At 73.8% G+C, this 57,093-nt stretch carries 49 protein-coding genes (2 of these 49 cut by a window edge); 20 read left to right on the forward strand and 29 right to left on the reverse strand.

The window, feature by feature from the left end; translation table 11 throughout:
* The 3 genes in view from IFT45_RS01080 to IFT45_RS01090 are tightly spaced (at most 11 nt apart) and all read left to right on the forward strand, a layout consistent with a single transcriptional unit that may run on beyond the window.
* Positions 1 to 167 carry the end of a DUF2092 domain-containing protein gene (locus IFT45_RS01080; protein WP_192126253.1) on the forward strand. 949 nt of this gene lie to the left of the window's left edge, so 167 of the gene's 1,116 nt are visible here — the last part of the coding sequence; its start codon lies beyond the left edge, outside the window; the stop codon is at positions 165 to 167.
* 11 nt (positions 168 to 178) lie between these two features.
* Complete coding sequence (locus tag IFT45_RS01085; RefSeq protein WP_192126255.1) at positions 179 to 1,168, forward strand: ATP-binding cassette domain-containing protein; 990 nt, start codon at positions 179 to 181, stop codon at positions 1,166 to 1,168.
* The gene (locus IFT45_RS01090) at positions 1,155 to 2,015 is read left to right on the forward strand and encodes an ABC transporter permease (RefSeq protein ID WP_192126257.1); all 861 of its coding nucleotides are present in this window, start codon (positions 1,155 to 1,157) and stop codon (positions 2,013 to 2,015) included. Before IFT45_RS01085 ends, IFT45_RS01090 begins: the two co-directional genes overlap by 14 nt.
* 21 nt (positions 2,016 to 2,036) lie before the next feature.
* Here the strand turns inward: IFT45_RS01090 and IFT45_RS01095 are convergent, their stop codons facing one another.
* The 11 genes from IFT45_RS01095 to IFT45_RS01145 form a co-directional block, all read right to left on the reverse strand.
* Entirely contained in the window at positions 2,037 to 2,963 is a 927-nt protein-coding gene (locus tag IFT45_RS01095) for an acetamidase/formamidase family protein (RefSeq protein ID WP_056056601.1), read from the reverse strand.
* Entirely contained in the window at positions 2,960 to 3,766 is an 807-nt protein-coding gene (locus IFT45_RS01100; protein ID WP_371810817.1) for a GntR family transcriptional regulator, read from the reverse strand. The genes IFT45_RS01095 and IFT45_RS01100 overlap by 4 nt, the downstream gene beginning before the upstream one ends.
* A 30-nt stretch (positions 3,767 to 3,796) precedes the next feature.
* A complete protein-coding gene (locus tag IFT45_RS01105) occupies positions 3,797 to 5,503 on the reverse strand; it encodes an ABC transporter ATP-binding protein (RefSeq protein WP_192126259.1) in 1,707 nt (568 codons plus the stop codon).
* Positions 5,487 to 7,379 (reverse strand): gamma-glutamyltransferase family protein, encoded by a 1,893-nt coding sequence (locus IFT45_RS01110; RefSeq protein ID WP_371810866.1) that lies wholly within the window; start codon positions 7,377 to 7,379, stop codon positions 5,487 to 5,489. Before IFT45_RS01110 ends, IFT45_RS01105 begins: the two co-directional genes overlap by 17 nt.
* 4 nt (positions 7,380 to 7,383) lie before the next feature.
* Positions 7,384 to 8,262 (reverse strand): ABC transporter permease, encoded by an 879-nt coding sequence (locus tag IFT45_RS01115; protein WP_185233343.1) that lies wholly within the window; start codon positions 8,260 to 8,262, stop codon positions 7,384 to 7,386.
* Positions 8,262 to 9,215: an ABC transporter permease gene (locus IFT45_RS01120; protein WP_056056607.1), complete on the reverse strand. Its 954-nt coding sequence runs from the start codon at positions 9,213 to 9,215 to the stop codon at positions 8,262 to 8,264. Before IFT45_RS01120 ends, IFT45_RS01115 begins: the two co-directional genes overlap by 1 nt.
* A 3-nt stretch (positions 9,216 to 9,218) precedes the next feature.
* Entirely contained in the window at positions 9,219 to 10,871 is a 1,653-nt protein-coding gene (locus IFT45_RS01125) for an ABC transporter substrate-binding protein (protein ID WP_056056611.1), read from the reverse strand.
* 197 nt (positions 10,872 to 11,068) lie between these two features.
* On the reverse strand, positions 11,069 to 12,079 hold the full coding sequence (locus IFT45_RS01130) for a LacI family DNA-binding transcriptional regulator (RefSeq protein ID WP_056056612.1): 1,011 nt from the start codon (positions 12,077 to 12,079) through the stop codon (positions 11,069 to 11,071).
* 46 nt (positions 12,080 to 12,125) lie between these two features.
* Positions 12,126 to 13,076: a carbohydrate ABC transporter permease gene (locus tag IFT45_RS01135; protein ID WP_167259793.1), complete on the reverse strand. Its 951-nt coding sequence runs from the start codon at positions 13,074 to 13,076 to the stop codon at positions 12,126 to 12,128.
* A gap of 2 nt (positions 13,077 to 13,078) precedes the next feature.
* A complete protein-coding gene (locus IFT45_RS01140; protein ID WP_056056614.1) occupies positions 13,079 to 14,032 on the reverse strand; it encodes a carbohydrate ABC transporter permease in 954 nt (317 codons plus the stop codon).
* A gap of 79 nt (positions 14,033 to 14,111) precedes the next feature.
* Positions 14,112 to 15,419, reverse strand: coding sequence for an ABC transporter substrate-binding protein (locus IFT45_RS01145; protein WP_056056617.1), 1,308 nt, complete (start codon positions 15,417 to 15,419; stop codon positions 14,112 to 14,114).
* A 204-nt stretch (positions 15,420 to 15,623) separates the two neighbouring features.
* Here IFT45_RS01145 and IFT45_RS01150 point away from each other — a divergent pair, with 204 nt between their 5' ends.
* The 3 genes from IFT45_RS01150 (at position 15,624) to IFT45_RS01160 (ending at position 20,136) form a co-directional block, all read left to right on the forward strand.
* The gene (locus tag IFT45_RS01150; RefSeq protein WP_192126261.1) at positions 15,624 to 17,675 is read left to right on the forward strand and encodes a beta-galactosidase; all 2,052 of its coding nucleotides are present in this window, start codon (positions 15,624 to 15,626) and stop codon (positions 17,673 to 17,675) included.
* Positions 17,676 to 17,822: 147 nt separating this feature from the next.
* Positions 17,823 to 19,469, forward strand: coding sequence for a glycosyl hydrolase 53 family protein (locus IFT45_RS01155; RefSeq protein WP_192126263.1), 1,647 nt, complete (start codon positions 17,823 to 17,825; stop codon positions 19,467 to 19,469).
* Positions 19,470 to 19,641: 172 nt separating this feature from the next.
* Complete coding sequence (locus IFT45_RS01160; RefSeq protein ID WP_056056623.1) at positions 19,642 to 20,136, forward strand: MarR family winged helix-turn-helix transcriptional regulator; 495 nt, start codon at positions 19,642 to 19,644, stop codon at positions 20,134 to 20,136.
* 31 nt (positions 20,137 to 20,167) lie between these two features.
* Here IFT45_RS01160 and IFT45_RS01165 read toward each other — a convergent pair whose 3' ends face one another.
* From IFT45_RS01165 to IFT45_RS01180, 4 genes are all read right to left on the reverse strand, one after another.
* Positions 20,168 to 20,848 (reverse strand): SDR family oxidoreductase, encoded by a 681-nt coding sequence (locus IFT45_RS01165; RefSeq protein ID WP_192046119.1) that lies wholly within the window; start codon positions 20,846 to 20,848, stop codon positions 20,168 to 20,170.
* A gap of 106 nt (positions 20,849 to 20,954) precedes the next feature.
* Complete coding sequence (locus IFT45_RS01170) at positions 20,955 to 21,785, reverse strand: ABC transporter ATP-binding protein (RefSeq protein WP_056056627.1); 831 nt, start codon at positions 21,783 to 21,785, stop codon at positions 20,955 to 20,957.
* Positions 21,782 to 22,891 (reverse strand): FecCD family ABC transporter permease, encoded by a 1,110-nt coding sequence (locus IFT45_RS01175; RefSeq protein ID WP_371810820.1) that lies wholly within the window; start codon positions 22,889 to 22,891, stop codon positions 21,782 to 21,784. The genes IFT45_RS01170 and IFT45_RS01175 overlap by 4 nt, the downstream gene beginning before the upstream one ends.
* On the reverse strand, positions 22,888 to 23,961 hold the full coding sequence (locus IFT45_RS01180; protein ID WP_192126266.1) for an iron ABC transporter permease: 1,074 nt from the start codon (positions 23,959 to 23,961) through the stop codon (positions 22,888 to 22,890). Before IFT45_RS01180 ends, IFT45_RS01175 begins: the two co-directional genes overlap by 4 nt.
* A gap of 139 nt (positions 23,962 to 24,100) precedes the next feature.
* On the opposite strand from IFT45_RS01180, the gene IFT45_RS01185 reads away from it, so the two are divergent.
* The 3 genes from IFT45_RS01185 to IFT45_RS01195 all read left to right on the forward strand — a co-directional run bounded on the left by IFT45_RS01185 (position 24,101) and on the right by IFT45_RS01195 (position 26,349).
* Entirely contained in the window at positions 24,101 to 25,105 is a 1,005-nt protein-coding gene (locus tag IFT45_RS01185; RefSeq protein ID WP_167259805.1) for an iron-siderophore ABC transporter substrate-binding protein, read from the forward strand.
* A 14-nt stretch (positions 25,106 to 25,119) separates the two neighbouring features.
* The gene (locus tag IFT45_RS01190; protein ID WP_192126268.1) at positions 25,120 to 25,983 is read left to right on the forward strand and encodes a siderophore-interacting protein; all 864 of its coding nucleotides are present in this window, start codon (positions 25,120 to 25,122) and stop codon (positions 25,981 to 25,983) included.
* A 93-nt stretch (positions 25,984 to 26,076) separates the two neighbouring features.
* Complete coding sequence (locus IFT45_RS01195; protein WP_192126270.1) at positions 26,077 to 26,349, forward strand: hypothetical protein; 273 nt, start codon at positions 26,077 to 26,079, stop codon at positions 26,347 to 26,349.
* 9 nt (positions 26,350 to 26,358) lie between these two features.
* Here the strand turns inward: IFT45_RS01195 and IFT45_RS01200 are convergent, their stop codons facing one another.
* Positions 26,359 to 27,984 (reverse strand): ABC-F family ATP-binding cassette domain-containing protein, encoded by a 1,626-nt coding sequence (locus IFT45_RS01200; protein WP_167259811.1) that lies wholly within the window; start codon positions 27,982 to 27,984, stop codon positions 26,359 to 26,361.
* 111 nt (positions 27,985 to 28,095) lie between these two features.
* Here IFT45_RS01200 and IFT45_RS01205 point away from each other — a divergent pair, with 111 nt between their 5' ends.
* A complete protein-coding gene (locus IFT45_RS01205; RefSeq protein ID WP_192126272.1) occupies positions 28,096 to 29,088 on the forward strand; it encodes a bifunctional methionine sulfoxide reductase B/A protein in 993 nt (330 codons plus the stop codon).
* Between the two features lie 118 nt (positions 29,089 to 29,206).
* Positions 29,207 to 30,415 carry a cysteine desulfurase-like protein gene (locus tag IFT45_RS01210; RefSeq protein ID WP_192126274.1) on the forward strand — a complete coding sequence of 403 codons (1,209 nt, stop codon included), beginning with the start codon at positions 29,207 to 29,209 and terminating at the stop codon, positions 30,413 to 30,415.
* Between the two features lie 156 nt (positions 30,416 to 30,571).
* On the opposite strand, the gene IFT45_RS01215 is transcribed toward IFT45_RS01210, so the two are convergent.
* The 8 genes from IFT45_RS01215 to ychF all read right to left on the reverse strand — a co-directional run bounded on the left by IFT45_RS01215 (position 30,572) and on the right by ychF (position 41,168).
* Positions 30,572 to 30,733 (reverse strand): hypothetical protein, encoded by a 162-nt coding sequence (locus tag IFT45_RS01215; protein ID WP_192126276.1) that lies wholly within the window; start codon positions 30,731 to 30,733, stop codon positions 30,572 to 30,574.
* 70 nt (positions 30,734 to 30,803) lie between these two features.
* Entirely contained in the window at positions 30,804 to 32,102 is a 1,299-nt protein-coding gene (locus IFT45_RS01220; RefSeq protein WP_192126278.1) for a hypothetical protein, read from the reverse strand.
* An 81-nt stretch (positions 32,103 to 32,183) separates the two neighbouring features.
* Positions 32,184 to 33,056, reverse strand: coding sequence for a patatin-like phospholipase family protein (locus IFT45_RS01225; RefSeq protein WP_192126280.1), 873 nt, complete (start codon positions 33,054 to 33,056; stop codon positions 32,184 to 32,186).
* A gap of 194 nt (positions 33,057 to 33,250) precedes the next feature.
* On the reverse strand, positions 33,251 to 34,666 hold the full coding sequence (locus IFT45_RS01230; protein ID WP_255354163.1) for a UDP-glucose/GDP-mannose dehydrogenase family protein: 1,416 nt from the start codon (positions 34,664 to 34,666) through the stop codon (positions 33,251 to 33,253).
* 315 nt (positions 34,667 to 34,981) lie between these two features.
* A complete protein-coding gene (locus IFT45_RS01235) occupies positions 34,982 to 36,091 on the reverse strand; it encodes a nitrous oxide reductase family maturation protein NosD (protein ID WP_192046128.1) in 1,110 nt (369 codons plus the stop codon).
* Positions 36,088 to 38,034 (reverse strand): right-handed parallel beta-helix repeat-containing protein, encoded by a 1,947-nt coding sequence (locus IFT45_RS01240; protein WP_192126282.1) that lies wholly within the window; start codon positions 38,032 to 38,034, stop codon positions 36,088 to 36,090. Before IFT45_RS01240 ends, IFT45_RS01235 begins: the two co-directional genes overlap by 4 nt.
* Positions 38,031 to 39,551 carry a glycosyltransferase gene (locus tag IFT45_RS01245; protein WP_197982101.1) on the reverse strand — a complete coding sequence of 507 codons (1,521 nt, stop codon included), beginning with the start codon at positions 39,549 to 39,551 and terminating at the stop codon, positions 38,031 to 38,033. The genes IFT45_RS01240 and IFT45_RS01245 overlap by 4 nt, the downstream gene beginning before the upstream one ends.
* 543 nt (positions 39,552 to 40,094) lie before the next feature.
* Complete coding sequence (gene ychF, locus IFT45_RS01250; protein WP_056058897.1) at positions 40,095 to 41,168, reverse strand: redox-regulated ATPase YchF; 1,074 nt, start codon at positions 41,166 to 41,168, stop codon at positions 40,095 to 40,097.
* A gap of 99 nt (positions 41,169 to 41,267) precedes the next feature.
* Here ychF and IFT45_RS01255 point away from each other — a divergent pair, with 99 nt between their 5' ends.
* The gene (locus tag IFT45_RS01255) at positions 41,268 to 41,867 is read left to right on the forward strand and encodes an exonuclease domain-containing protein (protein ID WP_167259848.1); all 600 of its coding nucleotides are present in this window, start codon (positions 41,268 to 41,270) and stop codon (positions 41,865 to 41,867) included.
* Positions 41,864 to 43,165, forward strand: coding sequence for a DNA recombination protein RmuC (rmuC, locus tag IFT45_RS01260; protein WP_192126284.1), 1,302 nt, complete (start codon positions 41,864 to 41,866; stop codon positions 43,163 to 43,165). The genes IFT45_RS01255 and rmuC overlap by 4 nt, the downstream gene beginning before the upstream one ends.
* A gap of 82 nt (positions 43,166 to 43,247) precedes the next feature.
* Here the strand turns inward: rmuC and glpX are convergent, their stop codons facing one another.
* Positions 43,248 to 44,246 (reverse strand): class II fructose-bisphosphatase, encoded by a 999-nt coding sequence (glpX, locus tag IFT45_RS01265; protein WP_056056650.1) that lies wholly within the window; start codon positions 44,244 to 44,246, stop codon positions 43,248 to 43,250.
* Positions 44,247 to 44,341: 95 nt separating this feature from the next.
* Here glpX and IFT45_RS01270 point away from each other — a divergent pair, with 95 nt between their 5' ends.
* A complete protein-coding gene (locus IFT45_RS01270; RefSeq protein ID WP_192126286.1) occupies positions 44,342 to 47,812 on the forward strand; it encodes an SdrD B-like domain-containing protein in 3,471 nt (1,156 codons plus the stop codon).
* A 132-nt stretch (positions 47,813 to 47,944) separates the two neighbouring features.
* Positions 47,945 to 48,973 (forward strand): class II fructose-bisphosphate aldolase, encoded by a 1,029-nt coding sequence (gene fbaA / locus IFT45_RS01275; RefSeq protein ID WP_056056655.1) that lies wholly within the window; start codon positions 47,945 to 47,947, stop codon positions 48,971 to 48,973.
* Positions 48,974 to 49,066: 93 nt separating this feature from the next.
* Here fbaA and IFT45_RS01280 read toward each other — a convergent pair whose 3' ends face one another.
* Positions 49,067 to 49,675 (reverse strand): DUF6264 family protein, encoded by a 609-nt coding sequence (locus IFT45_RS01280; RefSeq protein ID WP_192126288.1) that lies wholly within the window; start codon positions 49,673 to 49,675, stop codon positions 49,067 to 49,069.
* On the reverse strand, positions 49,672 to 50,745 hold the full coding sequence (locus tag IFT45_RS01285; RefSeq protein ID WP_192126290.1) for a 4-hydroxy-3-methylbut-2-enyl diphosphate reductase: 1,074 nt from the start codon (positions 50,743 to 50,745) through the stop codon (positions 49,672 to 49,674). The genes IFT45_RS01280 and IFT45_RS01285 overlap by 4 nt, the downstream gene beginning before the upstream one ends.
* Positions 50,746 to 50,846: 101 nt before the next feature.
* On the opposite strand from IFT45_RS01285, the gene xseA reads away from it, so the two are divergent.
* From xseA to IFT45_RS01310, 5 genes are all read left to right on the forward strand, one after another.
* Entirely contained in the window at positions 50,847 to 52,127 is a 1,281-nt protein-coding gene (gene xseA / locus IFT45_RS01290; RefSeq protein ID WP_192126291.1) for an exodeoxyribonuclease VII large subunit, read from the forward strand.
* A gap of 1 nt (position 52,128) precedes the next feature.
* The gene (locus tag IFT45_RS01295) at positions 52,129 to 52,389 is read left to right on the forward strand and encodes an exodeoxyribonuclease VII small subunit (RefSeq protein ID WP_056056660.1); all 261 of its coding nucleotides are present in this window, start codon (positions 52,129 to 52,131) and stop codon (positions 52,387 to 52,389) included.
* Entirely contained in the window at positions 52,386 to 53,060 is a 675-nt protein-coding gene (locus tag IFT45_RS01300; RefSeq protein ID WP_056056663.1) for a DUF4245 domain-containing protein, read from the forward strand. The genes IFT45_RS01295 and IFT45_RS01300 overlap by 4 nt, the downstream gene beginning before the upstream one ends.
* A 68-nt stretch (positions 53,061 to 53,128) precedes the next feature.
* Positions 53,129 to 53,719 carry a carbonic anhydrase gene (locus IFT45_RS01305; protein ID WP_056058904.1) on the forward strand — a complete coding sequence of 197 codons (591 nt, stop codon included), beginning with the start codon at positions 53,129 to 53,131 and terminating at the stop codon, positions 53,717 to 53,719.
* A gap of 65 nt (positions 53,720 to 53,784) precedes the next feature.
* Positions 53,785 to 55,179: an aspartate ammonia-lyase gene (locus tag IFT45_RS01310; RefSeq protein ID WP_192046135.1), complete on the forward strand. Its 1,395-nt coding sequence runs from the start codon at positions 53,785 to 53,787 to the stop codon at positions 55,177 to 55,179.
* A gap of 77 nt (positions 55,180 to 55,256) precedes the next feature.
* Here the strand turns inward: IFT45_RS01310 and IFT45_RS16695 are convergent, their stop codons facing one another.
* Positions 55,257 to 55,847: a prepilin peptidase gene (locus tag IFT45_RS16695; protein ID WP_197982103.1), complete on the reverse strand. Its 591-nt coding sequence runs from the start codon at positions 55,845 to 55,847 to the stop codon at positions 55,257 to 55,259.
* A 326-nt stretch (positions 55,848 to 56,173) separates the two neighbouring features.
* A protein-coding gene (locus IFT45_RS01320) for a PhoH family protein (protein ID WP_371810823.1) crosses the window boundary here: on the reverse strand, positions 56,174 to 57,093 show its 3' portion. Its footprint extends 481 nt past the window's final position; only the last 920 of its 1,401 coding nucleotides appear in the window; its start codon lies off the right edge, out of view — the gene reads right to left on this strand; it ends in the stop codon at positions 56,174 to 56,176.

Consider the following 57,093-nt stretch of genomic DNA (forward strand, 5'->3'; position numbering starts at 1 on the left):
AGGCCGCCGGCGACGCCGCCGCCCTGCTCGACCAGGTGACCACCGCCGTCGACGGGGGCCGCGTGCTGCAGACCTCGCTGGTGAGCGTCTTCCTGGCCGACGACGGCCGGGTGTGGGTGGGCTCCGTCGACGCCGACGCCCTCCGCACCGCCGCCGCCGGCCGGTGACCGACAGCCCGGTGACCGACGCCGCCGCCGCCGAGGCCCCCGCCGACGACGCCCTCGCGATCGAGACGCGGGGGCTCAGCAAGGCCTTCGGCCGGCAGCGCGCCGTGGCCGACGTCGACCTCGCGGTGCCGCGCGGCAGCGTCTACGGGTTCCTCGGGCCGAACGGCTCGGGCAAGACGACCACCATCCGCATGCTGCTCGGCCTCACCTCCGCGACCGACGGCCAGGCGCGGGTGCTCGGCGAGTCGATGCCCGAGCGGTCGCGCGACGTCCTGCCCCGCGTCGGAGCGCTCGTCGAGGGCCCGGCCTTCTACCCCTTCCTCTCGGGTCGGGCGAACCTCGCCCGCCTCGACTCGGGCGACCGGAGCGCGCCGTCGGCGACCAGCCGGGCCCGCGTCGGCGCCGCGCTCGACCGTGTCGGCCTCGGCCACGCCGCCGACAAGAAGGCCCACGCCTACTCGCTCGGCATGAAGCAGCGCCTCGGCCTCGCCGCCGCCCTGCTCATGCCGCGCGACCTGCTCGTGCTCGACGAGCCGAGCAACGGACTCGACCCGCAGGGCACGCGCGAGGTGCGCGGCCTCATCCGCTCCCTGGCCGACGAGGGCACGACGGTGTTCGTCTCGAGCCACCTCCTCGCCGAGGTCGAGCAGATGTGCACCCACATCGGCGTGATGAGCGCCGGTCGCCTGCTCACCCAGGGCACGCTCGACGACCTGCGAGCCCTCGGCGCCCACCGGGTGCGGCTGCTGACCCCCGACCCCGGGCCTGCCCGCGAGGTGCTCTCGCGCCTCGGCCTCGCGCCCGACCCGGTCGGCGCGGCGCCCGGCACCGGGCCGACGCACGTCGAGGCCGAGCTGCCGCAGCCGGGCCCCTCGCCCGAGTCGATCGTCGCCGCCCTCGTGGCCGCCGACGTGCGCGTGCGCGGCTTCGAGGTCGCCGGTGCCAGCCTGGAGGACCGCTTCGTCGACCTGACCGGGGAGGGCTTCGATGTCGCCGGCTGACGCTCCCGCCCGCCCCGCCCGCCGGGGCAGCGGCCTCGCACTGCTCGGCAGCGAGGTCGCCGTGCTCTTCCGACGCGTGCGCACGATCGCGCTGCTCGCGGCCCTCGCGCTCATCCCCGTGCTGCTCGCCGTCGCCGTGCGCGTCACGACCGACGGGTCGGAGGGCGGCGGCGACGGCCCGGCCTTCCTCGGCGACATCACCCAGAACGGCCTCTTCGTGTCGCTGACGGCGCTCACGGTGGCGATCCCGCTCTTCCTGCCGCTCACCGTGGGCGTGGTCGCCGGCGACACCGTCGCCGGCGAGGCGAGCCTCGGCACCCTGCGCTACCTCCTCGTGACGCCCGTGGGGCGGGTGCGCCTGGTGCTCGTCAAGTACGCCGGGGCGGCCCTCTTCTGCCTGGTGGCCACCCTCGTCGTCGTCGTCTTCGGCGCGATCGCCGGCGCGGCGCTCTTCCCCGTCGGGCCGGTCACCCTGCTCTCGGGGCAGAGCATCGGCGTGGGCGACTACGTCGGCCGCCTGCTGCTGATGGCGCTCTACGTGACGATCTCGCTGCTCGGCCTCAGCGCGATCGGCCTCTTCGCGTCGACGCTCACGAGCGTGCCGGTGGGCGCCATGGCCGCGACCATCGTGCTCTCGACCGTGGCCCAGATCGTCGACGCCCTGCCGCAGCTCGACGCCCTCGACCCGTGGCTGTTCACCCACTACTGGCTCGGCTTCGCCGACCTGATGCGCGACCCCGTCTCGTGGGGGAACTTCGCCGACAACGCCCTGCTGCAGGCCGGCTACGTCGCCGTGTTCGGCGCGCTCGCGCTCGGCCGCTTCACCACGAAGGACGTGCTCAGCTGAGCTGAGCCGGTGGGGCACCGCTCAGAGGCCGAGGGCCCCGGTCGGCAGCACGGCGTGGACGCCCCAGGTCTGGTTCGCGACCTGCGTGACGCGGAGGTCGACGACGGCGCTGGCGAAGGCCAGGGCCGTCGCCCGGTCGACGTCGAGCAGCACGGCGAGCCAGGTCACCATCGCGTCGAGCGCGTCGCCGGTCGCGACGTCGAGGTCGGCGTCGAACCCGAAGGTGACGCGCCCGGCCGGGGTCTCGGCGTGGATGCCGTCGAGCGGGCGGTCGTCGACCAGGTCGACCCGCACCTCCGTCGTCATGGGGCACTCCACCGCCGTGCCGCCGACCTCGCCGTCGCCCTGCGCCGCGTGGCCGTCGCCGAGGTAGAGCAGGGCGTCGTCGACCTGCACGGGCAGGTAGAGGACGGAGCCCGCGACGAGCTCGCGGCAGTCGATGTTGCCGCCGGCCGTGGCGCGCGGGGGCGTCGTGGCGTGCTCGCCCGGCTCGGCGGGCGCCACCCCGGTGACGCCGAGGAAGGGCGCCGTGGGGACGGTGAGGCCCCGGCTCTCGGTGGCCGTGCCGGCGTCGGCGTCGATCTCCCACAGCAGCCAGGAGGGCTCGACGTCGGCGAGGCCGAGGCGGGTGGTCACGGGGGTCTCGCGGCCGCCGGCGACCGTCCAGCCCCACTCGCCGGGCCGCAGGTCGACGAAGGTGACGGCGAGCACCTGGCCGGGGCGCGCTCCCCGGACGGCCACGGGGCCGGTGAGGGCGTGGCCGCGGGCGGGCTCGAACAGGCGCGGGCGGAGCTCGCCCGGCGTCGTCTGGCGCTCGAGGTGGCCCGAGGCGTCGAGCGAGCCCACGACGACGGTGTCGCCGGGGTCGACCGTGAGCACGGGCCGGTGGTCGCGCGAGTAGACGTCGTTCGTCGTCTCGCGCGTGGGGTCGAGGCGGTGGGCGGTCACGCGGCGCCCTCCCCCGGGACGGGCGCGAGCGCGGGCGCGGGCGTGGGCGTGGCCCGGGCCGAGGCGGCCACCGCCGTCGCCCCGCCGACCGCGGTCGCACGCGCCGGGACGACGACGGGCGGCGTCGCCCGGAGCTCGTCGACGACCTCCGCCGGGGCCGTCCGGCTGAGGTAGCCGATGCGCGACTCGCGGACGTGCCAGCCCATCAGCTCGGCGGCCCGGTCGGCGTCGCCGGCGTCGATCGCCGAGAGGATGACCCGGTGGTCGGGCCAGAGCCGCTTGCCGCGCGAGAACGTGTCGAGGGCGTAGAGCCACTCGATCTTGCGCGAGAGCTGACGCAGCAGGGTCGCCAGCGTCATGCTGCCGCTCAGCTCGGCCACCCCGATGTGGAACCGCTCGTTGAGCTCGACGAGCCGGTCGAGGTCGCCGACCTCGATCGCGGCGTCGCCGTCGTCGAGCAGCTGCTCGAGGCTGCGTCGCACGCGCTGCCAGTCGTCGGCCGGCTCGTCGCGCGTGAAGAGCTGACGTGCCCGGGCAGCGGCCCGACGCGCGGTCGAGATCTCGAGGGCCTCCCGCACCGCGAAGAGGTCGTCGGCCTCGTCGACGGGGATCTCGGCGACCCGCGACCCGACGTTCGGCCGTGACTCGACGAACCCCTCCGCCTCGAGGCCGCGCAGGGCCTCGCGCACCGGCACGCGCGACACCCCGTAGCGCTCGGCGAGCGCCGCCTCGGTGATGCGCGTGCCGGGCTGGAGGGCCCCGGCGACGATGTCGGCGCGCACGGCGTCGACGATGCTCAGCACGACGCCGCCGCTCGGGCGTGCGGCATGGGGTCAGACGGCCAGGCTGGCACCGGGGATCGCTCCTAGGAGGTGGTGGGTGTACTCGTCGGTCGGCGAGAGGAAGACGTCGTCGACGCTGCCCCGCTCGACGATGCGGCCGCGCCGCATCACCACCACACTATGGGCGATCTGCCGCACCACCGCGAGGTCGTGCGTGATGAAGAGGTAGCTCAGGCCCAGGCGCCCCTGCAGCTCGGCGAGCAGCTCGAGGATCTGCTCCTGCACGAGCACGTCGAGGGCCGAGACGGCCTCGTCGCAGATGAGCAGCTCGGGCTCGAGCGCGAGCGCCCGGGCGATCGCCACCCGCTGTCGCTGGCCGCCCGACAGCTCGCCGGGCCTGCTCTGCGCGACCGAGCGGGGCAGGGCGACCTGGTCGAGCAGCTCGGCCACCCGCGCCCGACGCGAGGCGCGGTCGCCGACGCCGAAGACGCGCAGCGGCTCGTCGACCAGCCGCTCGACGCTGTAGGTCGGGTCGAGCGAGCCGTACGGGTCCTGGAAGACGGGCTGCACCCGTCGTCGCAGGGCCCGCCGCGCGGCTCCCCGGCTGGCGGTGATGCCCTCGCCGTCGATCAGCGCGGTGCCCGAGGTCGCCGGCTCGATGCCGAGCACGATGCGCGAGAGCGTCGTCTTGCCCGAGCCCGACTCGCCGACCACCGCGGTCGTGGTGCCCCGCGGCACCTCGAACGAGATGCCGTCGACGGCGCGGACGGTCTCGCCACGGCGACCCCGCAGGCGGTACTCCTTGACCAGGTCACGGACCACGAGGATGGGGTCGGCCCGCGCCTCCTGCCCCTCCTGGCCCACCGGCTCCTCGGCCCGCAGCGCCACGGCGGCCGCGACGGTCGGGGCGGCCGCCACCAGGCGCTTCGTGTACTCGTGCTGCGGGTCGAGCAGGATCTGCCGCGGCGTGCCCTGCTCGACGACGCGGCCGTCGAGCATGACGACGATGCGGTCGGTGCGGTCGGCCGCGACGCCGAGGTCGTGCGTGATGAAGAGCAGCGACGTGCCGTGGGCGTCGACCAGGGTCTGCAGGTGGTCGAGGATCTGCCGCTGCACCGTGACGTCGAGCGCGCTGGTCGGCTCGTCGGCGATGAGCAGCTCGGGGTCGCGGGCCAGGGCCACCGCGATCAGCACGCGCTGGCGCATGCCGCCCGAGAACTCGTGCGGGTACTGCCCCGACCGGCGCTCGGCGTCGGGGATGCCCGCCTCGGTCATCAGCTCGACGACGCGGCGGGCGACCGTGGCCCGGCCGCGCGCTCCCCCGGCGCGGAGGGCGTCGGCGACCTGCGCGCCGACGGTCATCGACGGGTTGAGGTTGGTCGACGGGTCCTGCGGGACGAGGCCGATGCGCGCCCCGCGCACGGAGCGCATGCGCGCCTCGCCCGCCCCGGTCAGCTCGTCGCCGCCGAGGTGCACGCTGCCCCCGGTGACGTGGCCGGCGCCGGGCAGCAGCTGCAGCACCGCGGCGACGACGGTCGACTTCCCCGAGCCGGACTGGCCGACGATGGCGACCCGTTCGCCGCGGGCGACGTCGAGGTCGACGCCGTGCACGACGTCGCGGTCGCCGAACGCGACCCGCAGACCGCGCACGGTGAGCAGCGGCTCGGCGGGCGAGGCGGGCGAGGCGGGCGAGCCCGCGGCGGCGCTCGGGCCCGCGGCGCCGGTCGGGGTGGTCACGCGGTCAGCGTCCTGCGGCATAGGCCTGTGCTCCTCGGGGGTTGGCGGCGGCGCCCAGCACGCCGGTCGCGGGGTCTCGGGTGACGCTCGACAGCCGGCCGAGCGACCAGTCGCCGGCGCGGGTGACGACGTGGCCCCGGCGCTCGAGCTCGGCGATGACGTCGTCGCCGAGGCGGTCCTCGACGACGACGCCGCCGGGCGTCCAGGTGCGCGGCCAGAACGAGCCGGGGAAGGCGGTGGTGTGGAGAGCGGGAGCGTCGATCGCCTGCTGCGGGGTCCAGCCGCCGACGAGGGTGCGCAGCAGCCAGAGCAGCTGCCACTGGTCCTGCTGGTCGCCGCCGGGCGAGCCCAGCGCCGCGACCGGCTGGCCGTCACGCAGCACGAGCGTCGGCGTCAGCGTGGTGCGGGGGCGGCGGCCGGGCTCGAGCGTCGAGGCCGTGCCCTCCTCCAGCCACGACATCTGCAGGCGGCTGCCGAGGCAGAAGCCGAGCTCGGGGATCGTCGGCGACGACTGCAGCCAGCCCCCCGACGGCGTCGCCGAGACGATGTTGCCCCAGCGGTCGACGACGTCGATGTGGCACGTGTCGCCGCGCGTCTCGCCGGTCGGCGTGACGTCGGGCTCGGCGCCCGGCTGGCGGGCGTCGTCGGCGGGCACCGCCGCGAACGAGCCGACGGTGGGCTCGCCGACGCCGCTGGCCGTGGTCTCGTGGTCGGTGCGCAGCGTCGGCAGCCGACCCGCGACTCCTGCCCCTCCGGGGTCGCCCGGCCGCAGCTCGAGCGAGGCGGCCGACCCGATCAGGGCGCGGCGCTCGGCCGCGTACCCGGGCGACAGCAGCCGGTCGAGCGGCACGTCGCGGTCGCCGTACCAGGCCTCCCGGTCGGCCATCGCGAGCTTCTGCGCCTCGATGATCGTGTGCGCGCCGTCGGCGGTCGACGGGTCGAGCAGCTCGTCGGGCAGCGGCTCGAGCATCGCGAGCACCTGCAGCAGCGCCGGTCCCTGGCCCCACGCGCCGGTCTTGGCGACGACGTGGCCGCGGAACTCGACGGTCGCCGCCTCCTCCGTCGAGGCGCGGAAGGCCGCCAGGTCGGAGGCGCGGATCACGCCCGCGTGGTCGCCCCCGGTCGAGTGCCGGTGCGGGGCCCGCACGAACGCGTCGACCGAGCGCGCCACGAGGCCCTCGGCCCACTCGGTGCGCGCGGCGTCGACGCGGGCGCGACGGGCGGCCTCCCCGGCGGCGGGGCCGGAGCCCTCCTCAGCGACCGGCACCGCGCCTCCCGCGCTCACCAGCCCGTCGAGCACCCGGGCGTACGCCTCGTTGGTCACCAGCGAGCCCGGCTCGGGCGGGGCGCCGTCGACGAGCCAGCGGTCGGCCGACGTGGGCCAGTGCTCGGTGAAGAGGTCGGTGACGGCCGCGATCGTCTCGCTGACGCGGGCGGTGAGCGGGTGGCCGTCGCGGGCGTAGCCGATCGCGTAGGCGAGCACGTCGGCGAGCTCCCACGTGCCGTGGTCGCGGAGCAGCAGCAGCCACGCGTCGACGGCGCCGGGCACGGCGGCGGCGAGGGCGCCCGAGCCGGGCACGAGGTCGAGGCCCTCGGCGCGGTAGTGCTCGACCGTCGCGGCGGCGGGCGCGGGGCCCTGCCCCATCAGCACGACGGGGCGGCCGGGCTCGTCGGCGGTCGCGAAGACCGCCGTCATGTCGCCGCCGGGGCCGTTGAGGTGCGGCTCGACGACGTGCAGCACGAAGGCGCCGGCGACGGCGGCGTCGAAGGCGTTGCCGCCGCGCTCGAGCACCGACTGGGCCGAGGCCGTCGCGAGCCAGTGGGTCGAGGCCGTCATGCCGACGGTGCCCCGCAGGTCGGGCCGGGTGGTGAACGCCGGAGGCGCGGTGTAGGTCACGGGGTCAGTTCCGTTCACGGGAGGTCGGGTCGAGGGCGTCGCGGAGCGCGTCGCCGACGAGGTTGAAGCCGAGGCAGATGACGGCGATGGCGAGGCCCGGCACGACGGCGGCGAACGGGGCGTTCGCGAGGTACTGCTGCGCGTCGGAGAGCATGATGCCCAGACTGGCCGTCGGCGGCTGGATGCCGAGCCCCAGGAACGACAACAGCGCCTCCCCGATCACCGCGACGGGCATGATCACGGTCGCCTGGACGATGATCGCCGAGACGCAGTTCGGCAGCACGTGCGTGAAGATCACGCGGAGCCCGGTGGCGTCCATGGTGCGGGCGCTCAGCACGAAGTCGCTCGAGCGGATGCGCAGGGTCTCGCCGCGGACGACGCGGATCATCGTCGGGATCTGCGCGATGCCCAGGGCCACCACGGCGTTGCCGAGGCTCGGCCCGCTGATGGCGGCGAGCGCCACCGCGATGATGAGGAAGGGGAAGGCGAGCATGACGTCGGTGAGCCGCGAGACGATCGCGTCGAGCCAGCGCCAGTACCCGGCGACGAGGCCGAGCGGGGTGCCGACGACCACCGCGAGCAGCACGCTGAGCACGCCGACGACGAGCGAGACGCGGATGCCGTAGACGGTGCGCGAGAGGATGTCGCGGCCGAGGTCGTCGGTGCCGAGCAGGAACCCGACGGTGCCGGGCAGCTGGAAGGGCGTGTCGAAGTGCACCTCGGCGGGGCCGTAGGGCGCGATCACCGGGGCGAGCACGCCGGCCACGACGACGACGAGCAGCATCACGGCCCCGGTCACGCCGAGCTTGTTGCGCCTCAGCTGGCCCCAGACGCGGCCACGGGCCGAGCCGAGCTCGTGGGTGGTGGGCACGAGGACGGTCATCAGGAGGCTCCTCCGACTCGGATGCGCGGGTTCAGGACGCTGTAGAGCACGTCCACCACGAGGTTGATGAGGATGTAGCCGAGGGTGATGACGAGCACGACGGCCTGCACCACCGGGTAGTCGCGGGTGAAGACCGCGTCGAGGGTGAGCTTGCCGAAGCCCGGCAGCGCGAAGATGCGCTCGGTGACGACGGCGCCCGAGATGAGCCCGCCGAGCTGGAGGCCGACGATCGTCACGACGACGATCATCGAGTTGCGCAGCCCGTAGCGGAGCAGCACGCGGCCGCGGCCGAGGCCCTTCGCCCGGGCGGTGCGGACGTAGTCGGTCGTCATCGTCTCGATCATCGACGCCCGCGTCTGCCGCATGATCACGGCGGCGAGCGACGTGCCGAGGATGAGCGCCGGCAGCGTCAGGTGCACGAGCGCCTGCCACGGGTCGTCGCTGACGGGCACGTAGCCGGAGGCGGGGAAGAGCCCCAGCCCGACGGCCAGCCACAGGATCGCCAGGATCCCGAGCCAGAAGTTCGGCACGCTGAGCCCGACGAGGGCGGCGGCGTTGGCCATCCACTCCGGCCAGCGGCCGCGCCAGCGCTCCGCGACGACGCCCAGGGCGACCCCGACGACGACGGCCACGACGATGGCGTAGAGCGCCAGCCACAGGGTCACCGGCAGGGTCGCCCCGATCAGCTCGGTGACCGGCGTGCCCGTGCGGGTGGACTGCCCGAGGTCGCCGCGGAGGAAGGCGCCGGCGAAGCGCAGGTACTGCACGACGAGCGAGTCGTCGAGCCCGAGGTCGGCGCGGATGGCCGCGACCTGCTCCGGGCTCGCCTCCTCACCCGCGAGGGCGAGGGCCGGGTCGCCCGGCAGCTGCCGCACGCCGAGGAAGACGACGACCGAGGCGAGCACGAGCGTCACGGCCGACTGCCACAGGCGGGTGAGGAGGTAGCGCGTCATGGCTCAGTCGGCCTCGACGAACGCGGCGGTGCTGAGGCGGACGACGCCGTCGGCGTAGGTCGACACCCCGGCGATGTCGTTCGACAGCGCGGTGAGGCTGCGCACGCGGTACAGGTAGATGATCGGGTCGTCCTCCTGCACCTTCTCGACGACCTGGCCGTAGAGCTCGGCGCGCTCGTCGACGTCGGTCGTCGAGGCGGCGTCGCCGAGCAGCTCGTCCACCTCGTCGTCGCTGTAGCCGCTGTAGTTGTTGCCGGCGCCCGTCGACAGGAAGTTGAACATGTTGCCGTTCGGGTCGATGCGGCCCGACCAGCCGAGCTGCAGCGCCTCGAAGTCGCCCTGCGTCTGCACGTCGAGCAGCGTCGAGTACTCGACGGGCGTGATGGTCAGCTCGAAGCCGCCGTCGGCGACCTGGGCCTGCAGCGCCTGGGCGAAGCGGACGGTGTCGGGGTTGTTGCTCACCTGCATGTCGATGGCGAGGGGCGTGTCGACGCCCTCGTCCTCGAGCATCTGCTTCGCGGCCTCGGGGTCGTAGTCGGGGCAGGCGTCGCTCGCGTCGGTCGCGAAGGGGCTGCTCGGCGAGATCGGCGAGCAGGCCGGGTCGTAGAGGCCGCCGAAGACGGTCTTCACGAGCGCTTCGCGGTCGATCGACATCGAGAGCGCCTGGCGCACGACGGCGTTGCTCGCGAGCGGGGTGTCGATCTGCACGGGCTCGGTGCCGATGCCGTCCTGGTTGCCGATGTTGACGGTGAGGCCCTGGTAGCCGAGCGAGCCGACCTCGAGCACCGTCAGCGAGTCGTCCTCCTTGAGCGTGCCGACGTCCTGCGTCGACATCGAGTCGGCGACCTGGACGTCGCCCGACTGCAGGTTCGCGGCGCGGATGCTGGCGTCGGTGATGATGCGGTAGGTGATGGTGTCGAAGTGGGCCGACTCGGCGTCGTAGTAGAGCGGGTCGCGCTCGACGGTGATCGAGGTCTGCGGCACGCGCTCGACGAACTTGTACGGGCCGACGCAGACGGGCGCGTCGCCGAAGGCGTCGCCGGCGGAGGCCAGCGCGGTGGGCGACATGACCATGCCGGCACGGTCGGCGAGGGCGGCCGTCAGCGGGGCGAAGGGCTCGGAGTAGGTGACCTCGACGGTCGAGTCGTCGACCGCGCTGATGCCCGTGATCGGGCCGAGCTCGCTGCGCCGCGACGAGTCGTCCTTGTCGAGGCCGCGCTGCAGGGTCGTGACGACGGCGGCCGCGTCGAGGGGCGTGCCGTCGGCGAAGACGGCGTCGGTGCGCACCGGGAAGGTCACCGTCAGGCCGTCGTCGCTGACCTCGGGCAGCTCGGTCGCGAGCATCGGCACGATCTGGCCCTCCGCGTCGATGTCGTAGAGCTTCTGGCACATCGTCTCCATCACGTAGCGCGTGTAGAGCGACGAGGAGGTGGTGGGGTCGAGCCGGTCGGGCTCGGCCGAGAGGGCCATGACGAGATCGCCGCCCTCGACGATCGTCGAGTCGCCGATGGGCGCGGTCGACACGTCCTCACGGCTGCCGGCGGACGGGGTGTCGGTGGTCTGGACCTGCTGGCACCCGGTCACCGCGAGGGCGAGACCGAGGGCGGCGGCCGGCAGCGCGAGCGCGCGTCGCCGGGGGAACGAGGTGCGAGGCATGTGTGATCCGATGCTCGAGGGTGCGGGAGGGAGTGGATTGAATGCAATCAGCCGCACAGGCTCGATTTCGTATACAACGCGTTACGACCATGTAAAACGTGCCCCGGACGAGGGGGGCGGGAGGCGCGGGTCGCCCCGGGCGGGCCAGGCCGGCCAGGCGCGGGTCGGGTCGGGGCGGGGCGGGCGGATCGGGCGGATCAGGCCGTCCCGCGCACGACCATCTCGGTCGGCAGGGTGATCGTCGCCGGCTTCTCGCCCGCGATGACCTGGAGCAGCAGCCGCACCATCTCGGCGCTGATCCGGTCGAAGGGCTGCCGCATCGTCGTCAGCGGCGGCTCGGTCTGCGCCGCCACGCTCGAGTCGTCGAAGCCGCCGACGGCGACGTCGTCGGGCACGCGCCGCCCGAGGTCGCGCAGGGCGTCGAGGGCGCCCGCGGCCATCCGGTCGTTCGCCGCGAAGACGGCGTCGAGGTCGGGGTGCACCGCGAGCAGCTCGCGCATCGCCGCGTCGCCGCTGGCCCGGCTGTAGTCGCCGTGCGCGACGAGGGTCGGGTCGTACTCGTCGCCGAGCTCGGCCCGGTAGCCGTCGAGGCGGATCAGCCCGCCCGGGGTGTCGGCCGGCCCCGTGATCGTCGCGACGCGGCGCCGCCCCCGCGAGCGCAGGTAGGCGACCATGTCGCGGGCGCCCTGCTCGTCGTCGGCCCCGACGTGCCCGAGCTTCTTCTCGTAGCCGAGCGGGATGCCGCAGGCGATCGCGGGCACGCCCGCCGCGACGACGTCGGCGAGCAGGCGCTGGCCGCTGTGGGCCGAGACGAGCAGCACGCCGTCGACGTGCCCCGCCTGGATGTACGCCACCGCGCGCTCCTGCTCGGCGACCGTGCCGGCCATGATCAGCACGAGCGACTTCTCGGCCGCCGCGAGGGCCGCCGCGGTGCCCTTGAGCAGCGCGGAGAAGTTCGGGTCCTCGAAGAGCTGCTGGTGGTCCTCGGTGAGGAGGAAGGCCACCGAGTCGGTGCGGTTCGTCGCGAGGCTGCGGGCGTGGGGGTTGACGCGGTAGCCGGTCTGCTTGATGGCCCGGTCGACCGCCTCCTTGGCGTCGGGGCTCACCCAGCGGCCACCGTTGAGCACCCGCGAGACGGTGCCGCGCGAGACGCCGGCGGCGGTCGCGACGTCGTCGATCGTCGGTCGCCGGCCCGTCGCGCTGCTCACGCGGGACAGCCTAGGGGCGACCGCCCCGCCCGCCACGCCCCGCCGCCTACTTGACCGCGCCGGCGGCGAGGTCCACGCGCCAGAAGCGCTGCAGCACCAGGAAGATCGCGATCAGCGGGATGACCGAGAGCAGCGCGCCGGTGATGACGAGCGTGTAGAGCGCCGGCGCCGAGGCTCCCTGGTTGAGCAGCCCGTTGAGGCCGACCGTGAGGGGGAAGAGCGAGTCGTCGCCGAGCATGATGTACGGCAGCATGAAGTTGTTCCAGATCGCGACGAACTGGAACAGGAAGATCGTGACGAGCCCGGGCAGCAGCATCGGCACGGCGATCTTCGAGAAGATGCCCATCTCGGTGGCGCCCTCGGTGCGGGCCGCCTCGATGACGTCGGTCGGCACGGCCGCCGCGGCGTAGATGCGGGCCAGGTAGATGCCGTAGGGGCTGATGATCTGGGGCAGCAGCACGCCCCAGAACGTGTTGGTCAGGCCGACGTTCGCGAGCAGGAAGTACTGCGGGATGGCCAGGATCACGCCGGGTACCAGCACGCCCATGAGCAGCACGTTGAAGACGACCTTCTTGCCCGGGAACTCGAACTTCGCCAGCACGTAGCCCGAGAGCGCCGACACGTAGGTCGAGGCGATCGCCCCGATGCCCGCGTAGAGCGCGGTGTTGAGCATCCAGCGCCAGAACAGCCCGTCGCGGTACTGCGTCAGCGCGACGACGTTGTCGATCAGGTGGCCGCTCGGGGCCAGGGTGAAGGTCGAGAACAGCTCGCCGCCGTCCTTGGTCGAGGCCATCACGACCCACAGCACGGGGAAGAGGCAGTAGACGGCGCCCATCAGCAGCAGCACGGTCGAGACGACGCTCGGCCGCTCGGCGTGCAGGCGCGGGGCGGAGGGGTCGCGGCGCGGCCGCGCGGGGGCGACGGGGCGGGCGCCGGAGGCGCGGGTCGGGTCGGCCGGGGAGGCCGCGGCCTCGGGGGCGGTGTCGAGGGTGGTCATGGTCAGTCCTCCTGGCCGAAGGCTCGCTTCTGCACGACCCGGAGGAAGAAGAAGGAGACGATGAAGGTGGCGAGGGCGATGACGACCGAGGTCGCCGCCGCGGAGTAGATGTCGTCGCGGGTGAACGCGTCGCGGTAGACGAGCATCAGCGGCGACCAGCTGGTCGAGAGGCTGTTCGTCAGCGGGCGGAGGGTGGTCGGCTCGGCGAAGACCTGCAGCGTCGCGACCATCGAGAACAGGCCCGTCATGACGAGCGCCGGGGCGACCATCGGGATCTTGATGCGCAGGGCGATCTGGACCTCGCTCGCGCCGTCGAGGCGGGCGGCCTCGTAGACGTCGCTCGGCACGGCCCGGAGCGACGTGTAGATGACGATCATGTTGAAGCCGACGCCGCCCCAGAGGGCGATGTTGGCGATCGCGAACAGGACGGTGCCGGAGCCGAGCACGCTGTCGACGTCCCAGCCGAGGCGGTCGAACACCCAGTAGAACGGGCTCACCGCGGGCAGGTACAGGAACCCCCAGAGCAGCGAGCTGATCACGGCGGGCACGGCGTAGGGCAGGAAGATCGAGACGCGCGAGAAGGTCACCGCGCGGGTGCGACGGGAGTCGAGCAGCAGGGCGAAGAGCAGCGCGAGGCCGAGCATGCACGGGATGAGCACGACGCCGTAGAGCAGCACGCGCCCGACGCTGGCGCCGAACTCGGGGTCGGTCAGCGTGCCGACGTAGTTCTCGAGGCCGGCGAAGGCCGTGGTCTGGCCGCCCGAGCCGAGGCCGAGCCCGATCACCTGCTTCTTCTGGAAGCTGAGGAAGACCGTGTAGACGATCGGCGCGGCCATGAAGAGGACGAACAGCACGATGCCGGGGGCGAGCATCGCGTAGGGCGTGATCACCCGGCTGCGGACGCTGCCGGGTCGTCGACCGGTCGCCGGTCGGGTGGGGGTGAGCGTGTCGGCCATGCCGGTCCTGGTTCCTCGTGGGGGCGGTGCGGGTGCGGGGCGGGAGGGGCGGCCGGGGCCGCCCCTCCCGGGTGGACGGCTACTTGACCGAGAAGCCGCTCTTGGTCAGGTCGTCGAGCGTGATCTCCTGCATGGCGTCGACGGCGTCCTCGAACGCGGACTGCGTCCGGGCGTCGGCGGCCTTCGCGAACTCGTCGTTGTAGGCGCTGAAGGCGACGTTGACGTTCGGCCCGTAGGTGAAGGGCTGCACGGCGTCGGAGGACGCCGCGGCGATGTCGTAGAAGTCGGCCTGCTGGCTGAAGAACTCCGGCGGGGTCGTCAGCGCGTCGGACGCCGCGTCGGTGGCGGCCGGGTAGACGCCGGAGATGTCGGCGAGCGCGGCGACGGCCTCGGGGTCGGTGTTCAGCCACGTCGCGAACTCGACCGCCGCCTCCTTCTTGGTCGACTGGGTCGTGACGGCCGTGGTCGAGCCGCCCCAGTTGCCGTCGGTCGGCTCCGAGGCGTCCCACTGCGGCACGGGCGCGGCCGTCCACTTGCCGGCCGTGTCGGGCGCGTTGCCGCTCAGCACGCCGGGGGCCCAGACCGAGCTGATCCAGCCGACCTGCGAGCCGTCGTTGAGGCCGGCGTTCCACTCGGGCGTGTACATCGGCGCGTTGTCGATCGCGCCGCTCTCGACGAGGCCGCCCCAGTACGACGCGACCTTCTCGGTCGGGTCCTCCGCGATGTCGACGCTCCAGCTCTCGCCGTCGTTGGACCACCAGGAGGCGCCCGCCTGCTGGGCGAGGCCGGCGAACCAGCCGGCGTCGTTCGCCGAGAAGGTGCCGAGGTACTTGGTCGGGTCGGCCGCGTGCAGCGCCTCGGCGACCTGCGCGTACTCGTCCCACGTGGTCGGCACGGAGAGGCCGTACTGCGCGAGGACGTCCTCGCGGTAGTACGCCATCATCGGGCCGGAGTCCTGCGGGATGGCGTAGACGCCGTCGCCGCCGAGGGTGACCGACGACCAGGTGCCGGCCGAGAAGTCGCCCTCGAGGTCGCCGGCGCCCTGCTCGCTGATGTCGGCGAGCGCGTCGGAGGCGACGAGCGTCGGGATCTTCTGGTACTCGGCCTGGATGAGGTCGGGCGCGCCGCTGCCGGCCTTGATGGCCGTGAGCAACTTGGTGATGGCGGGGTCACCGCCGTCCTGCTTGTTGACCGTGACCTGGATGTCGGGGTTCTGGTCGTTCCAGATGTCGACGACCTTGTCGAGGTTCGGGGCCCAGGCCCAGTAGGTGAGCTCGACGGGGCCGCCGTCGGCGGAGTCCCCGCCGGAGGCGGAGCAGCCGGCGGTGAGCAGAAGTGCGGCCGTGGCGAGGGTGGCGACGCCGAGACGGCGGGATGAGCTGCGCATTCGTCCTCCTTGAGGAAAGCAAGAGCTGGGGTGGGGCGGCGCAGCCGTGCTTCGGAGAACCACGTCGCTGTGCCTGTGAGCGGTTACAGTTATGCACAGCCGAAATGGCTTGTCAACTGTGCATCAGATGCGGATCACGCACTATTTCGGCGGGGTGGCCGTGTGCTAGAACTGGGAGCGCACACAGTCAAAGGAGATCACCGCATGTCACTCGAGCTCGAGACCCCGCCCGCCGCGCAGCCCGGTGAGCAGACCGGCGCCTCGCGCGTCCCCGGCCGTGCGGAGATCCGCTACGGCGGCGATTACAACCCCGAGCAGTGGCCCCGCGAGACCTGGCTCGAGGACATCGCGCTCATGGAGCAGTCGGGTGTCAACCTGGTCAGCGTCGGCATCTTCTCGTGGGCGCTGCTCGAGCCCCGCGAGGGCGAGTACGACTTCACCTTCCTCGACGACATCATCGGCCTGCTCCACGAGGCGGGCATCGACGTCGACCTCGCCACGCCCACGACGGTGCCGCCGGCCTGGTTCTGGGCCGCCTACCCCGAGTCGCACCCCGTAACCCGCGAGGGCACCGTCCTCGGCCGCGGCTCGCGCGGCATGGTCAGCCCGAGCTCGCCCGAGTACCGCCGCGCGGCCACGGCGATCACCGAGCAGCTCGCGAAGCGCTACGGCCAGCACCCGGCCGTCGTCATGTGGCACGTCCACAACGAGTACGGCGCCCCGATCAGCGAGGACTACGGCCCGCACTCGGTCGTCGCCTTCCGCCGGTGGCTGCAGGGGCGCTACGGCACCCTCGACGCCCTCAACGCGGCCTGGGGCACGCTCTTCTGGGGCCAGGTCTACGGCGAGTGGGAGCACATCGACGCCCCGCGCGTCTCGGCCACCGTCGTCAACCAGACGCAGCGCCTCGACTTCGCCCGCTTCACCTCCGACGCCCTGCTCTCGCTCTACGTCGCCGAGCGCGACGTGATCAAGGCGCACTCGCCGGGCCGCCCCGTCACGACCAACTTCATGTCGAGCAACTGCCCGTCGATCGACTACTGGGCCTGGGCCCGCGAGGTCGACGTCGTGGCGAACGACCACTACCTCGTCGCCGAGCGCCCCGACAACCACGTGCTGCTCGCGCTCGACGCCGACCTCACCCGCAGCTTCGCGCAGGGCCGGCCGTGGATGCTCATGGAGCACTCCACCTCCGCCGTGAACTGGCAGCCCCGGAACATCGCCAAGCGCCCGGGCGAGCTGGCCCGCAACAGCCTGTCGCACCTGGGCCGCGGGGCCGACGCGGTGATGTTCTTCCAGTTCCGCGCCTCCCGCTACGGCGCGGAGAAGTTCCACTCGGCGATGCTCCCCCACGCGGGCGCCTCGAGCCGCGTCTGGCAGGAGGTCGTCCGCCTCGGCGGCGACCTCGGCAAGCTGGCGAGCGTCCGCGACAGCCGGGTGGAGGCGCGGGTCGCGATCCTCTGGGACATCGAGTCGTTCTGGGCCCACGACCTCGAGTGGCGCCCCTCCGTCGAGCTCGACCACCGCGAGCGCGTCGTCGCGTACTACACGGCGCTCTGGCAGCTCGGCGTCACCGTCGACTTCCGCCACCCGCACGACGACCTGTCGGGCTACGACCTCGTGCTCGCCCCGTCGCTCTACCTGGTCGACGACCGCTCGACGGAGAACCTGACCGGCTTCGTCCGCGACGGCGGCACCTTCCTGGCGTCGTACTTCTCCGGCGTGGTCGACGAGAACGACGCGGTGCACGAGGGCGGCGCCCCCGGCGCGCTCCGCGAGGTGCTCGGCCTCTCGGTGCCCGAGTTCCTGCCCCTGCACGCCGACGAGCTCGCCTCGCTCGACGACGGCTCGACGGGCGCCGGCTGGTCGGACGACGTCGTGCTCGAGGGCGCGACCGCCGTCGCGAGCTACACGACCGGCCCCGCGGCCGGCGGCGCCGCCGTGACCCGCAACGCCCTCGGCGAGGGCTCGGCCTGGTACGTCTCGACCCGCGTCGAGGGCGGCGACCTCGAGCGTCTCGTGCAGCAGGTGCTGGCCGACGCCGGCGTCGCCGAGCGCGAGGGCCGCGTCCCGGGCGTCGAGGTCGTCGAGCGCCGCTCGGACGACGCGCTGTTCACCTTCTGGCTGAACCACACCGACGCCGAGGTCGCCGTCGTCGCCCCGACCGGCACCGAGCTGCTCACCGGCGAGGCCGTCGACGGCACGGTGACGATCGCCGCCGGCGGCGTCGCCGTGGTCCGCAGCGACCGCCGCTGACACCCGGCCCGGGTCGCCGCCCACCGGGCGCGGCCCGGGCCCCCTGACCGCACCACCAGCACCGCCGCCGCACCGCCAGCACCGCCAGCACCGCCAGCACCGCCGCACCGCCACCGCACCGCCCGCAGATCGTCAAGGAGGACGACCATGGCTCGACCCGCACCCCACCCCGCCCCCGGCGGCCGACGGAGGGCGCGGCTCGCCCTCACCGGCGGCGTCGCCGTCGCGGTCGTCGCCCTCGGCGGCGGCCTCCTGCCGACGAGCGGGGCCCTGGCCGCGTCGCCGACGGCGGTCGTGAGCGACCCCGGCTTCGAGCAGGGCGCCTCCGGCTGGGTCAGCAAGGGCTCGGGCACGACGTCGCTCGAGGCGGGCGGGCACGACTCCCCCACGCGCCTGACGCACTGGCTGCCCGCCGCCGGCGAGGCGGTCACCACGCAGAAGGTCAAGAAGGTCACGCCGGGCTGGTGGACGTTCAGCGCCTGGGTGAAGAGCGGCGGCGGGCTCGACGCGAGCGCGCTCGAGCTCGCCGGCTGCGGGCAGGGGTCGAGCCGGGCCGTCGCGGCGTCGACCGCGGTGCCCTCGACCGAGGCGGACGACGGCTGGGTGCGCCTCGCGGTCTCGGCCGAGGTCTCGCACAGCCAGTGCACGCTGACCTTCCGCACGACGGGCGCCGCGGGCGCCTGGGCGAGCATCGACGACGTGCAGTTCACGCCCGGCCGCGTCACCCGCGACGTGCGCGGGGCCGACGTGTCGGGCCTGCTGCGCAACGAGGACGAGGGGGCGGTGTACCTCGACGCGGCCGGTCAGCCGACCGACGCGATCCAGCAGCTCGCCGACCACGGCGCGACGATGGGCCGCCTCAAGGTCTGGGTCGACCCGAGCGACGGCTACAACGACCTCGACGACGTCGTGGCGAGCGCGAAGCGGATCGACGCGGCCGGCATGCAGCTGCTCGTCGACTTCCACTACTCCGACCGCTGGACGGACCCGGGCGCGCAGACGATGCCGAGGGCGTGGCAGGGCTTCACGGCCCCGCAGGTCGCCCAGGCGATCCACGACCACACCCGGGCGGTGCTCGACGCGCTGGCCGCCGAGGGCATCACCGCCGACGCCGTCCAGGTCGGCAACGAGATCAACCCCGGCATGGTCTGGCCGCTCGGCCAGACCTGGGACGTCGACCCGACCGACGGCGTGACGGGCGCCCAGTGGGAGAACCTCGCGAGCTTCCTCACCGCGGGGGCCACGGCCGTCCGCGAGGTGTCGCCCGAGACGAAGGTCGTGCTGCACCTGACCAACATCAACGCCGGCGTCGACGGCCTCACCTGGTGGTTCGACGAGGTCAGCGCGCGCGGGGTGCCGTTCGACCTGATCGGCCTCTCGTACTACTCGTACTGGCACGGCAGCCTCGCCGACCTGCAGGGCGCCGTCAGCACCCTGTCGGAGCGCTACGACCGCGACGTGCTGATCGTCGAGACCTCCTACCCGTGGACCCTCGCCGACGACCCCGACCACGTGTGGGAGAACGTCGTCGCGCAGGCCTCGATGCTGACCCCCGGCTACCCGGCGACCCCCGAGGGCCAGGCGGCGAACTTCCGCGCCGTGCAGGACGTCGTGGCCGCCGCCCCGGGCGGCCGCGGCATCGGCGTCGTCGCGTGGGAGCCCACCTGGACGGCCGTCGACGGCGCCGGCTGGGACCCTGACGACCCGACCTCCGGCAACGCGTGGGAGAACCAGGCCATGTGGGACCACGACGGCCGCCCGCTGCCCGCGCTCGACGAGTACGCGGCCGACTAGGCCACAGGGCCGGGCGCAGCCCCGGGGAGGCGCGGTGCCGGTCGGTCGGCACCGCGCCTCCTGCCTGTCCCGGGAGCGCGCGCTCGGCCCCGCCGGGGGCGTCGTGGAGGCGACCCGCACCTCCTGGGGGCATGATCGTGGGTGGACCCCCGACCGGATTGGACACGCCTCCGTGAGCACCAGCGACGAAGTCGACCTGATCATCGACGCGTGGGCGCGCGTGCGCCCCGACATCGACTTCGCGGCGCTCGACGTCTTCTCGCGGCTGCGGCGCGTGTCGCGGCGCCTCGACCGCGTGCGCTCCGAGGCGTTCAGCCACTCCGGCCTCGAGATCTGGGAGTTCGACGTGCTCTCGACGCTCCGCCGCGCGGGCGAGCCGTTCGAGCTCAGCCCGAAGGAGCTGGTCGCCGCGACCATGGTCACGAGCGGCACGATGACGAACCGCCTCGACCGCCTGGTCGAGCGTCGGCTCGTCGAGCGCCGGGCCGACCCGCGCGACGGCCGCGCCGCCCGCATCTGCATCACCCCGGCCGGCATCGAGCGCGTCGACGCGGCCATGCTCGACCTGCTCGCCGCGGAGGAGTCGCCGCTCAGCTCGCTCGACCGCGCCCAGCAGGCGCAGCTCGCCGACCTCCTCCGGGTGCTCGGCGCCGAGTTCCCCAGCTAGGCCCCGCTCGCGGCGACCTGCCGGGCGGCGCTCAGAACGCCGTGCTCGGCAGGTCCTTCTCGCCGTCGGCGATCGCCTGCACGATGCGGGCCGCGACCGCGTCGGGGTCGAGCGCCGCGCCGAACGCCGGGGCGCTGCCCGCGATCGGGTGCTCGGAGAGGGCGGTGCCGGTGTGGCCCGGCCGCGCGTCGACCAGGCGGACGCCGCGGCGCCGGAACTCCCGGGAGGCGGCGCCCACGTACGCGGCGAGGCCCGCCTTGGCCGCGGAGTACGCGGCCATGCCCGCGGTCGGCGACTCGGCCACGACGCCGCTGATCGTCACCACGAAGGGGTCGCGGCCCTCCGCGGCCGACGCGGCCAGCGCCTCCGCGCCGTCGCGCAGCAGTCGGATCGGCGCGAGCAGGTTCGTGTCGACCAGCTCGGCGAGGGTGTCGTCGGCGACGGCGTCGGCCGGCCCGAAGGCGACGACCCCGGCCGCGACCACGATGCCGTCGAGGCGCCCGTGGGCCTGGAGGGCCGCGGCGACCAGCGAGGCCGCCCCGGTCGGCTCGCGGAGGTCGGCGACGTAGGCGCCCGGGCCCTGGAGGCTGCCGCCGGCCCGGCCGGCGCGCACCACGACGGCCCCCCGCTCGGTGAGCTGGGCGGCGAGGCGCGAGCCCAGCCCGCCCGAGGCTCCGGTCACCAGGACGACGGCACCACGCAGTTCGGTCATGCGGCGGAGCGTACCCGCGGCGGCTGGGCCCGCCGCCGGGCCGCCGATGAACCGCGTTCCGTGCGGTGAACCGCAGTGGAGTGCGGTTCATCGCACGGAACGCGGTTCACGCCGAGGGGCGACGTCGGCGCGGGACGACGAGGGGCGTGCCGGTGACCGGGTCGGGCACGACGACGCACGGCAGGTCGAAGACCCGCTCGACGAGCTCGGCGGTGAGCACGTCGGCCGGGGCTCCCGTCGCGACCACCTCGCCGTCGCGCATCACGATCAAGTCGGTCGCGTACCGGGCCGCCTGGGCGAGGTCGTGCAGCACCGCCACCACGGTGGTGCCCCGCTCGTGCAGCCGGGCGAACAGGTCGAGCAGGTCGTACTGGTGGGCGACGTCGAGGAAGGTCGTCGGCTCGTCGAGCAGCAGCACCGAGGTCTGTTGCGCCAGCGCGGTCGCCACCCAGACGCGCTGCCGCTGCCCGCCCGACAGCTCGTCGACCGGCACGTCGACGAGGTCGACGAGGTCGGTCTCGGCGAGCGCGCCGTCGACGGCCTCGCGGTCGGCCTCCGACCACTGGCGGAAGAGGCCCTGGTGCGGGTAGCGCCCGCGCGCCACCAGCTCGCCGACGGTGATGCCCTCGGGGGCCGTCGACGACTGGGGCAGCAGGCCCACGGTGCGCGCCGCCTCCTTCGCGGGCACGCCGGCCAGCTCGCGGCCGTCGAGCAGCACGCTGCCCGACCGGGGCTTCAGGAGGCGCGCGAAGGCCCGCAGGAGGGTCGACTTGCCGCAGGCGTTCGGCCCGACGATCACGGTGAACGAGCCGTCGCGGACGCTGGCGTCGATCGACCGCGACACGGTGCGCCGGTCGTAGGCGAGGTGCGCGGCGCGGGCGGCCAGGCGAGGCGTGCCGGGCTGCCCGGGCGTGGCGGGCGGCTGGGGCGTGGTCACGACGACCTCCGGGATTCTCCGACGAGCAGCGAGACGAGGTAGGCGCCGCCGATCACGAGGGTGACGAGGCCGACGGGCACGGGCGAGGTGGTGACGTGCTGGGCGACGACGTCGGCGACGAGCAGCAGCAGGGCCCCGGCGAGCGCCGCCGCGCCGAGCGGCACGCCCGCCGAGCGCACGAGGCGCCGGGCGAGCTGGGGCGCCGCGAGGGCGACGAACACGATCGGCCCTGTGCTCGCCGTGACGACCGCGGTCAGCGCGACCCCGACGACGACGAGCGCGAGGCGGGCCGGCTCGGTGCGCAGGCCGTGCGAGCGCGCGGCGTCGTCGCCGAGCTCGAGCTGGCGCAGCGGTCGCGAGAGCACGGCGACCGCGACGCCGAGCAGCGCGAGCAGCGCCGCCGCGGGCACGAGCTCCGACCAGCTGACGAGCGCGAGGGTGCCGGCGCCCCAGAACGACGCCGTCAGCGCGACCTCGGCCTGGGCACGCAGCAGCAGCCAGCTGTTGACCGAGTGCAGCACGGCGGTGACGCCGATGCCGACGATGATGAGCCGCAGCCCCTGCACGCCGCCGCGCCAGGCCAGCAGGTAGACCACGAGGGCCGTGCCGAGCCCGCCGACGAGCGCCCCGGCGGCGGTGCCGACGGTCGAGGTCGCGCCTGAGACGATCACGACGATCGCGCCGGTGTAGGCGCCGGTCGAGAAGCCGATGACGTCGGGCGAGCCGAGCGGGTTGCGCGTCAACGACTGGAAGACCGCCCCGGAGGCGCCCAGCGCGGCCCCGAAGACGAGTGCGGCCAGGACCCGCGGCAGCCGCCAGCCCAGCACGATCGTCGAGGCGGGGCCGTCGGCGCCGCCGAGGGCGCGCAGCACCTCGAGCGGGCTGAGCGGGTAGTCGCCGAGGCCGAGCGCGACGAGTCCGACGACGAGGGCGACGAGGGCGATCGCGGCGGTCGCCGTGACCCGGCGGCGGCGGAGGGCCGAGCGCGGCCGCGGGGCACGGGCGGGCGACGTCCCCGGCTTCGTCGACCCCGTGCCGGACCCCGTGCTCGTGCCCCTGCCCCTGCCCGTGCCCGTGCCCGTGCCCGCGCCCGCGCCCGCGGTCACCGCGCTCCTCCCGCCGTGCGGCGACGGGCCACGAGCACGAGCACCGGCGCCCCGAGGGCGGCGGTGACGAGGCCCGCGGCGAGCTCGCCCGGCGGGGCGGCGACGCGGCCGAGCACGTCGGCGAGCAGCAGCAGCACCGGGCCGAGCACGGCGCTGAGGCCGATCGTCCACGGCTGGCTCGCTCCCACGACGCCGCGGGCGGCGTGCGCGACCATGAGGCCCAGGAAGGCGACCGGGCCGACCACCGCGGTGGCGCCTCCGGCCAGCAGCGTGACGACGACGAGCGCGGCGACGCGCACCAGCGGCACCGAGACGCCGACCGACGAGGCGTGGTCGTCGCCGAGGGCGACCGCGTCGAGGGGCCGCGCGGCGACGAGCGCGACGACGACGCCCGCGACGACGAACGGCGCCACGGTCACGACCGGCGCCCAGCCGCGGTCGGCGAGGCTGCCGACCTCCCAGGCGCGGACCGCGTCGAAGCGCCGGGGGTCGGCGAGCACGATGGCCGAGGTCAGGCCGCTCAGCACGGCGCCGAACGCGATGCCCGCCAGCGTCAGACGCGCGGGGCTGCCGCCCGAGCGGCCGGCGCCGCCGATCAGCGAGACGGCGACGGTCGCGACCGCGGCGCCCAGCAGGGAAGGCCACACCCACCCGCTGGCCGCCGTGACCCCGGCGAACCCCACGGCGAGGGCGACGGCGAAGGCGCTGCCGGAGGTGACCCCGAGGAGGCCCGGGTCGGCCAGCGGGTTCCGGGTCACCGCCTGCGCGACGGCGCCGGCGACCCCGAGCCCGGCGCCCGCGACGATCGCCGCGACCGTGCGGGGCAGCCGCAGGTCGACGACGGCGGTCGCGTCGCCCGCGTCGGGGGCCGCCGTCGAGCCGGTCGGGCTCCAGCCCGTGAGCAGCTGCACGACGACGTCGGGCGGCACCGGCCGTGCGCCGACGGCGAGGCTGAGGAGCACGGCCACGACGAGCAGGCCCAGGCCGGCGAGCAGCCAAGCGAGCCGCGTGCGGGTGCGGCGCACCACCCGGGTCGCCCGGACGTCGCCGGGCCGGGTGCTGATGGCCATGCTGAGGAGCTTAGGCTAGCCTTCCCTGAGTTCGACCCCGAGCGTCGCGCCCCCACCGCAGCGGGCCCGCCGGAGCGACTCCCCCGCACCCTGCACCGCACCCCGTCTCCCCTGCCCCGCCCCCGACTCCGAGGACCCCATGCGCACCCCCCTGAAGCTCGCCGCCCTCCTGGCCGCCGCCGCCGTCGCCCTGACCGGCTGCGCGGCCGGCAGCGCCTCCGACGACGCGACCGCCACCTCCTCCGCCGCCCCGGCCGCCGACTCCTTCCCCGTCAGCGTCGACACGAAGTTCGGCGAGGTGACCGTCGACCAGCAGCCCGAGCGCGTCGTCGCGCTCGGCTGGGGCGACGCCGAGACGGCGCTCGCGCTCGGCGTGCAGCCGGTCGGCGCCTCCGACTGGCTGGCGTTCGGCGACGACGTCGACGGCGTGGGCCCGTGGGCCCAGGGCCTCTACGACCAGTCGCCGGAGATCATCGGCACGCTCGACCCCTCCTACGAGGCGATCGCCGCGCTGCAGCCCGACCTCATCCTCGACACGAAGTCGTCGGGCGACCAGGACCGCTACGACCGTCTGTCGGGCATCGCCCCGACGATCGGCGTGCCCGAGGGCGGCGACAGCTACCTGACCACCTTCGAGCAGCAGATGGACCTCGTCTCGACGGCCCTCGGGCAGTCCGCGAAGGGCGACGAGCTCGTCGCGCAGAGCGAGGCCGAGGTCGAGGCCGCCGCCGAGGCGCACCCCGAGTGGAAGGGCCTCACCGTGACGGCCGCCACCAAGACCAGCGAGGGCTGGGGCGCGTACGTCGCGGGCTCGGAGCGCGTCAGCCTGCTCGAGTCGCTCGGCTTCGAGCAGAACCCGGAGGTCGCTGCCCTCGACGCGAACTCAGGCGGCTTCTCGGTGAGCATCTCGTCGGAGAACCTCGACGTGATCGACGCCGACGTGATCGTCGCCTTCCCGATCTACATCGACACCGCGCAGATCACCGACGACCCGCAGTGGCAGGCCCTGCCGGCGGTCGAGGCCGGGCACGACGTCGTCATCGACGGCGACGTCTCGTCGGCGTACTCGCTCGGCACCTCGCTGTCGCGCAGCTATGCCCTCGACGCCCTCGTGCCGCTGCTCGAGACGGCGACGAAGAGCTGACCGGGAGCGACCCCGTGAGCCCGACCGACGCCTCCCCCGCCCGCTCCCCGCGCCCGGTGCGCGCGCAGCACGTCTTCGTCGTCGAGCGCACCGAGCGCCTGACGCCGCACCTCGTGCGCGTGCACCTCGGCGGCGACGCCTTCGACGGCTTCGTCGAGGCCGGCGCCGCGCAGCTCGCCGAGAGCGACCGCTACGTCAAGCTGCTGCTCGCCCGGCCCGGGCTCGGGCTGCAGCCGCCGTTCGACCTCGACCGGCTGCGCGGCGAGCTGGCCCCCGACGACCTGCCCGTGCGCCGCACGTACACGGTGCGCTCGGTCGACCACGACGCCCGCACGATCGCCGTCGACTTCGTCGTGCACGGCGACGAGGGCGTGGCCGGCCCGTGGGCCCTCGCGGCCCGGCCCGGCGACCGGCTGCAGATGTCGAGCCCGGGCGGCGGCTGGTCGCCCTCCTCCGACCCCGCGGTGCCGAACCTGCTGCTCGCCGACGACTCCGCCGTGCCCGCCGTCGCGTCGGCCCTCGAGGCGATGGGCCCCGACGCCCGGGGCCTCGCGCTGGTCGAGGTCGCGGGCCCCGACGACGAGGTCGCCCTGGCCCCGCCCGCCGGGCTAGAGCTGCGCTGGCTGCACCGCGGCGAGGGCGCACCCGGCAGCGCGCTCCTCGCCGCCCTCGGGGCCCTCGAGCCGCCGGTCGGCCCGGTCACCGTCTTCGCCCACGGCGAGCGCGGGGCCGTGAAGGAGGCGCGGGTCGTGCTCCACGACCGCTGGGGCCTCGATCGGGCGTCGCTGTCGATCAGCGCCTACTGGGCGCTCGGTCGCGTCGAGGACGCCTTCCAGGCCGAGAAGCGCGAGCCGGTCGGCGCGATCTTCGCCGACTGACGCCGTCGCGTCACCGAGGTGACGCTTCATGGGGCCCCTCCTTCGACGAGGGCCCGGGACGGGTCACCTCGACGGCCCCGGTAGCCTGTCCCGGTGAGGTTCTGCAGCAGGTGGGTCGTGCGTGGCCAGTGGCACGAGGTCTGCCTCTACGAGGACTTCTTCCTGTACCGCACCCGCCCGGCCGACAGCACCGCGCCTCCGGAGGAGCACCGCGTCGAGAACGGCGACATCGCCGACATCGGGGTCGACCGCGAGGGGCCGCTCTGGGGCATCACGCTCACGGTGACGAGCGGGGAGTCGCGCACGGTGCCGTGCCCGGCGACGATCGCCGCGCCGCTGCTGCTGCGCTGGCACGACCGCGACTGACCACCGGGCCTACGCGGCGCCGACCAGCAGCTCGCCGGGCTCGGCCCCCTCGGCACCGAACTCGATGCGCCGGTTCGCGACCTTCTCGCTGAAGAACCGGTCGTGGCTGACGACGACGACCGCCCCGGGGAAGTGCACGAGGGCCCGCTCCATCACCTGCGTGCTGGCCATGTCGAGGTGGTTCGTCGGCTCGTCGAGCAGCAGCACGGAGGCGCCGGAGAGCAGGCACTGCGCCATCGCCACGCGGGCGCGCTGACCGCCGGAGAGCGCGCCGATGCGCTGCTGGAGGTCGGCCTCGGAGAACTGGAACATGGCCAGGAAGCGCGCGACCGACTTCCGGGTGGCCTTCAGGGCCAGGCTGTCGGGCATCGCGTTGACCGAGTGCGTCACCGTGTCGGCGTCGTCGAGCTCGGCGAGCACCTGGTTGTACGAGACGACCTTCGCGCCGCCGGCCCAGTCGACACGGCCGCGGTCGGCCGCCTCGGTGCCCTCGAGCACCCGCAGCAGCGTGCTCTTGCCGCTGCCGTTCGAGCCCACGACGACGATGCGGTTCCCGCGGCGCACCTCGAAGCCGAGGTCGTCGAAGAGCGTCTTCTCGCCGTACGCCTTGCCGAGCCCCTCGACGCGGCAGAGCACGTCCTTCACGTGCAGCCCGCCGTAGATCTCGGTGATGATCTGGTCGACGGGCCGAGGGGTGCGCTGCTTCTTGATCTTGGCGAGGTCCTTCGTGAGGCCGCCCGCGCCTCCCTGCTTCTGCGCCTTCGCGGCCTTGACGGCCTCGCGACGGTCGCTGATGCCCTCGGCCTCGAAGGCGAGCAGCTCGTTCTCGTGCGCGAACTGCTGCTCGAGGGTCTTCAGCCGGAACTGCTTCTGCACGACGTACTCGGCGAAGGCGCCGGGGTACTCGTGCAGGTGGAAGTTCTCGACCTCGACGATGCGGGTGACGACCGCGTCGAGGAACTGCCGGTCGTGCGAGACGACGATCGCGGCGCCGCGGAAGTCGCGGAACCACTGCTCGAGCCACTCGACGCCGGCCACGTCGAGGAAGTTCGTCGGCTCGTCGAGCAGCAGCACGTCGGGCGCCTCGAGGACGATCTTCGCGAGGGCCGCGCGGTTGCGCCAGCCGCCGCTCAGCGCGTCGATCGGGCTGGTGCGGTGCGCCGCGTCGAAGCCGAGCACGGTGAGGGCGGTGTCGACGTGACGGCGGTACTCCCAGCCGTCGAGCCGGTCCATCTCGGCGAAGAGCTCGGACTGCCGCTCGATCAGGCGCGTGAGCTCGTCGCCCTGGTCGGGGTCGACGGCGACCACCGCGATCGCGGCGTCGATCTCGGCGAGCTCGGCCTCCATGGCGCGGACGTCGTCGAAGAGCCCCTCGAGCACCTCGGTGACGGTGGCGGTGCCGTCGAGCTCGCTGAACTGCGAGAAGTAGCCGAGCCGCAGGCCGTCGTCGACGGTGACCGTGCCCTCGTCGGGCTGCACCTGGTCGAGGGCGAGCTTCAGCAGGGTCGACTTGCCCGAGCCGTTGCGCCCGATCAGGCCGACGCGGTCGCCGGGCTCGAGGCGGAAGAAGGCCTCACGCAGCACCGGCCGCTGCTCGTAGCGCACGGTGACGTCGTTCAGGCGGATGAGGCTCATGCCCACCAGTCTCGCAGCCTGCGTCGGAACACTGGACCGGGCCGGGGCGTTGCACCCCCCGGAGCCGTGCGCACCACTCCGGGTGCGTCCCCGCTCCGAACTGGAGGCACCATGACCACCGAAGACCACGACCACGCACCCACCCCCGACGCCCTCGCCCGCCTGACGCCCGAGCAGCGCCGCGTCACCCAGGGCGGCGGCACGGAGCCCGCGTTCCGCAACGAGTTCTGGGACTCCCACGAGGCGGGCATCTACGTCGACGTGGTCAGCGGCCAGCCGCTCTTCGCCTCCGTCGACAAGTTCGACAGCCGCACCGGCTGGCCGAGCTTCACCCGGCCGATCGACGCCGAGAACGTCGTCGAGCGCCGCGAGGGCATGTTCTTCGCGCGCCGCACCGAGGTCAGCTCGGCGGGCGCCGGCAGCCACCTCGGCCACGTCTTCGCCGACGGCCCCACCGCGACGGGCGGCCTCCGCTACTGCATCAACTCGGCGGCCCTCCGCTTCGTCCCCCTCACCGCACTCGAGACCGAAGGATACGGTTCGTACATGACGCTCTTCTCCCCTGAGTCCACCCCCGCCCCCAGCGGAACGACCGAGACCGCGATCCTCGCGGGCGGCTGCTTCTGGGGCGCGCAGCAGCTGCTCCGTCGCCGACCGGGCATCGTCTCGACCCGCGTCGGCTACTCCGGCGGCCACGTCGCGAACGCGACGTACCGCAACCACGGCGGCCACGCCGAGGCCGTCGAGATCGTGTTCGACCCGGGCGTGACCTCGTACCGCGAGGTGCTCGAGTTCTTCTTCCAGATCCACGACCCGTCGACGAAGGACCGCCAGGGCAACGACATCGGCGACTCGTACCGCTCGGCGATCTTCTACACCTCCGACGAGCAGCGCGAGACCGCCCTCGACACCATCGCCGACGTCGACGCGTCGGGTCTCTGGCCCGGCAAGGTCGTCACCGAGGTCACCGCCGCCGGCGACTTCTGGGAGGCCGAGGAGGAGCACCAGGACTACCTCGAGAAGCTCCCCAACGGCTACACCTGCCACTTCGTGCGACCCGGCTGGGTGCTGCCGAAGCGCGAGCAGGCCGTCAGCGCGAGCTGAGCCCGGGCCCCGCGGTGCGGGGCCGCAGGTCTGCGGGGGGCGCGGTGCCGGTCATGCCGGCACCGCGCCTCCCGTGCGCGTGCGCGGCGACCGCCGCCGCACCTGGTAAGCAGGGGGCATGCCCCTCGACGTCGCCGCCCTCCGCTCCGCCTTCCCCTCGCTCGGCTCGGGCATCGCCCACTTCGACGGCCCGGGGGGCACCCAGACGCCGCTCGACGTCGGCGAGGCCATCGCCCGCGCCATGACCGGTCCCACGTCGATCCGCGGCACGAGCACCCTCGGCGAGCGCAACAGCGAGGCCACGGTCCAGGCCTTCCGTGCCGCCTACGGCGACCTGCTCGGCGTGCCGGCCCGCGGCGTCGTCCACGGCCGGAGCGCGACGCAGCTCACCTACGACTTCTCGCGCCACCTGTCAGCCGGCTGGGGCCCGGGCGACGAGGTCGTCGTCTGCCGGCTCGACCACGACTCGAACGTGCGCCCCTGGGTGCAGGCCGCCGAGGCCGTCGGCGCGACCGTCCGCTGGATCGAGTTCGACCCCGCCACCGGCGAGCTCGACCACGCCTCGGCCGCCGTCGCGATCACCGACCGCACCCGCGTCGTGGCCCTGACCGCCGCCTCCAACCTGCTCGGCACGCAGCCCGCCGTCCGGGCGATCGCCGACCGCGCGCACGCCGCGGGCGCGCTCGTCTGGGTCGACGCCGTGCACTTCGCGGCGCACGAGGTCGTCGACCGCGAGGCCCTCGGCGCGGACTTCGTCGTCTGCTCGCCCTACAAGTTCTACGGGCCGCACTGCGGCGTGCTCGGCGCCGACCCGGAGCTGCTGGAGGGCCTCCGGCCCGCGAAGCTCCTGGCGTCGACCGACGTGGTGCCCGAGCGGTTCGAGTTCGGCACCCTGCCCTACGAGCAACTGGCCGGGGCCACGGCCGCCGTCGACTTCCTCGCCGGGATCGCCCCGGGCGACGCGACGACCCGCCGCGAGGCGATCGTGGCGTCGATGCGGGCCTGCCACGAGCACGAGGGCGAGCTGCGCGCCCGGCTGGAGGCGCGCCTCCTCGCCGTCCCCGGCCTGACCCTGCACTCGCGGGCGGCGCGGCGCACGCCGACCCTCTACGTGACGATCGACGGGCACCGCATGCGCGAGCTGTCGGCGCACCTCGCGACGCGCGACGTGCTCGCGCCGTCGGGGCACTTCTACGCGATCGAGGCCTGGCGCGCGATGGGTCTCGACGACGAGACCACCGGGCTGCGGATCGGGCTCGCGGCCTACACGGACGACAGCGACGTCGACCGGCTGGTCGCCGGCATCGAGGAGTTCGTCGCCGCCTGACGCTGCCTGCGCGGCCGTGGGTGCCCGAGCCGCACGGCGGGCCGGTGCCTCGGCCGTCCGGCGGGCGTGTTCGACACCGACGAGCCGTCGTGCACGCCCGGCCGCGTCGAACTCGCCCGCGCGGCGAGAGTCGACACGCGGGACGCGAGACGGCCGTCAGCGCGAGGCGACTCCCCCGGGCGGTCGACGGGTCGGGGCCGCGGCGGCGCGGCGCTTGTCGACGACGGCGGTCACGGCCGAGCCGAGCAGCAGGACGAGGATGCCCAGGGTGACGACGACGGCCCCCAGGACGATGAGCGCGATGATGAACGTTTCCACCCCCCGATCCTGACGGAGTCGCGGGCGCCGCGGCAAGGACCCGCGGCGGATGCCCAGGCCGACCGGCCCCTCAGGACCCGCAGGCCGAGGTGGCCGACAGGCTGAGACCCTCCGCCGTCCCGCGGATGGTCGCGCCGGCGACGCCCGACGCCCCGCTCCCCTGCGTCGCCCAGATATCGAGGCCGAGCGCCCGGTCGACTGGGCGCAGGCCCTGGTCGGTCCAGCTCGCCGTGACGGCGTCGAAGGGAACCTGGGCGTCGTCGACGTGGAGGAACACCGGCGCGACGACCCAGCCCCGCACGCGGACCCGCAGCGAGCCCTCGCACTGCTCGCGGCCGTCGACGGCGACGACCGCCTCAACGCCGGTGAGCGCGACCGAGGCGTCCAGGAACGCCCGCACCGCCGCCTCCTCCTCCGTCAGGTCGACGGCCTGCAGCTCGGCCTCGGTCAGCGGCGCCGGAGGGGCGTCGGGCGTGATCCGCGGGACGGAGGGCGGCGGAGGCGACCCGAGCGGGAGGCCCAGCCAGCCGTCCACGTCGCGGTCGACGTCGGCCACGCCCGGCGGGGAGACGGTGAAGCCGGTGCGGTCGCGGGTGCCGGCGTCGGCCTTCTCGTCGGTGGTCGCGGCGAGCTCCTCGGCGATCGACACGACCTCACGGGTCTCGACCCTGAGCGTCGGGCCGACGGGCCCGGCCACGGGGTCGGCGACGGAGAGGCTCAGCGACGTGAGACGACCCGCCGCCAGCTGGGCGTCGAGCCGGTCGAGCAGAGCCGGCCCCGGGCTAGTCCGCCCCACCCCCAGGTACGCGGAACCGCGGGTCAGGCTGGTGCGCAGCCCGTCCACCAGCGGCCGCACCGCGTCGACCGTGGCGCGGAGGCTCGCGGAGGCGGCGACCGTGACCTGGGCGGAGGACCGGTCGACGACGACCGACTCGACCTCCGGCACGCGTCGGAGCTCGTCAGCGAGGGTGACGGAGGCGGCGTCCAGGACGTCGAAGGTGGCGGCCGAGGTGCCCTCGCCCGCGGGCAGGTGCAGGTCGAGCACGAGCGCCGCCCGCGTCACGCCGCCGAACGCGGCGCCGTCGAGGTCGTCGGCGAGGTCGATGTCCGGCCCGTCGGCCGTCACGGCGACCCGGGCGATCCAGTGGTGGGGGTCGTCCTTGGCGTCGACCTGCGAGAGGTCGGTCTCGACGCCGGCGACGCCGTCCACTGCTCGGAGACGGTCGGCGAGGGCCGCGAGTGACTCCTCCGAGCCCTCCGGCGGCGGCACGAGCAGCAGCGAGCAGGCGCTCAGCGAGGCTGCGACGAGGGCCAGGCCGACGACCCCGGCGAGGGCGCGGCGAGCACGACGAAGGCGGGGCAGCGGCATCACCTCAGCCTAGGAAGACGCGGGCCGCCCCTCGTCGCCCGGGAGGAGGACGGGCGTCCCCCTCCCGGTGGAGCGTCGGGCTCAGCCCCGCCAGAACTCCCGCACGGCATCGAGCACCTCGTCCGCCTGGCGCCGCCCGGCCTCAGCCGCGGGGCCGCGGGTCGCGCCCGAGAGGGAGTTCGCGCCGAACGCCGCGAGCGCCGCGTCGTCGGCCTGGATCACCATGACCTCGCGACCGGCCGCCTGACGCGCCGCCACGACGCCCGGCAGGGTCGGCCCGAGCGGCGACTGCGCCAGCTCGGGCCCGCACGACAGCACGAGAACGCGTTCGGCGGCGTCGGCGACGTCGGCGTTGGTGCCGGAGCGCACGCCGCCGTCCATCGTCGGCCGGCCGTCGACCTCGACGGTCGGCCAGACGAGCGGCACCGAGCAGCTGGCCGCGACGGCCACGTGCAGGGGGACGCCGGAGTCGCGGGTCAGCACCCGGAACTCGCCGTCGGTCGCGTCGACGGTGCAGACCGCCAGGTCGCCCGCGGGCCACGGGGTGTCGGCACCGAGTCGCTCGCGCATGGTCGTCACCAGCTCGGGCTCGTCGCCGGTGACGGGCACCTGCCGGGCGAGCGCGCCCAGGCGGGCCCGCGCCTCCTCGGGGCTGGCGGCGCCGGCCACGGCCTGGCCGACGCGGTCCAGGAAGTCGCCGCCGTCGAGGGCGGCCTCGGGGGTCGCGCCGGCCGGCAGCAGCTGCTCGCGGTAGGCGTCGGCGACGCCGCCCAGGCGGAGCGTCGTGCCGACGACCGAGCCGGCGGACGTGCCGACGACGAGGTCGGCGTCGGCGAGGGGCACGCCGGCCTCGAGCAGGCGGGCGAGCACGCCGACCTCCCACGCGATGCCGGTGATGCCGCCGCCGCCGAGGACGAGGGCGGTGCGGGGGGACGAGGGTGCGGTGTCGGTCACGGGGCTCCTCCAGACGATGACGGGGACGCCGTCACGCTACGACCCCCGGCCGAGGAGCGCTCCCAGCGACCGCGACCGGGCGACCCCGAGACGGCCCCGGGTGCACCGGAGGGGGCCGGGCCACCCGAGGCCCGACCCCCTCCGGGCCTGTCAGCGCCCTGCGGGGCGCTGCTGACGAACCCCCCGAAGGGCCGTCAGACCGTCACCTCGTCCCGCAGGTCGGAGGCGAGGGCGACCGTGCGGGACTGCGCCGGGCGACCCAGCGCCCGGAACTCCCAGCCCTTCGCACGGTAGTCGTCGGCGTCGAGGGCGTGGCGCCCGTCGACGACGCGTCGGTGGCGCACGAGCTGCGCCAGGTCGTCGGGGTCGGCGTCGCGGAAGACCTGCCACTCGGTGAGGAGGGCCACGGCGTCGGCGTCGACGACGCAGGCCATCATGCTCGACGCGTAGGTGAGGTCCGGGTAGAGGCGGTGCGCGTTCTCGTTCGCCTCGGGGTCGTAGACCGTGACGGTCGCCCCCTCGAGGTAGAGCATGCGCGCCACGTCGAGCGCCGGGGCGTCGCGGACGTCGTCCGAGTTGGGCTTGAACGCGGCGCCGAGGCAGGCGATGCGCTTGCCGGCGAGGTCGCCGCCGACCATCTCGCGGATGAGGTCGACCGTGCGCACGCGGCGACGGTTGTTGATGCTGTCGACCTCCTTGAGGAAGGAGACCGCCTGGCCCACGCCGAGCTCGTCGGCGCGGTGCGCGAAGGCACGGATGTCCTTCGGCAGGCAGCCGCCGCCGAAGCCGAGGCCCGGCTTGAGGAAGCGGCCGCCGATGCGGGAGTCGTACGAGAGCGACTGCGCGAGCAGGTTGACGTCGGCGCCGGTGGTCTCGCAGACCTCGGCCATCGCGTTGATGAACGAGATCTTCGTGGCGAGGAACGAGTTCGCGGCGACCTTGACGAGCTCGGAGGTCGCGAGGTCGGCGACGACCAGGGGCGTGCCCTCCTCGAGCACGGGCGCGAACGCCGCGGAGAGCTGGCGCTCGGCCCACTCCGACTGCACGCCGAAGACGAGGCGGTCGGGGTGCATGGTGTCCTGCACGGCGAAGCCCTCGCGGAGGAACTCGGGGTTCCAGGCGAGCTCGAGCTCGGCGCCGAGCGGCGAGAGCGACTGCACGAGCTCGGTGAGGCGGCTCGCGGTGCCGATCGGCACCGTCGACTTGCCGACGAGGAGCGCCTTGCGGGTGATGCGCTTGGCGAGCTCGCCGAAGGCCGAGTCGACGTAGCGCATGTCGGCGGCCATCGAGCCGGGCGTCTGCGGGGTGCCGACGCAGATGAAGTGCACGTCGCCGAACTCGGCGGCGGCGTCGAAGTCGGTCGTGAAGGTGAGGCGGCCGCTGTCGAGCGCCTCGCGGAGCTTCTCGGGCAGGCCGGGCTCGTAGAACGGCACGGTTCCGGCGGCGAGGGCCTCGACCTTGGCGACGTCGACGTCGACGCCCATGACCTCGTAGCCGAGGACGGCCATGCAGATGGCGTGGGTGGCGCCGAGGTAGCCGGTGCCGACGACGGTCAGGCGGGGCTTCTCGACGATGGGCAGCGGGGCGGAGCGGGTGATCGGGTCGGACAAGGGGTGCCTCCAGGCGGGTGTGGGTGAGCGGACCGTGCCGAGCGGTTCAGGTGCCCGGCAGGGTCACAGGAGGACGCCGTCGCCGGGCGTTCAGGGCGCCCGGCGGGGCGCGGTGCTGCGTTTCGGGCGCAGCGGGGGTGCATCGCGGGTGCGGTGCGGGTGGAGCACGGTGATCCGTGGTGCAGGTGATCGGGCGTGGCGGGTGATCTGGTGGTGCGGGCGGTGCGGGTGGTCAGGCGGTGCGGGTGATCGGGTGGTGCGGTCGGTGGCCCGTGGGGGCGGGGAGGGGCCGGGGCCCCGGAGGCGCGGGCAGGGTCAGCGCGCGCACTCCACGTTCCAGTCGCCCTCGCCGGCGCCGGAGACGGTGTTGTCGCACATCACGCGGTTGCCGAGCTCGGGGGTGAGCGAGAAGCCGAAGCCGGGCCCGTCGACCGCAGCCGTGTTGCCGCTGAAGACGTTGTCGGTGCCCCAGCCCTCGAGGAGCTCGTGGGTCTGGAAGCCGTCCATCGACGACGCGGTGCCGGTGTTGCCCTCGATGGTCCAGCCGTTGCCCTTGACGTCGACCCAGGAGTCGCCCTCGGTCAGCGAGGCGCCGTCGAAGCTGTTGCCGCGGACGACGCCGCCCGTGGTCCCCTCCTTGATGTCGATGTTCTCGGCCGTCGTGTCGGAGATGGTGTTGCCCTCGATGACGTTGCGGTCGGAGGTGTCGGGGTCGCCGCCGGTGATCTCGCCCCAGTTGTTCTTCGAGGAGCCGATGTAGATGCCCTCGCCGAACTTCTCCTTGCGGTTGCCGGTGTCGCTGATCGTGTTCGACGACACGACGTTGTCGGTGCTGCCGTCGCGGAGGTGGACGGCCTCGTCGCCGATGTGGTTCACGGTGAGGCCGGTGATCGTGCTGCCCACGGTGCCGTCGGCCATCAGGCCCTTCTGGCCGTTCGTGATCGTGAACCCCTCGAGGTGCCAGTACTCGGCGCCGTCGAGGTGCATCACGTAGCCCTTCTCGACGTCGTCGCCGTCGAGCACGGCGTCGGCCGAGCCGCAGAGGGCGATCGGCTGGTCGGCCGTGCCCGACTCCGACGCGACGAAGTTGCCGACGTAGGTGCCCGGCTCCAGCTGGATCACGTCGCCGGGGGCGGCGTCGGTGAGGGCCGAGGTGAGCTCGTCCGCCGAGGCGACCGAGACGGTCGCGTCCTGGCAGACGTCGCTCGCCGTGGCCGGAGCGGCCGGGGCGCGGGTGGCGCTCGGGGTGGGCGACGCCTCCTCGAGGGGCGCCGAGGTGGCGCCGGCGGACGGAGCCCGTGACGCGCCTCCCTCGTCGTCACGACCGACGCCGATCGCCGTCACCGCGACTCCTCCCACGATCACGCCGGCCAGCACGAGGCCGGTCGCGGTCAGGGCGGGGTGCTTGCGGAACAGGTCGATCATGCGGTGCTTCCTCGAGGGGTGGAGGGCGGGCCGACCTCGTCGCGCGAGGCCTCCCCGCGGGTGAAGGTCGACAGCGGCGCGAGGTTCGCGTAGGGGTGGACGAACCCGCGGCGGTTGCGGCCGACGCTGGTGATTGCCGTGACGAGCAGGATGAGGCCGAGGCTCAGCCACATGATGGTCAGCGGCTGGAAGATCGACCGCAGGATCACGCTGAGCGGCTTGGTGCTGCGCCAGTCGCTGTCGTCGTTGTCGGCACGGACGGCGCCCTCGGTGCGGGCGGTGTCGATGGCGCTCGGGCCGCGGCCCGACACGACGTTGTCGCTGATGCTCGACCGGCCGGTGTCGCCGATGAGGGTGATGGCGTGGTTGCCGACGTCCTCGACGGTGTTGCGCGAGATCGTCGCGCCGGCGTCGCGGAGGTAGATGCCGATGTCGCCGCCGGAGATCGTGTTGCCCTTGATCGTGCCGCCGGTGCCGGCGTCGCGGAGCGCGATGCCCTGCAGCGCCGACTCCTCGATGGTGTTGTCGGTCAGGGCGACCTTCTCGGCGCCCTGGCCCACGACGATGCCGACCTCGTTGCCCGTCAGCGTGTTGCCGTCGACCTCGATGTCGGTGCCGCCGATGACCTCGACGCCGTAGCGGGCGTTGTCGCTCGACTTGCTGTTCGACAGCGAGTTGTTGCCGTAGACGCCGGTGGGCATGCCCGTCGCGCTCGGGCCCTCGGCGAGGGCGCGGCCGTTCATGGTGATGCCGTTGTGGCCGTTGCCGGTCGCCGTGAGGCGTTCGAGAACGATGCCCGAGGAGGCGCGGTTCACGTCGAACCCGTCGAGCGCGTTCCCGGTCGAGGTGGTGTTCTCGACCTCGCTGTTCGACACGTTGCGGTGGAAGACCATGCCGTCGACGAGGCTGTCCTTGATGGCACTGTCGCGGACCACGACGCCGTCGGCGCTGGTGACGAACAGCCCGAAGGCGTTGCCGTCGAAGGTGACGTCGCGGACCATGGCCGAGACGTAGCTGTAGCCGCTGAGGTCGGGGTCCATGTCGAGCACGCTGGCCTCGTCGGTCGGCAGCAGCTCGGTGCCGAAGACCTCCGTGCTGGCGTCCTCCTCCGCGGCGGCCGCGGCGGCCGCCTCGTCGCTCGCGCTGGCGTTGGTGCCCTTGCGGGCCAGGGTGTCGGTGCCCTTGTCGGGGATGTCGGTGCCCGTCATCGAGACGCCGCCCGTCATGCCGCTCCAGAAGCCGAGGTCGGTGAAGAACGCCTTGCTGAGCTCGGCGCGGCCGCCGACGACGCGGATGTAGGCGCGGCCGTCGGAGGTGTCGGTGTCGACGGCCCCGGCGTCCGGGTCCCAGCTGCTGATGCGCGTGGGCTCGTCGTAGGTGCCGGCCACGACGAGGGAGCCGCCGAGGGTGACGATCGACGTGAACGCCTCCGAGTTCGACTGGAGGTGCAGCGTCAGGCCGTCCTTGTCGCTGAGGTCGAGCGTGGCGCCGTCCTCGACGACGATGTTCTCGCTGAGGAGCCAGCTGCCGTCGGGCTCGCGGCGGAAGGTGCGGGGCGCCAGCTCCTCCAGGTCGCTGAGCGTGTACGGCGCGTCACGGGCGACGAGCACCAGCGTGTAGAGGTTGCCGGTGGCGAGGCGGTACGGCTTGTAGTGCGCGACGCCGCTCCAGTCGGCGGCGTTCGCGATGGCCCGCACCTCGATGAGGCGGCGGTCCTCGGTGGCGGAGACCTGCGCCTCCGCCTCCGGGTCGCCCTCGTACGACTCGACGCCGCTGGCGTCCAGGCGCTCGGAGGTCGGCTCGGACGAGCTCGACGAGCTCGGCTCGGGCGACGCGGCGGAGGCGGTGCCCGCCCCGGTGAGGGCGATGCCGCCCGCCACGACGGCGGTGACGAGGACGGCGGAGGCGCAGCTCAGCACGGTGCGGCGGCGGAGGACGGTCATGCGGTCACCTCCTGGGCGACGGGAGCGGTCTGGGCGGCGACGGGCTGGGCGGGGACGTGCTGCGCGGGGACGGGCTGCGCCGTGGCCGGCTGGACGTCCGCGGTCGACGCCGCGACGGGCACGCCGACCGGCGGCGAGACCGGGGCGGGCGGCAGCGCGCCGTGGCGGCCGGCCGGGGTGACGGCCTCGTCGGCCGGGACTCCCTCGTCGGCCGGGACTCCCTCGTCGGCCGGGCCGGCGGCGTAGGCCGCCTCGCTGACGAGCGACGACGCGGTCTGGCCGTCGCCGCCGATGCGGTCGGCGTGGCGGGTCAGCCAGCCCTGCTTGTTCATCGTGATCAGAGCGAAGACCTTGATCGGCAGCGAGATGAAGATGACCACGAAGGCGACGACGGGGAGGATGAAGATGTCACCGGGGTTGCGCTTCAGGTGCGAGAACCCCCGCACGCCGCGGCTGAGCAGCACCCAGGCGAGCGTCGCGCCGATGCCGAGCGCGGTGCCGTCGATGCGACTGAAGGCGAGGTAGCCGACAGTGAGGCCCATGGTGACGGGCGTCAGGATGATCTGCATGACCGTCACCTTGGTGACGAAGGGCACCTTCCAGAGCCAGCCCTTCGCGATCGCCGTGAAGTAGGTGCGGTACGAGTTGCGGCTCCAGCGGACGCGCTGCTTGACGAAGGCGCTGAACGTGTCGGGGAACATCGACAGGGCCTTGGCCGACGACTGGTGCACGGTCTTGTAGCCGCTGGCGAGGACGAGCCAGGTGAGGCGCCCGTCGTCGCCCGAGATGCAGCGGCGGCCGAGGAAGAACTCGTTCTCGAGGTTCTCGAGCACGGGCATCACGGCGGAGCGGCGGTAGACGGCGGTGCGGCCGGAGATGATCGCGACGGCGCCGGCGGCGCCCATGGCGGGCACGTAGTTGTAGTACCGCAGGTTGACCAGCCAGTCGGCCACGCGCCTCCACACGCTCGTGCGGCGCTGGTACACGTTCTGCTGCGTGCTGACGCCGCCCACGAGCGGGTCGGCGAACGGCTTCTGCGCGTTCTCGAGCAGGCCCGGCGTCCACGACGTGTCGGAGTCGGTGAGGAAGAGGATCTCGCCCTGGGCCCGGCGGATGCCGGCGCCGAGCGCCGATCGCTTGCCGACGTGGTGGAAGAGCACCGGGGTCACGCGCGGGTCGCCGAGGGCGATGATGCGGTCGTACGCCTCGGTGTCGATCAGGTCGAGGACGATGATGATCTCGTCCGGCCCCTGCTCGCGCCACGTCTGGAGGCAGCGCATCAGGATGTCGGGGTCCTCGTGGTACGACGGCACGACGAGCGAGGTCGTCGAGCGGAAGTCGCTCTCGATCGGCTTCGCGCGGGCCGACAGGATGACCCGGTAGAGCCAGAGCAGCCAGACGATCGTGCCGGCGATGGCGATGGGGAAGTAGGGCTGGACGGTGGTGAAGACGTCGACGACGGACTGCCAGTTCAGGGCGATCTGGAAGTCGGTCGACAGAGCTGTGCCAAGGCGCATGGGTGGCGGGTCCTCGATCGGGGTTCGGGTAGGCGCACCGGTGGCCGACAGCCTCGATGAGGCGTGCCGCGGTCGGCGACCCCCGGGAGGGGCCGCCGACCGGTGAACGACCTCTCGCGAGGTGCGTGTGGTGACCGTGTCGGGATCGGAGGGAGTTCGGGCTCCCCCCGCACGGAGCGTCGAGGTTCGGGCCTCGACGCTGGGGTACCGGCGTCTGGTGCTCAAAGTAGGGACAGCGCTGTGACCACGTCAAGACTGTGCTGTGAGCCGGGCCGCGAACCATCCGCGGATGACCCGCGACCCCCGAACGGGTGATCCCTCCCCCTTCGGGGTACACGACCCTCACGTGAGGGGAGGATACCCGGGAGTATCGGCCGGATGGGGGGCACGGCGGGGTACGGATCCGGTCCCCCACGGGCCGTCGATCGGGAGCGGCGTGTACCCCGGCGGTCGTCCCCCGGTCCAGCTCCCGGATCGGCCCTCGTCAGCCGCGGGCGGTCGCCTCAGAGAGGCCCGACGCCGGGCTCCGACCCATCCGGGTGCCTAGTTGTTGAAGCGGAACTCCACCACGTCGCCGTCCTGCATGACGTACTCCTTGCCCTCGATGCGGGCCTTGCCGGCCGAGCGCGCCTCCGCGATGGAGCCGGTCTCGACGAGGTCCTCGAACGAGATGACCTCGGCCTTGATGAAGCCCTTCTCGAAGTCGGTGTGGATCACGCCGGCCGCCTGCGGGGCCTTCCAGCCCTTGCCGATGGTCCAGGCGCGGGTCTCCTTCGGGCCTGCCGTGAGGTAGGTCTGCAGGCCGAGGGTCTCGAAGCCGATGCGGGCCAGCTGGTCGAGGCCCGACTCCTCCTGGCCGGTCGACGCGAGCAGCTCGGCCGCGTCGTCCGGGTCGAGGTCGATCAGCTCGGACTCGATCTTGGCGTCGAGGAAGACGGCCTCGGCCGGCGCGACGAGGGCGGCCAGCTCGGCCTTCTTGGCGTCGTCGGTCAGGATCGACTCGTCGACGTTGAAGACGTAGATGAAGGGCTTCGCGGTGAGCAGCCCGAGCTCGCGGATCGGCTCGAGGTCGATGCCCGACGCCGACAGGGCCTCGCCGCGCTGCAGGGCGTCGCGGGCGGCGACGGCGGTCTCGTGCGTGACCGGCTCGACGCGCTTGAGGCGGAGCTCCTTCTCGTAGCGCACGATCGCCTTCTCGACGGTCTCGAGGTCGGCGAGGATCAGCTCGGTGTTGATCGTGCCCATGTCGCCCTCGGGGTCGACCCGGCCGTCGACGTGCACGACGTCCTCGTCGACGAAGCCGCGCACGACCTCGGCGATGGCGTCGGCCTCGCGGATGTTGGCGAGGAACTTGTTGCCGAGCCCCTCGCCCTCGCTCGCGCCCTTCACGATGCCGGCGATGTCGACGAACGACACCGGCGCGGGCAGCGTCTTCTCGCTGCCGAAGATGTCGGCGAGCACCCGGAGGCGCGGGTCGGGCAGGTTGACGATGCCGACGTTCGGCTCGATGGTCGCGAACGGGTAGTTCGCCGCCAGCACCTGGTTCTTGGTCAGGGCGTTGAACAGGGTGGACTTGCCGACGTTGGGCAGTCCGACGATCGCGATAGTGAGAGCCACGGTCAGCCATCGTACCGGCGCGGGGCCCGACGCACCGCCCGGAGCCGGGGAGGCGCGGGCCGGGCCGGCGACGTCGGGGGTGCGTGAGAGCATGGCCCGGTGCCCATCGACTTCACCGCGATCGACTTCGAGACCGCCAACGCGAGCAGCGCGTCGGCCTGTTCCGTCGGCCTCGTCAAGGTGCGCGACGGCGTCGTCGTCGACAAGGTCGGCTGGCTGATCAAGCCGCCCGCCGGCCACGACGCCTTCCTCGAGTGGAACACCCGCATCCACGGGATCGTCGCCGACGACGTCATCGGCGCCTTCGAGTGGGAGGAGCAGTTCGACCTCATCGCCGACTTCGCCGGCATCGACGTCTTCGTCGCCCACAACGCCGGGTTCGACATGGGCGTCATCCGCGCCGCCTGCCACGCCACGGGCATCCACCCGCCCGACTGGGCCTACCTCTGCAGCCTCCAGGTGGCGCGCAAGACGTACGCCCTCGACTCCTACCGGCTCCCGATGGCGGCCGCCGCCGCGGGCTTCACGGGCTTCTCGCACCACGACGCCCTCGCCGACGCCGAGGCCTGCGCGGCCATCGTGACCCACGCGGCCGCGGTGCACGGCGCCGACGACCTCCGGCAGCTCGCCGAGGCCTCGCGCGTGACCATGAAGCGCCTCACACCGCTGTCGGGGGCTGCTGCGACACTGCGGGCATGACCTCACCGATCGCCGTCGTGGCCCTCGTCGTCCTCTCCCTCGCCGTCGGCGTCGTGCTGGGCGTGCTGGCGACACGGGCACGGTCGGTCGAGTCGACGGCCCGTCTCTCGGCCGACCTCGCCGGCGCCCGCGCCACCGTCGAGGGGCACCGCGAGCGCCTCGCCGACCTCGACGAACTGCACCGCCGCCAGTCCGCCGACCAGGAGGCGCGCCTCCGTGAGTTCCAGGACCGCCTGCGAGACGTCCGCATCGCCGAGGCCGAGCGCACCCGCTCCGAGGGCCAGGTCATGACCGCGCTCAGCCCGGTCGCGCAGAGCCTCGCGGCCGTCCAGGCCAAGGTCGCCGAGCTCGAAGAGCAGCGGGCGCACCAGTACGGCACCCTGAGCGAGCAGCTGCGCAGCGCCGTCGAGTCGGAGGAGCGACTCCGGAGCACGGCGGAGTCGCTGGCCAGCGCCCTGCGCTCCAACAGCACCCGAGGCGTCTGGGGCGAGACCCAGCTGCGCAACGTGGTGCAGGCGGCCGGCCTGATCGAGCGGGTCGACTTCGACCTGCAGTCGAGCATCAGCTCGGACGCCGGTCAGGGCCGCCCCGACATGGTGGTGCACCTGCCCGGCGGCAAGTCCATCGCCGTCGACGCCAAGGTGCCCTTCTCCGCCTACCTCGAGGCGAGCACCATCCCGGCCACCGCCTCCGGCGAGGAGGCGGCCCGCCGCGACCTGCTCGTCAAGCAGCACGTGAAGGCCCTCCGGGCGCACGTCGACGCCCTCTCGGCGAAGACCTACTGGGCGGGGCTCGACTCCTCCCCCGAGCTGGTCATCGCCTTCATCCCCAGCGAGTCGCTCGTGTCGTCGGCCCTCGAGGCCGACCCCGCCCTGATGGACTACGCCTTCCAGAAGCGGGTCGCGCTCGCCTCACCCGTCACGCTGTGGTCGGTGCTCAAGACGGTGGCCTTCAGCTGGCAGCAAGACGTCGTGACCACGGAGGCGAAGGCCCTCTTCGACCTCAGCCGGGAGCTGCACGGCCGCCTCGCCACGATGGCCGGCCACGTCGACAAGCTCGGCCGGTCCCTGCGCGGGTCGGTCGTCGACTACAACCGCTTCGTGGGGTCGCTCGAGCGCACCGTCCTGCCGTCGGCCCGGCGCCTCAGCGTGCTCGACGAGTCGACGGTGCTGGCGGCCCCCGCAGTTGTCGAGGAGGTGCCCCGCGACCTCACCGCGCCCGAGCTGACGGCGGCGCTCGACGAGGCCGAGCAGCGCGACGGGCAGCGCCAGGACGAGCACCAGCACGACAGCCTCTGATCCCCCGCGAGCGGCGGCGCGGGGCAGACGGAGGGGCCGGGGCGAACACGTCGCCCCGGCCCCTCCGTCTGTCACTCGGTGACTAGGCGTTCTCGCCGTACCACTTCGAGACCAGGTGGTCGGCCTCGACGCGACGGATCGTGCCGGAGTGCGAGCGGAGCACGATGCTCGAGGTGCGGATCATGCCCTGCTTGCGCTTGACGCCCGCGACGAGCGCGCCGTCGGTGACGCCCGTGGCGACGAAGTAGGCGTTGTCGCCCTTGACCAGGTCGTCCTGGTCGAGCACGCGCGTGAGGTCGTGACCGGCGTCGATGGCCTTCTGGCGCTCCGCGTCGTCCTTCGGGGCGAGGCGGGTGAGGATGAGGCCGCCGAGCGCCTTCACGGCGCACGCCGTGATGATGCCCTCGGGGGTGCCGCCGATGCCGACGCACATGTCGATGCGCGAGTCGGGGCGGGCCGCGTTGATGCCGCCGGCCACGTCGCCGTCGAGCAGCAGGCGCGTGCCGGCGCCGGCGGCGTGGATCTGCTGGATGAGGTCCGCGTGGCGCGGGCGGTCGAGGACGGCCACCTGGACGTCCTCCACGGCGAGGCCCTTGGCCTCGGCCAGGGCACGGATGTTGTCGCCGATCGGGCGGTCGAGGTCGATCACGCCGATGCCCTCCGGGCCGGTGACGATCTTGTCCATGTAGAACACGGCGCTGGGGTCGAACATGCTGCCACGGTCGCTGACCGCGATCACCGAGAGGGCGTTCATGCGGCCGGCGGCGGTGAGGCTCGTGCCGTCGATCGGGTCGACCGCGATGTCGCAGGCGGGGCCGAAGCCGTTGCCGACGTGCTCGCCGTTGAAGAGCATCGGGGCTTCGTCTTTCTCGCCCTCGCCGATGACGACGACGCCGTCGAAGGCGACGGTGCCGAGGAACTTGCGCATCGCGTCGACCGCGGCGCCGTCGGCGGCGTTCTTGTCGCCCTTGCCGATGAAGGGGGCGGAGCGGATCGCCGCCGCCTCGGTGGCCCTCACCAGCTCCATGCCGAGGTTGCGGTCAGGGTGCGAGTAGAGGTTCCCGGAGGACGAATCAGCCATTCCTCGAGTATACTCGCCACGCCTTCCCCTCACGGCTGTCATGCGATATGTTCTCACCCGGCATGAGGCATGCATGCCCGACCGGAAGGCCTCCCTTGACCCCTCTCTCCTCTCCCCTCACCCGCGGGGTGACGGCAGCCGCCGTCGCCGCTGCGCTGATCGCGGCGGCCACCGTCCCCGCGGTCCCCGCCCGCGCCTCCTCACCGCCTCCCCCCGAGCCCGGGGGGCCGTCCACGACGGCCCTGCCGAGCGAGCGCTCCGAGGTCTCCGCCGACGGGCTCCGGCTCAGCGTGGCGGTCTCGTCGGACGGCCTCGGGCGCTTCAGCGACGACGACCGGCCCGGCGGCGACAGCGGTCCGCGCAACGGCGTGGTCCGCACGGCCGACGCCGTCGTCTACGCCGTCACCGTCGGCACCTCGGAGGGGTCAGCCACGGGCGGGGTGCGCCTCACGGCCGCCGAGGGCACCAGCTGGGCCGGGGTCCCCGACGAGTGCTCGGCCGGCTCGGCCGTCGTCGGCGACGTGCTGAGCTGCGAGCTCGGCACGCTGACCGGCGGTGCCCGGACGGTCAGCGCCGTTGCGTCGGTCTCGACGGCGCTGCCGCACGCGGCCGTGCTCGAGGCCGGGGTCGAGGCCCACGCCGTCGGGCTGGAGCCGGTCGAGGTCACGGCGCCCGCCGTCACCGTCTCCGCCGCCCCGCGCTTCGACGTGTCGATGTCGCGCACCGTGCCGGCGTTCTCGCCGTCGCTCGGCGCCGACGGCACGACGCCCGGCTTCTCGATCGTCTACCCGCTGCAGGTGCACTGGGAGTCGCTCGTCGAGGGCGGCGGACTGCTGGGCTACGAGCAGCTCGCCGACGGCATCACGCTCGTCGACGACGTGTCGCGCATGTACGGCTCGTCGCCGAGCCCCGCCGTGCTCCACTCGGTCGACGGCGCCCCGGCCTGCGGTGTGAACACCGGCCAGATCGCCGCCGCGCCGGGCGGCGTCGGCGGCGGAGAACGGGCGGTCGTCGACTCCGGCACCGTGACCTGCGAGCAGGCCGCCCCGGGCGAACCCGTCTCGATCACCGTCAGGGGCACCGACACGAGCCTCGCCTCGGTGCCGACCCGCAGCGTGTCGGGCGGGCAGATCGCCGGCGGCGTCGTGCCCTACGTCGTCTCGGCCTACGTCAGCCTCTGGGTCCCGGCCCCGCCGCTCGGCCAGTCCTTCACGGCCCGCAACACCTACCGCGACGTCGCCGCGACCTCCATCAGCGGTCGGGCCAACTACGACGGTGAGCCCGAGCCCGACCACGACAACTCCGTCGACCGGAACGTCAGCCAGAACGCCGGCGTCGGGGGCGTGACCCGCTACTACGGCTGGGACGCCGAGCGCTCCGCGTCGTTCCCGTTGTCGGGCAAGAACGACCTCCCCTACGTCACCCCCGCCCAGTCGATCCTCAGCAGCACGAGCCTCAACAACCGCGGCGTGGGCCCGTGGGGCGACACGGTCGTCTGCTCCGTCTTCGACAACACCGTGCAGACGCTGCGCGAGAACGCCCCGGGGTCGTGGGCGGCCAGCAACAGCGTGGGCACGACCGGCCGGCCGGAGTTCGCGGCCTTCGCCGGCGGCGACCAGGAGGCGGCCCGCAGCGCGACCTGCGACGACGACGACCTGGAGTGGCACGCCGACCCGCTCGACGTCGAGGGCGGCGCGGCGGCCGTCGGCGCCGTCCGCTGGTCGTACGACCACCCGGCCACGACGACCATCGGCTTCAACGTGCACCTGACGGTCGCCCCGCGGCTCGAGAACGACACCCGCGTGCGGACCTTCTCCAGCATGCGCACGTCGACCGACGGCGAGTGGACCCACGACCGTGCCGACGCGGAGAGCGCGAACGGGCCGTGGTCGGACTTCCTCACGACGACCAGCAACACCGCCCGCATCACGAGCGCGGTCGTCGACCCCGGCCACGACGCCGGCGACACCCCCGACCAGAGCGCCTTCGTCACGGCGGGCGGCACGGTCCGCTACGCCCTGTACCCGTCGGTGACGAACGCCAGCGACGACCGGGTGGCCGAGGTGGTGACGGTGCGGGACGTCCTCCCCGCCGGCGCCGAGTTCGTCCCCGGGTCGAGCTCGCCGGAGCCGGTGGTCGACGAGGTCGAGATCGACGGCGAGGCCCGCCAGCGGCTGACCTGGCGCTTCGACCCGGTGGAGGTCAACGCGACGATCGCGCCCCTCGTGTTCGACGCTCGCTTCACGAGCACGCGCGCGGGGGTCGAGGCCCTGAACCGCGCGACGATCGAGTCGAGCCGTGACGTGTCGGCGCCGTCCTTCCGCACCTCCGACCGGGCCCTCCAGGTGCTCGCCGGCAGCGGCTTCGACACGGAGGAGACCGTCGACCACCCGGTGCACGTCGTCGGCGACGAGGTGGTCTTCACGCTCTCGTACCGCAACGTCGGCTCCGAGGCGCTGCCCTCGAGCTCGTTGATCAGCACGCTGCCCCACCCCGGCGACGGCACCACCACCGCAGCGACGCAGCCTCGGCTCGTCGCCCCGGTGGCGGCGGACGGCGACACCGAGACCGTGAGCTACACCGGCGCCCCCTCGGCCGACGTCCACACCGACCCCGCCCACGGGTCGAACCAGCCGGGAGGCGCCACCACCTGGTGCCTCGAGGCGGAGCTCGGCCGGGCCGGCTGCCCCACGGGGCTCGACGACGTCACGGCCGTGCGCGTGCACCGTGACGGCCCCGTCGAACGCGGCGGCTCGGTGGAGCACGAGCTCGTCCTGACCGGAGCCGACGACTCCGCCGACTCCGACGTCTGGGCGTCGACCTTCGCCCTCCGGGTCGCCGGCATCGACTGGGCCACGACCTCGAACCGGGCCAGCACCCGGGTCGCCGCGGGCACGCTCGGCCACCGCGTCTGGACGGACGTCGACGCGGACGGCGTCCGCGGCGACGACGAGCCGGGTCGGCCCGGCCACCCGGTGCTGGTCACCGGCAGGGACGACCGCGGCGACCTCGTCTCGCGGGCCGTCGAGACCGACGCGCTCGGTCGCTGGTCGACGACCGGCCTGCGCCCCGGCGACTACCGCGTCGACGTGGGCGCGGTGCCCGGCGGGTGGACGACCCTCCGGGCCGGCGACGACCCCGAGCGCGACTCCGACGTCGACGCCGACGGGCGGGCCGTGGTGACGGTGAGCCGCGTGCTCGACGCCAGCGGTGCGCTCACGGGCGTCTCGCGACACGACCACGTCGACGCGGGGGCGCTGGCCGACCCGGTCGAGCCGCCCGTCGTGGAGCCCCCGGTCGTCGAGCCCCCCGTGGTCGACCCGCCCGTGGTCGACCCGCCGACCGACGAGGGCGGCGCCTCGACCTCCCCCGGGGCCGACCCGGAGGAGCACCTGACGGCCGGGGCGCAGGAGCCCCGACCCGCCGTCCTGGCGTTCACCGGAGCACCCCTCGTGCTCGGCCTGACGGCGCTGGCCGCCCTGCTCGCCCTCGCCGCCGGGGGCGTCGTCCTCCTCGCCCGTCGACGCTGCGCGGAGCGGGACGACAGCACGCCGAGCTCAGTCTGAGGCGACCCGGCGGAGGGTCGGCACCCCCGGGTGTCGACCCTCCGCCGGCGCCTCCCGGGCCTGGGCCGACGCCGGGCCCGCTGACTAGGCTGGGCCGAGCAGAGCCGCACCCGCACCACCGAAGGAGAAGCCATGCCCGTCGCCACCCCCGAGCAGTACGCCGAGATGCTCGACCGAGCGAAGAAGAAGGGGTTCGCTTACCCCGCCGTCAACGTGTCGTCGTCGCAGACGATCAACGCGGTGCTCCAGGGCCTCACCGAGGCGGGCAGCGACGGCATCATCCAGGTGACGACCGGCGGTGCCGACTACTTCGCCGGCCACACCGTCAAGAACCGCGCCGCCGGGGCGATCGCCTTCGCGAAGTTCGCGACCGAGGTCGCCAAGAACTACCCGATCACGGTCGCGCTGCACACCGACCACTGCCCGAAGGACGCCCTCGACGGCTTCGTCCTGCCGCTGATCGCCGCCTCCGAGGAGGAGGTGAAGGCCGGCCGCAATCCGCTCTTCCAGTCGCACATGTGGGACGGCTCGGCCGTCCCCCTCGACGAGAACATCTCCATCGCGGAGGAGATGCTGAAGCGCACGGCCGCCATCAACGCCATCCTCGAGGTCGAGATCGGCGTCGTCGGCGGCGAGGAGGACGGCGTGCAGCACGAGGGCACGAACGACGCCCTCTACACGACCGTGGGCGACGTGACCCGCGTCGTCGAGGCGCTCGGCCTGGGCGAGAAGGGCCGCTACATCGCCGCCCTCACCTTCGGCAACGTCCACGGCGTCTACAAGCCCGGCAACGTCAAGCTCCGCCCCGAGCTGCTCGGCGAGATCCAGCAGGGCATCCAGGAGCGCTTCGGCACCGCCGAGAAGCCCCTCGAGCTCGTCTTCCACGGTGGCTCGGGCTCGTCCGACGCCGAGATCTCCGAGGCCGTCTCGAACGGCGTCGTCAAGATGAACCTCGACACCGACACGCAGTACGCCTTCAGCCGGTCGATCGCCGACACCGTGCTCAAGAACTACGACGGGTTCATCAAGGCCGACGGCGAGGTCGGCAACAAGAAGCAGTACGACCCCCGCGCCTGGGGCAAGGTCGCCGAGTCCGCCATGGCGGCGCGAGTCGTCGAGGCCACGCGGCAGCTGGGGTCGTTCGGCCAGTCGGGGAGCTGACCCGCGACTCCCCCGTGACGTCACGACGCCCCGTCGGCTCAGGCCGGCGGGGCGTCGTCACGTGCGTGCCCCGGGTCGACCGGGGCGGCGGGATCAGGGCCGGCTGCCCGCGTCCATGACCGACTGCACGAAGGCCGCGTCGCCGAGCACCACCGAGAAGACGGCGATGACCTGCACGGCGGTCACGAGCACGCCCGCGGCGAGAGGCACGAAGAACGAGAGACGGCCGGCGCGCAGTCGGCGCAGGGACCACCAGAGCATCACGACGAAGACGACCAGCGAGGTCACCGCGATCACGGCGCCCGCCGTCTGCAGGCCCGCCTGCGACGTGAACGTGTCGACGTCGTAGCCGCTGCGCCGGAGCAGGTCGAGCAGGGTCGCCGAGAAGTTCGGCACCAGCACGACGTTGCCCACCACGTTGTAGACGGCGAGGCCGATCAGCGCGAGGGTCGCGATGCGGTCCACCCGGCGCCCCGTGCTCAGGGCAGCAGGAGTCGCGGGGCCCGCCGTCGAGGCGGTCTGCGTCACCGGGGCTGCGCCCGGCCGGGCGTCCACGGCCCGCGACTCAGCGGCCTTCGCCGCCAGCTCTGCCTCCCGCGCTGCGGCCGCGTCGGCCACGGGGCTGACCCAGCCCTCGGGCGCGTACTCGCCGTACCGCGGGCGGGGACGGGCGTCGCGGGGAGCCGACGACTCGTCGGTCATCGGGTCCGTCCGCCGAGGGCCCGGCTGTCGACGGCGCCGGTGGAGTCGGTGCGGAGCTCCTTGGGCAGCGAGAACATGAGGTCTTCGTGGGCCGTGACGACCTCGGAGACGTCGAGGTAGCCCGCGTCGGCCAGGTCGTCGAGGACCTCCTTGACGAGCACCTCGGGCACCGAGGCGCCGGAGGTGACGCCGACGGTCTCGACGCCGTCGAGCCACTCCTGCTTGATCTCGCTCGAGTAGTCGACGCGGTACGCGGCCTTGGCCCCGTGCTCGAGGGCGACCTCGACGAGGCGCACGCTGTTCGAGCTGTTGGCCGAGCCCACGACGATGACGAGGTCGGCCTCGACCGAGACCTTCTTGATGGCGACCTGACGGTTCTGCGTGGCGTAGCAGATGTCGTCGCTCGGGGGGTTCTGGATGGAGGGGAAGCGCTCGCGAAGGCGACGCACGGTCTCCATGGTCTCGTCGACGCTGAGGGTCGTCTGCGACAGCCAGACGAGGTTCTCGGGGTCGTCGACGACGAGGTCGTCGACCTCGTCGGGGTTCTGCACGAGGGTGGTCCGGTCGGCGGCGTGGCCCATCGTGCCCTCGACCTCCTCGTGGCCGGCGTGGCCGATGAGGATGATGTGGCGGCCCTGCGACCCGAAGCGGACCGCCTCGCGGTGCACCTTCGTGACGAGGGGGCACGTGGCATCGATGGCCTGCAGGCCGCGGTCGGCCGCGCCCTGCACCACCGCCGGCGAGACGCCGTGGGCGCTGAAGACGACGTGCGACCCCTCGGGGACCTCTTCGACCTCGTCGATGAAGATCGCGCCCTGGCTCTCGAGCGTCGAGACGACGTGGACGTTGTGGACGATCTGCTTGCGGACGTAGACCGGCGAGCCGTAGTGCTCGAGGGCCTTCTCGACGGCGATCACGGCGCGGTCGACGCCGGCGCAGTAGCCGCGGGGAGCGGCCAGCAGCACGCGCTTGCGTCCGGCGACGGGGGTGTCCCGTAGCCTGTTGCGCACGGCGGGCACGCGGGGGGTCGGGAGGTCGACGGCGAGCGCGCCGTTCGTGATGTGGGCCACCAGGAGAGTGTAAGGCGCTCGACTGCCGACCCACTGGGAGCGGGGCACGCCCCGCGCCGCCGACCGAGCACCGACCACCACCCACGACCACCGGGAGCAGCATGACCATCGTCACCCCGCCGCCGACCGCCGAGGCCCCCTGGCCGGTGGGGCTGCTCGCCGCCAAGGTGCGCGACTGGATCGACCGCCTCGGCACGGCGTGGGTCGAGGGCGAGATCACGCAGTGGAACGTCTCGGGGGGCAACGTCTACGGCAAGCTCAAGGACCTCGAGCAGGACGCCACGATCTCGTTCTCGATCTGGTCGAGCGTGAAGTCTCGGGTGCCGGCCGACCTCAAGCAGGGCGACCGCGTCATCGCCGCGGTCAAGCCGAACTACTGGGTCAAGGGCGGCTCGCTCACCATGCAGGTGTTCGACATGCGCCACGTCGGGCTCGGCGACCTGCTCGAACGGCTCGAGCGGCTGCGCCGCCAGCTCACGGCCGAGGGGCTCTTCGGCGCCGACCGCAAGCGCCCGCTGCCCTTCCTGCCGCAGTGCATCGGCCTGGTGACCGGTCGCGACAGCGACGCCGAGAAGGACGTCCTGCGCAACGCGCAGCTGCGCTGGCCGTCGGTCGCCTTCCGGGTCGTGCACGCCGCGGTGCAGGGCGACCGGATGGTGGGCGAGGTGACCGCGGCCGTGCAGCAGCTCGACGCCGACCCCGAGGTCGACGTGATCATCGTCGCGCGGGGCGGCGGCGACTTCCAGAACCTGCTCGGCTTCAGCGACGAGGGCCTGGTGCGCGCCGTGGCGGCGTGCACGACGCCGGTGGTCAGCGCCATCGGGCACGAGGCCGACCGGCCGCTGCTCGACGACGTCGCCGACCTCCGTGCCTCGACGCCGACCGACGCCGCGAAGCGCGTCGTGCCCGACGTGTCGGAGGAGCTCCAGCGCGTGCAGCAGGCCCGCACCCGCATCGGCCAGCGGCTCACCTCCCTGGTCTGGACCGAGATCGACCGGCTCGAGCAGCTCCGCAGCCGCCCGGTGCTCGCGTCGCCCCAGACCCTCGTCGACGTCCGCGCCGACGAGGTCGTGCGGGCCGTGGCCCGCGGCGAGGAGCTGCTCGCCCGGGCCGTCGAGCGCGCCCACACGCGCGTGTCCGAGCTGACCGCGCAGCTGCGGGCCCTCTCGCCCCAGGGCACCCTGAGGCGCGGCTACTCGATCGTGCAGCTGCCGGGCGGCGGCGTGCTGCGCGAGCCCCACGACGCACCGGCCGGGGTCGAGCTCGTCGTCACCCTCGAGGGAGGCGCGGTGGGGGCCGTCAGCACCGGCGCCTCCTCCCCAGGCCCGTCGCCCTCCCCCGCCGGCGCGGGCCAGGGCCCCGCCGTCAGCTCTGCTCGGTAGCATGGTGCCCGTGACCACGACCCCCTCCGACTCCCCCGCGGCCAGCGCCGACTCCGCTCCCGACGTCTCGTCGCTGAGCTACGAGCAGGCCCGCGACGAGCTCGTCCGCGTCGTCGCCGAGCTGGAGCAGGGCGGGTCGACGCTCGAGCGGTCGCTGGCCCTGTGGGAGAGGGGCGAGGCCCTGGCCCGCCGCTGCGAGGAGTGGCTGATGGGCGCCCGCGAGCGCCTCGAGGCCGCTCGCCGCCAGGTGACCGCCGAATGAGCGGCGAGGGCAGGGGCCGACGCCCGAAGGAGCCCCGCGTCGTCGCCGAGCTCGGCCGCCCCGAGACGCCCGACGAGACGGCCCGGCGCAAGGCGGAGAACACCCGCAAGCACTACGCCAACCAGACGGCGAAGAACCTCACGCTCTCGATCCTCGCGTCGCTCGGCATCGTGCTGTTCCTCGTGCTCGTGGTCGTCCGCCCCGGCGGCACCGTCAACCGCCAGGTGATCGACTACCGCAGCGTCGCCGAGCAGTCGGAGGCCAGCGTCGACGTGCCGCTCGCCTCCCCCGCCCTGCCCGACGGCTGGTCGTCGAACCGTGCCGAGATCGACACGGGCACGGCCGACGGCGTCTCGACCTGGTACGTCGGCCTGATCACCCCGGCCGACCAGTTCATCGCCCTCGAGCAGGGCATCGACGCCAACGACACCTGGGTCAGCGCCGCCGTGCAGACGGCCGTGCCGAACGGCACCACGACGATCGGCGGGCTCGACTGGCTGGTCTACGACCAGCGCGACGCCGACGACCCCGGCAACTACGCCTACAGCCTGACGACCACCGTCGACCGCAGCTCGTACGTGCTGCACGGCACGGCCGACGACACCGAGTTCGAGACCCTGGCGACCGCCCTCGCCGAGCAGATCGCCGACGAGACGAGCACCCGATCGTGACCTCCCCCGAGACCGCCGCCACGCCCTCCGCCCCCGAGCACCTGACCCCCGGCCAGGCCTGGCAGCGCATGGCCGACGGCAACGACCGCTTCGTCGCGAACAGCCCCGAGCACCCCCACCAGGACAGCGACCGGCGGTCGCTGCTGGCCGGCGGCCAGGAGCCCGTCGCCGCCCTCTTCGGCTGCGCCGACTCGCGCCTCGCGGCCGAGATCATCTTCGACGTCGGCCTCGGCGACCTCTTCGTCGTGCGGAACGCCGGCCAGGTCGTCGGCGACACCGTCATCGCCTCCCTCGAGTACGCGGTCTCGGTGCTCAACGTGCCGCTCATCGTCGTGCTGGGGCACGACAGCTGCGGCGCGGTCGCGACGGCCATCGAGTCGATGACCTCCACCGCGCCTCCCGGGTCGCGGTTCCTCGGCGACCTCGTCGACATGATCGTGCCCTCGGTGCGCCGCGCCACGATCGACCTCGAGCCCGGGGCCGTGCTCGACCCCCGCTCGGTCGGCAAGCTGCACATCGAGGCCTCCGTCGAGACGCTGGTCGGCCGCTCGGCCCTGGTCGCGACGGCGATCGCCGAGGGGCGGCTGGCCGTCGTCGGGGCGAACTACGACCTCGCGAACGGCCGCGTCGACCGCTCGGTCGTCATCGGCCGCCTCTGAGACCACCCCCGGCGAGCCGGGGTCGAGAGCGCCCCACGAGGGCCACAGGAAGGGACCACGACGTCGTGACCACATCCGAGTACCGCATCGAGCACGACACGATGGGAGAGGTGCGGGTGCCCGCATCGGCGCTGTACCGCGCCCAGACCCAGCGTGCCGTCGAGAACTTCCCGATCTCGGGGGCCGGCCTCGAGCCGGCGCAGATCGTGGCGCTGGCGCGCATCAAGCGCGCGGCCGCGATCGTGAACGGCGAGATGGGCATCGTCGCCCCGGCCGTCGCCGACGCGATCGTCGCGGCCGCCGACGCCGTGATCGGCGGCGAGCACCACGACCAGTTCCCGGTCGACGTCTACCAGACGGGCAGCGGCACCTCGTCGAACATGAACATGAACGAGGTCCTGGCGACGCTGGCCGGCACCGTCGACGGCACCCCGGTGCACCCGAACGACCACGTCAACGCCTCGCAGTCGTCGAACGACGTCTTCCCGACCTCGGTGCACGTCGCCGTCACGGGCGCCCTGCTCGAGCAGCTCGTGCCCTCGCTCGAGCACCTCGCCGAGTCGCTCGAGCGCAAGGCCGTCGAGTGGGCAGACGTCGTCAAGGCGGGCCGCACCCACCTGATGGACGCGACGCCGGTCACCCTCGGCCAGGAGTTCGGCGGCTACGCCCGCCAGATCCGGCTCGGGGTCGAGCGCGTGCGCGCCACGCTGCCCCGCGTCGCCGAGGTGCCGCTCGGCGGCACCGCGACCGGCACGGGCATCAACACGCCCGTCGGCTTCCCCCAGCGGGTCATCGCCGCCCTCGCGGCCGACAGCGGGCTGCCCGTCACCGAGGCCCTCGACCACTTCGAGGCCCAGGGCGCGCGCGACGCGCTCGTCGAGGCCTCGGGCGCCCTCCGCGTCGTCGCGGTGAGCCTGACCAAGATCAACAACGACATCCGCTGGATGGGCTCCGGGCCGAACGCCGGGCTCGGCGAGCTGCACGTCCCCGACCTGCAGCCGGGCTCGTCGATCATGCCGGGCAAGGTCAACCCGGTCATCCCCGAGGCCGTGCTCATGGTCTCGGCGCGCGTGATCGGCAACGACGCGACGATCGCCTGGGCCGGCGCCTCGGGGGCCTTCGAGCTCAACGTCGCCATCCCCGTGATGGGGACGGCGCTGCTCGAGTCCATCCGCCTGCTCTCGAACGGGGTGCGCGCCCTCGCCGACAAGACCGTCGACGGGCTCGAGGCCAACGTCGAGCACGCCCGGGCCCTGGCGGAGTCGTCGCCCGCGATCGTCACGCCCCTCAACCGCGTGATCGGCTACGAGGCCGCCGCGAAGGTCGCCAAGCACGCCGTGGCGCAGAAGCTCACCGTGCGCGAGGCCGTCGTCGACCTCGGCTTCGTCGAGCGCGGCGAGGTGACGGAGGAGCAGCTCGACTCCGCCCTCGACGTGCTGAGCATGACCCACCCGGGCTAGCTCGCCCCGCGGCCGTCGACGGGCCCGGCCCGGGCACCGTCGGCACCCCGGGCCGCGCTCCGAGGTGATCGGGGCCGTCACACGGTGGAGGCGCCGGTCGCCTCCACCGTGACGGTCGCCCACCACGCGGCGAGCAGCACGGGCCCGAGCGGGACGCCCCGCGCGAGGCTCGTGCCGCCCGTCGCACTGCCGAGCCGGGCCTCGCCCGGACCCCGGTCTCTGCGCGCCCGCCGGGCCGCGACGGCGACCGCGCAGGCTGCCGCGACGCTGCCCGTCGCGAGCACCGCTCCCCCGGCGATCTCCGCAGCGGTGCCCGTGAGCGCCGTCGACGTCGCCAGGGCGGCGCCGAGCTTGACGTCGCCCATGCCGAGGCCGCCCCACCACGAGACCGCTCCCCCGGCGACGAGCACGGCGACGCCCACCGCCAGCCCCTGCAACACCGACGGCCAGGAGCCCGCGCCCGTCGCGGCGTGGAGCGCCAGGCCCCCGAGCGTGGCCGCGGCGAGCGGGGCCACGAGCCGGTCGGGCAGCCGACGGGAGACCAGGTCGGTGACCACGAGCCCGGGCGTGACCAGCAGCGCGACGGCGACGACGACCGCGAGGGCCGGGGGCGGCGAGGACGTCAGCACCACGGCCGCCAGGAGCGCGGCAGGCACGGCGGCGGCCACGACCAAGCTCCAGCGCCGGCGCACCGCACGAGGCCCGGCCACCGGTGGAGGGGCGAGAGCGGCGGGAGGGGGGTCCGGAGGCGTCGTCATGCGCCGAGGGTGCCGTGCGGCGGACTCCGTCGGGCGCGCCGGGGTCGCCGATCGGGGACCGCGGCCCCCGTGACCGGACTGGGGAGGACCAGGCGGCCCGCGCCTCCCTCGTGCCCTCCGGCCCCGGCGGCGGCGGCGACGCGGCGGGTCGCCGTCGGCCCCGGCGGGCGGGCGCCCACCCGCCGGGGAGGACACCGACCCGCCGCACCCCGCAGGAGGCGGTGCGGCGGCCCGGCTCAGCTCAGCTCGTTCGACTCCAGCAGCTCGGTGACGAGCGCCGCGATGGCGCTCCGCTCCGACCGCGTCAGCGTGACGTGCCCGAACAGCGGGTGCCCCTTGAGCGTCTCGATCACCGAGGCGACGCCGTCGTGGCGGCCGACCCGCAGGTTGTCGCGCTGCGCGACGTCATGGGTCAGCACGACCCGCGAGTTCTGCCCGATGCGACTCAGCACCGTGAGCAGCACGTTCCGCTCGAGCGACTGGGCCTCGTCGACGATCACGAACGCGTCGTGCAGCGAACGCCCGCGGATGTGCGTCAGCGGCAGCACCTCGAGCAGGCCACGCTCGACGATCTCGTCGAGGACGTTCTGCGAGACCAGCGCGCCGAGGGTGTCGAAGACGGCCTGGCCCCAGGGGTTCATCTTCTCGCCGGCGTCGCCGGGCAGGAAGCCGAGGTCCTGCCCGCCGACCGCGTACAGCGGCCGGAACACCATGATCTTCTTGTGCTGCTGCTTCTCGAGCACCGCCTCCAGCCCGGCGCAGAGCGCGAGCGCCGACTTGCCGGTGCCCGCGCTGCCGCCGAGCGAGACGATGCCCACCTCGGGGTCGAGCAGCAGGTCGATCGCGAGCCGCTGCTCCGCCGAGCGCCCGTGCAGGCCGAACACGTCCCGGTCGCCGCGCACCAGCCGCGCCTCGCCCCGGGCCGTCACGCGGCCGAGGGCCGAGCCGCGGTCGGAGTGCACGACGACGCCGGTGTTGACCGGCACGTCGCCGAGCGCGCGCGAGCTGAGCCGCTCCGTCTCCCAGAAGGTCGCCATCTGCTCGCTCGAGACGTCGAGCGCCATCTGGCCGGTGTACCCGCTGTCGACGACCTGCTCGGCGCGGTACTCCTCCGCGGCGAGGCCGATCGACGCCGCCTTGACGCGCAGGGGCAGGT

The sequence above is a fragment of the Frigoribacterium sp. CFBP 13707 genome (genome assembly GCF_014842245.1).
Taxonomy (GTDB): domain Bacteria; phylum Actinomycetota; class Actinomycetes; order Actinomycetales; family Microbacteriaceae; genus Frigoribacterium; species Frigoribacterium endophyticum.

What these genes read in the sequence shown, in the direction of transcription:
- IFT45_RS01185 (WP_167259805.1), top strand. Translation starts at nt 24,101, where the DNA reads ATGCGCACCCCCCTGAAGCTCGCCGCCCTCCTGGCCGCCGCCGCCGTC.
- IFT45_RS01150 (WP_192126261.1), top strand. Translation starts at nt 15,624, where the DNA reads ATGTCACTCGAGCTCGAGACCCCGCCCGCCGCGCAGCCCGGTGAGCAG.
- IFT45_RS01235 (WP_192046128.1), bottom strand. Translation starts at nt 36,091, where the DNA reads ATGATCGACCTGTTCCGCAAGCACCCCGCCCTGACCGCGACCGGCCTC.
- IFT45_RS01180 (WP_192126266.1), bottom strand. Translation starts at nt 23,961, where the DNA reads ATGGCCATCAGCACCCGGCCCGGCGACGTCCGGGCGACCCGGGTGGTG.
- IFT45_RS01240 (WP_192126282.1), bottom strand. Translation starts at nt 38,034, where the DNA reads ATGACCGTCCTCCGCCGCCGCACCGTGCTGAGCTGCGCCTCCGCCGTC.
- IFT45_RS01165 (WP_192046119.1), bottom strand. Translation starts at nt 20,848, where the DNA reads ATGACCGAACTGCGTGGTGCCGTCGTCCTGGTGACCGGAGCCTCGGGC.
- xseA (WP_192126291.1), top strand. Translation starts at nt 50,847, where the DNA reads ATGACCATCGTCACCCCGCCGCCGACCGCCGAGGCCCCCTGGCCGGTG.
- IFT45_RS01125 (WP_056056611.1), bottom strand. Translation starts at nt 10,871, where the DNA reads ATGCCTCGCACCTCGTTCCCCCGGCGACGCGCGCTCGCGCTGCCGGCC.
- IFT45_RS01140 (WP_056056614.1), bottom strand. Translation starts at nt 14,032, where the DNA reads ATGGCCGACACGCTCACCCCCACCCGACCGGCGACCGGTCGACGACCC.
- IFT45_RS01120 (WP_056056607.1), bottom strand. Translation starts at nt 9,215, where the DNA reads ATGACGCGCTACCTCCTCACCCGCCTGTGGCAGTCGGCCGTGACGCTC.
- IFT45_RS01220 (WP_192126278.1), bottom strand. Translation starts at nt 32,102, where the DNA reads ATGCCGCTGCCCCGCCTTCGTCGTGCTCGCCGCGCCCTCGCCGGGGTC.
- IFT45_RS01115 (WP_185233343.1), bottom strand. Translation starts at nt 8,262, where the DNA reads ATGACCGTCCTCGTGCCCACCACCCACGAGCTCGGCTCGGCCCGTGGC.
- IFT45_RS01200 (WP_167259811.1), bottom strand. Translation starts at nt 27,984, where the DNA reads ATGAGCCTCATCCGCCTGAACGACGTCACCGTGCGCTACGAGCAGCGG.
- IFT45_RS01155 (WP_192126263.1), top strand. Translation starts at nt 17,823, where the DNA reads ATGGCTCGACCCGCACCCCACCCCGCCCCCGGCGGCCGACGGAGGGCG.
- IFT45_RS01105 (WP_192126259.1), bottom strand. Translation starts at nt 5,503, where the DNA reads ATGCCGCAGGACGCTGACCGCGTGACCACCCCGACCGGCGCCGCGGGC.
- IFT45_RS01305 (WP_056058904.1), top strand. Translation starts at nt 53,129, where the DNA reads ATGGCCGACGGCAACGACCGCTTCGTCGCGAACAGCCCCGAGCACCCC.
- IFT45_RS01135 (WP_167259793.1), bottom strand. Translation starts at nt 13,076, where the DNA reads ATGACCACCCTCGACACCGCCCCCGAGGCCGCGGCCTCCCCGGCCGAC.
- IFT45_RS01090 (WP_192126257.1), top strand. Translation starts at nt 1,155, where the DNA reads ATGTCGCCGGCTGACGCTCCCGCCCGCCCCGCCCGCCGGGGCAGCGGC.
- IFT45_RS01280 (WP_192126288.1), bottom strand. Translation starts at nt 49,675, where the DNA reads ATGACCGACGAGTCGTCGGCTCCCCGCGACGCCCGTCCCCGCCCGCGG.
- glpX (WP_056056650.1), bottom strand. Translation starts at nt 44,246, where the DNA reads ATGGCTGATTCGTCCTCCGGGAACCTCTACTCGCACCCTGACCGCAAC.
- IFT45_RS01145 (WP_056056617.1), bottom strand. Translation starts at nt 15,419, where the DNA reads ATGCGCAGCTCATCCCGCCGTCTCGGCGTCGCCACCCTCGCCACGGCC.
- rmuC (WP_192126284.1), top strand. Translation starts at nt 41,864, where the DNA reads ATGACCTCACCGATCGCCGTCGTGGCCCTCGTCGTCCTCTCCCTCGCC.
- fbaA (WP_056056655.1), top strand. Translation starts at nt 47,945, where the DNA reads ATGCCCGTCGCCACCCCCGAGCAGTACGCCGAGATGCTCGACCGAGCG.
- IFT45_RS01295 (WP_056056660.1), top strand. Translation starts at nt 52,129, where the DNA reads ATGGTGCCCGTGACCACGACCCCCTCCGACTCCCCCGCGGCCAGCGCC.
- IFT45_RS01300 (WP_056056663.1), top strand. Translation starts at nt 52,386, where the DNA reads ATGAGCGGCGAGGGCAGGGGCCGACGCCCGAAGGAGCCCCGCGTCGTC.
- IFT45_RS01210 (WP_192126274.1), top strand. Translation starts at nt 29,207, where the DNA reads ATGCCCCTCGACGTCGCCGCCCTCCGCTCCGCCTTCCCCTCGCTCGGC.
- IFT45_RS01245 (WP_197982101.1), bottom strand. Translation starts at nt 39,551, where the DNA reads ATGCGCCTTGGCACAGCTCTGTCGACCGACTTCCAGATCGCCCTGAAC.
- IFT45_RS01205 (WP_192126272.1), top strand. Translation starts at nt 28,096, where the DNA reads ATGACCACCGAAGACCACGACCACGCACCCACCCCCGACGCCCTCGCC.